Source organism: Bradyrhizobium sp. 33ap4 (genome assembly GCF_032654765.1).
Lineage (GTDB): Bacteria > Pseudomonadota > Alphaproteobacteria > Rhizobiales > Xanthobacteraceae > Bradyrhizobium > Bradyrhizobium australafricanum.
On sequence record NZ_JAUMTJ010000032.1, the window covers coordinates 1 to 56,946 of the forward strand.

Annotated in this window: 52 protein-coding genes and 1 pseudogene (1 of these 53 only partly in view); 20 read left to right on the plus strand and 33 right to left on the minus strand. The window is 64.2% G+C overall.

The genetic code is table 11. The features are described from left to right. Positions 1-191 precede the first annotated feature (191 nt). Positions 192-401, plus strand: a complete 210-nt coding sequence (locus Q2M23_RS23905) for a hypothetical protein (protein ID WP_092084574.1) — start codon at positions 192-194, stop codon at positions 399-401. Between the two features lie 81 nt (positions 402-482). On the opposite strand, the gene pyk is transcribed toward Q2M23_RS23905, so the two are convergent. The 6 genes and pseudogenes from pyk to Q2M23_RS23935 form a co-directional block, all read right to left on the minus strand. After that, positions 483-1,898, minus strand: a complete 1,416-nt coding sequence (gene pyk / locus Q2M23_RS23910) for a pyruvate kinase (RefSeq protein WP_229190207.1) — start codon at positions 1,896-1,898, stop codon at positions 483-485. A 3-nt stretch (positions 1,899-1,901) separates the two neighbouring features. Then, a pseudogene (locus Q2M23_RS23915) lies at positions 1,902-3,199 on the minus strand (glycerate kinase). A 30-nt stretch (positions 3,200-3,229) separates the two neighbouring features. Beyond that, positions 3,230-4,588, minus strand: coding sequence for an oxalate/formate MFS antiporter (gene oxlT / locus Q2M23_RS23920; protein WP_229190205.1), 1,359 nt, complete (start codon positions 4,586-4,588; stop codon positions 3,230-3,232). A gap of 65 nt (positions 4,589-4,653) precedes the next feature. Then, positions 4,654-5,436: a fumarylacetoacetate hydrolase family protein gene (locus tag Q2M23_RS23925; RefSeq protein ID WP_141341029.1), complete on the minus strand. Its 783-nt coding sequence runs from the start codon at positions 5,434-5,436 to the stop codon at positions 4,654-4,656. A 5-nt stretch (positions 5,437-5,441) separates the two neighbouring features. Next, positions 5,442-6,461, minus strand: coding sequence for a 2-dehydropantoate 2-reductase (locus Q2M23_RS23930; RefSeq protein WP_057017096.1), 1,020 nt, complete (start codon positions 6,459-6,461; stop codon positions 5,442-5,444). A gap of 85 nt (positions 6,462-6,546) precedes the next feature. Next, complete coding sequence (locus Q2M23_RS23935; protein WP_057017285.1) at positions 6,547-6,960, minus strand: CBS domain-containing protein; 414 nt, start codon at positions 6,958-6,960, stop codon at positions 6,547-6,549. Between the two features lie 238 nt (positions 6,961-7,198). Between Q2M23_RS23935 and Q2M23_RS23940 the strand changes: the two genes are divergently transcribed. From Q2M23_RS23940 to Q2M23_RS23955, 4 genes are all read left to right on the plus strand, one after another. Beyond that, positions 7,199-8,047 carry an IclR family transcriptional regulator gene (locus Q2M23_RS23940; RefSeq protein ID WP_316397231.1) on the plus strand — a complete coding sequence of 283 codons (849 nt, stop codon included), beginning with the start codon at positions 7,199-7,201 and terminating at the stop codon, positions 8,045-8,047. Between the two features lie 181 nt (positions 8,048-8,228). After that, positions 8,229-10,016, plus strand: coding sequence for a glyoxylate carboligase (gene gcl, locus Q2M23_RS23945; RefSeq protein ID WP_168856846.1), 1,788 nt, complete (start codon positions 8,229-8,231; stop codon positions 10,014-10,016). 36 nt (positions 10,017-10,052) lie between these two features. After that, positions 10,053-10,838 (plus strand): hydroxypyruvate isomerase, encoded by a 786-nt coding sequence (gene hyi, locus Q2M23_RS23950; protein WP_141341031.1) that lies wholly within the window; start codon positions 10,053-10,055, stop codon positions 10,836-10,838. A 126-nt stretch (positions 10,839-10,964) separates the two neighbouring features. Beyond that, on the plus strand, positions 10,965-11,852 hold the full coding sequence (locus Q2M23_RS23955) for a 2-hydroxy-3-oxopropionate reductase (RefSeq protein ID WP_316397232.1): 888 nt from the start codon (positions 10,965-10,967) through the stop codon (positions 11,850-11,852). Between the two features lie 144 nt (positions 11,853-11,996). Here Q2M23_RS23955 and Q2M23_RS23960 read toward each other — a convergent pair whose 3' ends face one another. The 21 genes from Q2M23_RS23960 to Q2M23_RS24060 form a co-directional block, all read right to left on the minus strand. Then, the gene (locus Q2M23_RS23960; RefSeq protein ID WP_316397233.1) at positions 11,997-14,357 is read right to left on the minus strand and encodes a xanthine dehydrogenase family protein molybdopterin-binding subunit; all 2,361 of its coding nucleotides are present in this window, start codon (positions 14,355-14,357) and stop codon (positions 11,997-11,999) included. 15 nt (positions 14,358-14,372) lie between these two features. Continuing rightward, positions 14,373-14,831, minus strand: a complete 459-nt coding sequence (locus Q2M23_RS23965) for a (2Fe-2S)-binding protein (RefSeq protein WP_141341052.1) — start codon at positions 14,829-14,831, stop codon at positions 14,373-14,375. Between the two features lie 16 nt (positions 14,832-14,847). Further along, entirely contained in the window at positions 14,848-15,735 is an 888-nt protein-coding gene (locus Q2M23_RS23970) for an FAD binding domain-containing protein (protein ID WP_316397234.1), read from the minus strand. Then, complete coding sequence (locus tag Q2M23_RS23975) at positions 15,732-16,745, minus strand: ABC transporter permease (protein WP_316397235.1); 1,014 nt, start codon at positions 16,743-16,745, stop codon at positions 15,732-15,734. Before Q2M23_RS23975 ends, Q2M23_RS23970 begins: the two co-directional genes overlap by 4 nt. Further along, entirely contained in the window at positions 16,738-17,754 is a 1,017-nt protein-coding gene (locus tag Q2M23_RS23980) for an ABC transporter permease (RefSeq protein ID WP_316397236.1), read from the minus strand. The genes Q2M23_RS23975 and Q2M23_RS23980 overlap by 8 nt, the downstream gene beginning before the upstream one ends. Beyond that, a complete protein-coding gene (locus Q2M23_RS23985) occupies positions 17,751-19,289 on the minus strand; it encodes a sugar ABC transporter ATP-binding protein (protein WP_316397237.1) in 1,539 nt (512 codons plus the stop codon). Before Q2M23_RS23985 ends, Q2M23_RS23980 begins: the two co-directional genes overlap by 4 nt. Positions 19,290-19,361: 72 nt before the next feature. After that, positions 19,362-20,462: a TMAO reductase system periplasmic protein TorT gene (gene torT / locus Q2M23_RS23990; protein ID WP_316397238.1), complete on the minus strand. Its 1,101-nt coding sequence runs from the start codon at positions 20,460-20,462 to the stop codon at positions 19,362-19,364. A gap of 97 nt (positions 20,463-20,559) precedes the next feature. Beyond that, the gene (locus Q2M23_RS23995; RefSeq protein ID WP_316397239.1) at positions 20,560-22,521 is read right to left on the minus strand and encodes a hydantoinase B/oxoprolinase family protein; all 1,962 of its coding nucleotides are present in this window, start codon (positions 22,519-22,521) and stop codon (positions 20,560-20,562) included. A gap of 3 nt (positions 22,522-22,524) precedes the next feature. Then, positions 22,525-24,552 carry a hydantoinase/oxoprolinase family protein gene (locus Q2M23_RS24000; RefSeq protein ID WP_316397240.1) on the minus strand — a complete coding sequence of 676 codons (2,028 nt, stop codon included), beginning with the start codon at positions 24,550-24,552 and terminating at the stop codon, positions 22,525-22,527. Between the two features lie 165 nt (positions 24,553-24,717). Then, entirely contained in the window at positions 24,718-25,677 is a 960-nt protein-coding gene (locus Q2M23_RS24005; protein ID WP_057017110.1) for a helix-turn-helix domain-containing protein, read from the minus strand. 105 nt (positions 25,678-25,782) lie between these two features. Continuing rightward, positions 25,783-26,748 (minus strand): LysR family transcriptional regulator, encoded by a 966-nt coding sequence (locus Q2M23_RS24010; RefSeq protein ID WP_316397241.1) that lies wholly within the window; start codon positions 26,746-26,748, stop codon positions 25,783-25,785. 218 nt (positions 26,749-26,966) lie between these two features. Next, positions 26,967-27,944: a biotin-dependent carboxyltransferase family protein gene (locus Q2M23_RS24015; RefSeq protein ID WP_316397242.1), complete on the minus strand. Its 978-nt coding sequence runs from the start codon at positions 27,942-27,944 to the stop codon at positions 26,967-26,969. Continuing rightward, the gene (locus tag Q2M23_RS24020; protein ID WP_316397243.1) at positions 27,934-28,809 is read right to left on the minus strand and encodes an allophanate hydrolase subunit 1; all 876 of its coding nucleotides are present in this window, start codon (positions 28,807-28,809) and stop codon (positions 27,934-27,936) included. Before Q2M23_RS24020 ends, Q2M23_RS24015 begins: the two co-directional genes overlap by 11 nt. A 42-nt stretch (positions 28,810-28,851) precedes the next feature. After that, entirely contained in the window at positions 28,852-30,252 is a 1,401-nt protein-coding gene (locus Q2M23_RS24025; protein WP_316397244.1) for an acetyl-CoA carboxylase biotin carboxylase subunit, read from the minus strand. A gap of 16 nt (positions 30,253-30,268) precedes the next feature. Next, entirely contained in the window at positions 30,269-30,511 is a 243-nt protein-coding gene (locus Q2M23_RS24030) for an acetyl-CoA carboxylase (RefSeq protein WP_018270951.1), read from the minus strand. Between the two features lie 40 nt (positions 30,512-30,551). Next, positions 30,552-31,280 (minus strand): 5-oxoprolinase subunit PxpA, encoded by a 729-nt coding sequence (gene pxpA / locus Q2M23_RS24035; protein WP_028345053.1) that lies wholly within the window; start codon positions 31,278-31,280, stop codon positions 30,552-30,554. Positions 31,281-31,369: 89 nt separating this feature from the next. After that, on the minus strand, positions 31,370-32,557 hold the full coding sequence (locus tag Q2M23_RS24040) for an ABC transporter substrate-binding protein (protein WP_316397245.1): 1,188 nt from the start codon (positions 32,555-32,557) through the stop codon (positions 31,370-31,372). 31 nt (positions 32,558-32,588) lie between these two features. Continuing rightward, positions 32,589-33,662, minus strand: a complete 1,074-nt coding sequence (locus Q2M23_RS24045) for a branched-chain amino acid ABC transporter permease (protein ID WP_316397246.1) — start codon at positions 33,660-33,662, stop codon at positions 32,589-32,591. Between the two features lie 3 nt (positions 33,663-33,665). After that, positions 33,666-34,580: a branched-chain amino acid ABC transporter permease gene (locus Q2M23_RS24050; protein ID WP_057017115.1), complete on the minus strand. Its 915-nt coding sequence runs from the start codon at positions 34,578-34,580 to the stop codon at positions 33,666-33,668. 1 nt (position 34,581) lies between these two features. Continuing rightward, complete coding sequence (locus Q2M23_RS24055; RefSeq protein ID WP_225159390.1) at positions 34,582-35,304, minus strand: ABC transporter ATP-binding protein; 723 nt, start codon at positions 35,302-35,304, stop codon at positions 34,582-34,584. Further along, positions 35,301-36,071 carry an ABC transporter ATP-binding protein gene (locus tag Q2M23_RS24060; RefSeq protein WP_316397247.1) on the minus strand — a complete coding sequence of 257 codons (771 nt, stop codon included), beginning with the start codon at positions 36,069-36,071 and terminating at the stop codon, positions 35,301-35,303. The genes Q2M23_RS24055 and Q2M23_RS24060 overlap by 4 nt, the downstream gene beginning before the upstream one ends. A 100-nt stretch (positions 36,072-36,171) precedes the next feature. On the opposite strand from Q2M23_RS24060, the gene Q2M23_RS24065 reads away from it, so the two are divergent. Then, entirely contained in the window at positions 36,172-37,092 is a 921-nt protein-coding gene (locus Q2M23_RS24065) for a LysR substrate-binding domain-containing protein (protein WP_092084505.1), read from the plus strand. A 103-nt stretch (positions 37,093-37,195) separates the two neighbouring features. Here the strand turns inward: Q2M23_RS24065 and Q2M23_RS24070 are convergent, their stop codons facing one another. Beyond that, a complete protein-coding gene (locus Q2M23_RS24070; RefSeq protein ID WP_225159392.1) occupies positions 37,196-37,558 on the minus strand; it encodes a hypothetical protein in 363 nt (120 codons plus the stop codon). A gap of 8 nt (positions 37,559-37,566) precedes the next feature. Then, positions 37,567-38,097, minus strand: coding sequence for a hypothetical protein (locus tag Q2M23_RS24075; RefSeq protein WP_316397248.1), 531 nt, complete (start codon positions 38,095-38,097; stop codon positions 37,567-37,569). 66 nt (positions 38,098-38,163) lie between these two features. Between Q2M23_RS24075 and Q2M23_RS24080 the strand changes: the two genes are divergently transcribed. Together Q2M23_RS24080 and Q2M23_RS24085 are read left to right on the plus strand one after the other, a co-directional pair. After that, positions 38,164-38,775, plus strand: coding sequence for an exopolysaccharide biosynthesis protein (locus tag Q2M23_RS24080; protein WP_316397249.1), 612 nt, complete (start codon positions 38,164-38,166; stop codon positions 38,773-38,775). A 109-nt stretch (positions 38,776-38,884) separates the two neighbouring features. Beyond that, positions 38,885-39,157: a DUF2312 domain-containing protein gene (locus Q2M23_RS24085; RefSeq protein ID WP_316397250.1), complete on the plus strand. Its 273-nt coding sequence runs from the start codon at positions 38,885-38,887 to the stop codon at positions 39,155-39,157. Positions 39,158-39,373: 216 nt separating this feature from the next. Here Q2M23_RS24085 and Q2M23_RS24090 read toward each other — a convergent pair whose 3' ends face one another. Beyond that, on the minus strand, positions 39,374-39,967 hold the full coding sequence (locus Q2M23_RS24090) for an alpha-ketoglutarate-dependent dioxygenase AlkB (protein ID WP_316397251.1): 594 nt from the start codon (positions 39,965-39,967) through the stop codon (positions 39,374-39,376). Positions 39,968-40,477: 510 nt separating this feature from the next. Between Q2M23_RS24090 and Q2M23_RS24095 the strand changes: the two genes are divergently transcribed. From Q2M23_RS24095 to Q2M23_RS24135, 9 genes are all read left to right on the plus strand, one after another. Further along, positions 40,478-41,464: an ABC transporter permease gene (locus Q2M23_RS24095; RefSeq protein ID WP_316397252.1), complete on the plus strand. Its 987-nt coding sequence runs from the start codon at positions 40,478-40,480 to the stop codon at positions 41,462-41,464. A gap of 59 nt (positions 41,465-41,523) precedes the next feature. Then, positions 41,524-42,546 carry a sugar ABC transporter substrate-binding protein gene (locus Q2M23_RS24100; RefSeq protein ID WP_028334112.1) on the plus strand — a complete coding sequence of 341 codons (1,023 nt, stop codon included), beginning with the start codon at positions 41,524-41,526 and terminating at the stop codon, positions 42,544-42,546. Positions 42,547-42,661: 115 nt separating this feature from the next. Beyond that, complete coding sequence (locus Q2M23_RS24105) at positions 42,662-44,773, plus strand: ABC transporter permease (RefSeq protein WP_316397253.1); 2,112 nt, start codon at positions 42,662-42,664, stop codon at positions 44,771-44,773. 3 nt (positions 44,774-44,776) lie between these two features. After that, on the plus strand, positions 44,777-45,895 hold the full coding sequence (locus Q2M23_RS24110) for an SMP-30/gluconolactonase/LRE family protein (RefSeq protein ID WP_316397254.1): 1,119 nt from the start codon (positions 44,777-44,779) through the stop codon (positions 45,893-45,895). Beyond that, positions 45,892-47,433 (plus strand): sugar ABC transporter ATP-binding protein, encoded by a 1,542-nt coding sequence (locus Q2M23_RS24115; RefSeq protein ID WP_253590464.1) that lies wholly within the window; start codon positions 45,892-45,894, stop codon positions 47,431-47,433. The genes Q2M23_RS24110 and Q2M23_RS24115 overlap by 4 nt, the downstream gene beginning before the upstream one ends. A 49-nt stretch (positions 47,434-47,482) precedes the next feature. Further along, positions 47,483-48,238, plus strand: coding sequence for a GntR family transcriptional regulator (locus Q2M23_RS24120; protein ID WP_028345041.1), 756 nt, complete (start codon positions 47,483-47,485; stop codon positions 48,236-48,238). Between the two features lie 111 nt (positions 48,239-48,349). Next, positions 48,350-50,026: an AMP-binding protein gene (locus Q2M23_RS24125; protein ID WP_316397255.1), complete on the plus strand. Its 1,677-nt coding sequence runs from the start codon at positions 48,350-48,352 to the stop codon at positions 50,024-50,026. Between the two features lie 11 nt (positions 50,027-50,037). Further along, positions 50,038-51,342, plus strand: coding sequence for an acyl-CoA dehydrogenase family protein (locus Q2M23_RS24130; RefSeq protein ID WP_057017126.1), 1,305 nt, complete (start codon positions 50,038-50,040; stop codon positions 51,340-51,342). A gap of 136 nt (positions 51,343-51,478) precedes the next feature. After that, positions 51,479-51,673 carry a hypothetical protein gene (locus Q2M23_RS24135; RefSeq protein WP_057017127.1) on the plus strand — a complete coding sequence of 65 codons (195 nt, stop codon included), beginning with the start codon at positions 51,479-51,481 and terminating at the stop codon, positions 51,671-51,673. Between the two features lie 125 nt (positions 51,674-51,798). Here Q2M23_RS24135 and Q2M23_RS24140 read toward each other — a convergent pair whose 3' ends face one another. Then, positions 51,799-52,200 (minus strand): hypothetical protein, encoded by a 402-nt coding sequence (locus Q2M23_RS24140; RefSeq protein ID WP_253587224.1) that lies wholly within the window; start codon positions 52,198-52,200, stop codon positions 51,799-51,801. 117 nt (positions 52,201-52,317) lie between these two features. Here Q2M23_RS24140 and Q2M23_RS24145 point away from each other — a divergent pair, with 117 nt between their 5' ends. After that, complete coding sequence (locus Q2M23_RS24145) at positions 52,318-53,610, plus strand: c-type cytochrome (protein WP_316397286.1); 1,293 nt, start codon at positions 52,318-52,320, stop codon at positions 53,608-53,610. Positions 53,611-53,662: 52 nt separating this feature from the next. Here the strand turns inward: Q2M23_RS24145 and Q2M23_RS24150 are convergent, their stop codons facing one another. Together Q2M23_RS24150 and Q2M23_RS24155 are read right to left on the minus strand one after the other, a co-directional pair. After that, positions 53,663-53,956 carry a hypothetical protein gene (locus Q2M23_RS24150; protein WP_253640146.1) on the minus strand — a complete coding sequence of 98 codons (294 nt, stop codon included), beginning with the start codon at positions 53,954-53,956 and terminating at the stop codon, positions 53,663-53,665. A gap of 4 nt (positions 53,957-53,960) precedes the next feature. Further along, positions 53,961-55,931, minus strand: coding sequence for a 4Fe-4S binding protein (locus Q2M23_RS24155; RefSeq protein WP_316397256.1), 1,971 nt, complete (start codon positions 55,929-55,931; stop codon positions 53,961-53,963). Between the two features lie 152 nt (positions 55,932-56,083). Between Q2M23_RS24155 and Q2M23_RS24160 the strand changes: the two genes are divergently transcribed. Both Q2M23_RS24160 and Q2M23_RS24165 read left to right on the plus strand, forming a co-directional pair. Then, the gene (locus Q2M23_RS24160; RefSeq protein ID WP_316397257.1) at positions 56,084-56,839 is read left to right on the plus strand and encodes a biotin/lipoate--protein ligase family protein; all 756 of its coding nucleotides are present in this window, start codon (positions 56,084-56,086) and stop codon (positions 56,837-56,839) included. Next, positions 56,836-56,946, plus strand: the 5' portion of a protein-coding gene (locus Q2M23_RS24165) for a DUF6505 family protein (RefSeq protein WP_316397258.1). 429 nt of this gene lie beyond the right edge of the window; the window shows 111 of its 540 coding nt (coding positions 1-111); it begins with the start codon at positions 56,836-56,838; the stop codon falls past the right edge of the window. Before Q2M23_RS24160 ends, Q2M23_RS24165 begins: the two co-directional genes overlap by 4 nt.

The following is a 56,946-nucleotide window of genomic DNA, read 5'->3' on the forward strand; positions in this document are numbered from 1 at the left end:
CCAAGGCGGCCTCCCCAAAAGCAGCCTTGAATCTGATTTGCTCCTAAAAGGGAATCCCTAGAGTCCACACCACCTAGCGTTCGCCGGTTCACGTATCTGTCACTGCATTAAGAAAAGGCAATTTGGAATCGCGCGCTTGTGAGTGGCGACCCTGTACGGCCGGCTTATTTTGAGCCCGCGGAGGGACAGCCATGAAGCACAGCGCCGAACTGATCCAGACGATGCGCGATGCGTTGGATGCGGTCATGGCAAGCGTACCGGCGGATCAATCCGTGTTCGGTCTCAAGGCCGCTGTTGCGGAATGCATCCTGCGAGCCGCAGCTCACGGCCAGACATCGTTCGACGGGCTCGTGACGTCGGCATCCGATCAGCTTCAGTCGATCATCTCGATGCTGACCTAGGCGATCGGGATGCGCGCGACCGTCGCGTTCGCCTTGCCGCGCGGTGCGCTGATGATGCAATCGCTCGGGCCGACGGTTCTCTCAGGGCAGCGATACGACCCGTAGATTGTTGGTCGTTCCCGCTTGTCCAAAGGGAATGCCGGCGACCACGACCAGCAGATCGCGGCTCGATGCAAACTGCTCTGCTTGCGCGAATGTGGTTGCGCGCTCGACCATCTCCTCATAGCTCTGAACGTCGTCGGAAAGCACGCTGTGAGCGCCCCAAAGCAGGCACAAGCGGCGGGACACTTCGCGGCTTGGGGTGATGGCGAGGATCGGGCGGCTCGGCCGCTTGCGCGCGACGCGTGCGGCCGTGGTGCCGCTCGAGGTGTAGGCCACAATGGCCGCGGCGTGAACGACGGAGGCGAGATCGGCCGCTGCCGTGGCCACGGCATGCGGTGGCGTTTGCTCTTCGCCGGGCTGGGTCGCCTCGACGATCGAGCGGTACATCTTGTGTTGTTCGGTGCTGCGGATGATGCGGTCCATCATCTCGACCGCCTCGCGCGGATATCGGCCTGTCGCGGACTCCGCCGACAGCATCACGGCGTCTGCGCCATCATAGATGGCGGTCGCAACGTCGGAGACTTCCGCGCGCGTCGGCGTCGGGGCGGCGACCATCGAGTCCAGCATTTGCGTGGCGACGATCACGGGCTTCACCGCGAGACGGCAGGCCCGCACCAGCTCCTTCTGGCGCCCCGGCACGTCCTCATGCGGGATTTCGACGCCGAGATCTCCCCGCGCAACCATGATGGCGTCGCACAGCTGGATGATATCGTCGATCCGTTCGAGCGCTGCAGGTTTCTCGATCTTGGCCATCAGGCCGGCACGGTCCCCGACGAGGCCTCTCGCTTCGATGATATCCGAGGGCTTCTGCACGAACGACAGCGCAACCCAATCCACGCCAAGTTTCAGGCCGAACTCCAGATCGAGGCGATCCTTCGCGGTCAGCGGTGAAAGATCGAGGACCGTACCCGGCAGATTGACGCCCTTGTGATTCGAGATCGTGCCGCCGACGATCACCTTGGCTTCGATGAAATCGTCACCGAGCCCGGTAACGCGAACGCGGACCCTGCCGTCGTCGATCAGAAGGTCATGGCCGGGGGCAACGGCGGCAAAGATCTCCCGATGCGGGAGGGGAATTGCGGTTCGGTCGCCTTCCGATCCGGACAAGACGAACCGAATGGTCTCTCCGGCCATTGCGGCGATCTTTCCATCGCGCAAGGTGCCGACGCGGATCTTCGGGCCCTGGAGGTCCATCAGGATGCCGATCGGCCGGCCGACGTCCTGTTCCAGCTTTCGGATCGCCGCGTGAATGCGTGCGTGATCGCTCTGTGTTCCATGACTGAAGTTCAGGCGGAACGTATCGACGCCCGCCAGCAGCAGTGCCTCGAGCATCTCGGGGGAACTGCTTGCTGGACCAACGGTTGCAACGATCTTGGCTCGTCGATGACGACGCATGGATCACCTCGTCGGTGGCTGGCCGGCTGCGATCAGCACGGCACGGATATCATTGACGTTCGTAAGCGTCGGCCCGGTGCGCACGAGGTCTCCAAGGCGGTCGAAGAACGAATAGCTGTCATGGGCAGCCAGATGCGCCCGTGCGTCAAGCAGATTCGCGGCGGCGCGCCGCAGCGTATCCGGACCGATCAAAGCGCCAGCCGCATCTTCCGTTCCATCAATTCCATCGCTGTCGCCCGCAACGGCCCAGATATCGGATGCGCCGGACAGGGCGACGGCAAGCCCCAGCAGGAATTCGGTGTTGCGGCCGCCGTGTCCCGCCGGCCCGCGCCCGATCGTCACCGTCGTCTCGCCTCCGGACAGCAGCACCGCGGGGGCAGGGCCCGGCTGCGCATATCTCGCGACCGACCGGGCGATGCCGGCCATCACGGTTCCGAGTTCCCGTGCCTCGCCCTCGATCGCGTCTCCAAGGATGATCGGCGTCAGGCCTTCGTCCCGGGCGGTGCTGGCCGCAGCGTCAAGCGCATGGAATGGAGCGGCAAGGATGCGGACATCAGCATCGATCTCGCCGGGCTTGGGTGTCTCGTCCGCTTGTTCGAGCACAAGCCGCGCCGCTTCCGGCAGGTCGATTGCAAAGCGGCCAACGATCTCCAGCGCAGCGGCTTTCGTGCTGCTGTCCGGCAGCGAGGGACCGGAGGCAATCGCCGCGGGATCGTCGCCGGGAATGTCTGAGATCACAAGGGTCGTGACGCGGGCGGGACGGGCGGCCAGCGCCAGCCGACCGCCCTTGATCGCGGACAGATGTTTGCGGACGACGTTCATCTCGGCAATCGTCGCGCCGCTTGCAAGGAGTGCCCGGTTGACCGCCTACTTGTCGGCGAGAGTGTCATCGGAGATGCCGGCAGGGTCATCAGCGCCGAGCCACCGCCGGACATCAGGGCGATGACGAGATCGTCTGCAGAAAGCCCCTCGACGGCGCGCAGCATGCGAAGGGCCGCGGTCCTGCTCGTGTCATCCGGCACGGGGTGAGACGCTTCGAGCACTTCGATACGGCCGGCTGGAACCGAATGGCCGTGGCGCGTGACGACGACGCCGGAAAGCGCGACGTCAGGCCATGCCGCGTCGAGGCCCGCAGCCATTGCCGCCGACGCCTTACCCGCGCCGACGACGATGCATCTGCCCCTCGGCTTTGCCGGCAGGGCGTCGGCAATCGTGATCCTCGGATCGGCGCTCGCGATGGCGGCGTCGAAGATTCGCCGCAGGGCGGTCCGAGCCCGCACATCCGTCCATCTGTCGTTCAATCGCTTGCGCTCCGGCCGATAGGTCTCTTGTTATGGCGCCTTCTCGAGACGGTCGTAAGACATGGGTGCCTCAAGTCGACCGCCTTCACCGGGAAAGACCTTTGCGCGAGCGATTGCGGCACTTGCCGTCGCTTCACTGCCGAGAATGAACGCGCGCCGCATCGGCTTGATCAGGAACAACGCGGTGAGGGCAGCGGTCGCATTGAGTGCAACCGCGACGATGAACACGGCCTGCCAGCCGAGCTGGGAAGAGATGATGCTCGCGAGCGGCACGAGCAGCGCCGCCGTGCCCTTCGCCGTGTAGAGCATGCCGTTGTTGGTGGTTGCATATTTGGCGCCGAACGTGTCGCCCGACGTCGCGGGAAACAGGCTGTAGATTTCGCCGAAGACGCCGAAATAGATCGCCGTGGCCAGCACGAAGACAACCGGAATGTGACCGTAGGTGGACAGCGTCAGCAACATCAGCGCCGCTGTCGCGAACGCGATGAACATCGTGTGCTCGCGCCCGATATTGTCGGAGACCCAGCCAAAGAGCGGACGGCCGAAACCGTCGAAGACGCGATCGAGCGAGATGGCAAACGTCAGTGCCGCCATCTGGAAGCCCGCCAGGGTGACCGGCGTGTCCGCGATCTTGAAGTCATGCGCGATCGGCCCGATTTGCGCGGCGGTCATCAAGCCGCCGGAAGCCACCATGACGAACACCACGTACATGACCCAGAAGACCGGGGTGCGCAACACCTGGGGCGGAGTGTAGTCGATCGCACTCTGCGGCAGATTGAGACGCTTTTTCCTGGGTGCTTCGACGCCATGCGGTGGCCGGACGAACCAGGCCAGCAGGATGACGATGAGGCCTTGTCCGATCCCGAAGGTCAGGAAGGTGCTCTGGTAGCCGCTGGCGGCAATCATGTTGGCAATCGGTACGACGGTGAGGGCCGCACCGGCGCCAAACCCGGCGGCGGTTGCTCCTGCGGCCAGGCCGCGCCGGTCCGGAAACCATTTCAGGGCATTGCCGACGCAAGTGCCGTAGACGGCGCCGGCACCGATGCCCGCGACGACAGCTGCCGCATAAAGCGTGACGAGAGAGGAGGCGTATGAGTTCATGATCCAGGCCAACCCGATCATCAGCCCGCCGAACATGATGACGATGCGGGGGCCGTATTTGTCCACGAACCAGGCCTCCACCGGCACAAGCCATGTCTCCGTCATCACGAAAATCGTGAAGGCGAGCTGGATGGCCGGACGGCCCCAGTGAAACTTCGCGTCGATCGGATCAACGAACAGCGTCCAGCCATATTGCAGGTTGGCGATCATCGCCATGCAGACGATGCCGATCGCCAGTTGCAGCCAGCGGAAGCCGCCGGGCGATGATGCCGGGTTGGTGGAGATCATGTACGCTCCTAAGGCAGATAATCGTCGTTTGGGCCGGCTGCGTCGGGTTGTCGTCCCGCCGCAGCCTACTGACGGAATTCGTTGGTCAACTCGCCGATTCCGTCGATCGCGACGGTGACCGTGTTGACGGGCTCCTTCATCACCCCGACGCCAATCGATGTCCCGCAGCAGATCAGGTCGCCCGGCAACAGCGTCATGTCGTGCGAGATCTTGCTGACCAGCGTCTGTGCGCTGAAGATCATGTCCGCGATCGGGTAGTTCTGGCGCTCGACGCCGTTCAGGATGGTGCGCACCACAAGGCTTGCGGGGTCGAGGCCTGAGGCAATCACGGGGCCGAACGGGCCGTATCCATCGAAGCCCTTGGCCCGCGCCCATTGCGGGAAGGTCGGGTCGCGATTGAGGATGTCCGCGGCGGTGACGTCGTTGGTGCAGGTGTAGCCGAAGATAAAGGCGTCGGCCTGTTCGGGCGCGACCGCGGTGCAGCTCTTGCCGATGACGATGCCGAGCTCGCCTTCGTAGGTCGTCTTGCCATCATAGCCCAAGGGGCGCGTGATGATCGCGCCAGGCGTGGTGACGCTGGTCGGCGCCTTCAACAGGTACAACGGTTCGGCGGGCTCAGGTGATTTCAGCTTCTCCGCAAGCGCGTGAAAATTGTTCCAGAGCGCGATGACCTTGCTCGGTTGCGTCGGGGCGAGCAGCTCGACGTTGTCCAGCGCCAGCGTTTGTCCAGTCGGTCGCATGTCGCCGAACATGTCCCCTTCGTGCACGGAGATGCCGGATGGAATGAGTTGCCCGAAGCCGATTTCGGCATGGTGGCGGAAGCGGACCCAGCGCGTAACATTGGCCATCGGGATCACGCCACCGCCAGCGTTTCTGCTGCTGCGGCGCCGGCCGCCCCGTCATAGAGGCCGGCCAGCCTGGTGCGCTGCGCGACCAGGGCCAGCACCGCATCGAGGGCGGGCGTCGCGATTCCTGTCATCCGGCCCATCTCCTGCACCACGGTGATCAACGGATCGATCTCGACCGGACGTCCGCGCTCGAGATCCTGCAGCATCGAGGTCTTGTGCGCGCCGACCTTGCGCGCACCTTCGATGCGGCGTTCGACATCGACCCGAAACTTGACGCCGAGGCTTTCCGCGATCGCCTGGGCCTCCAGCATGATCGCCCGGGACAGCGCGCGCGTGCCCGGATTGCTGCAGATCACGTCGAGCGTCGCGTGGGTGAGGGCGCTGATCGGGTTGAAACAGACGTTGCCCCACAGCTTGAGCCAGATCTCGTCACGGATACGGTCGAGGACCGGAGCTTTCATGCCCGCGGCCACGAACAGCTCGGAAAGTTTCTGGACGTCGGATGTGATCTCGCCGGAGGGCTCGCCCAGCGGAAAGTTGTTGCCGTAGACATGGCGGATCACGCCGGGCGCCTCGATCTCGGTGGCGGGGTACACCACGCAGCCGATCGCGCGCTCGGGGCCGAGCTCGTTCCACTGCTGACCGCCAGGATCGATGCTCTCGAGCGTCGATCCTTCGTGCCGACCACCGTGCTTGTGGAAATACCAATAGGGAATGCCGTTGACGGCGGTGACGATGCGGGTCCGATCGCCCAGCAGCGGCCGCATGGGCTCGATGACACCGGTGATCGAATGCGCCTTGAGGCAAATGATGACGTAATCCTGCTCGCCGAGTTCGGCGGGGTTGTCGGTGCAGCGAGGATGCACGACGCGCTCCTCGTCGCCGATCAGGAGTTTCAGGCCGTTCTGCCGCATTGCGGCGAGATGCGCACCCCGCGCGACCAGGCTGACATCGGCACCAGCACGCATAAATTCGACACCGAGATAGCCGCCGATCGCGCCGGCGCCGTAGATGCAGATTCTCATTCGATCCTCGCAAGCAGAGTGGGGACACAGCAGGAGCCGCAGCGGCTCGAACCGAGTAGCGTGGCAATGGCCTTGGGCAAGTCTGTCAGGCCGCGCAGGCGGCTTCCTCGAAAGCAAGGGTGATGTCCCGCATGCTCACGACGCCGACGAGCCGGCCATTGTCGATGACGGGGACATGGCGGATTCCATGACGGGCCATGAGGCGCTCGACATCCGTGAGCGCATCTTGCGAATTGCAGGACAGCAGCGGCCGCGGCGAGATGAATTGCGCGACTTTCATCGCAAGACCATTAGTGCCGCGCTCGGCGATCACAGCGACGACGTCGCGCTCGCTGAACATCCCGATCACGGCGGCGTCCTTGCTGCGCGAGGCGTTCCTGACCACGAGGGCGCCGACATTGCTCGCGTACATCAGGTTCGCCGCAATGCTCACGGTTTCGTTCGAGCCGATCGTCACCACGTGCGCATTGTTGGCGCGAAGGATGTCCCCGACGTACATGGCATCGTCCTCCCGGTTGCTTGATCTGGTCATTATGAAGCGATCGTGGTATACATTATCCCAGAAGTCAAACAAAAGAATCGAGCCATTTGCCAAGAAGAATGGCAAAAATACTGACCTATTCGCGAGTATTGTCGCCTTGACTCCATGGCCTTTTGGTATGCGATATGCCAATTCTGGAGCTCGCTCTCGACGAGCAATTTCGTTCTGAACCGCAACCGGTTAGGGGCAGGTCGTGATGAAAAGAGAGCCGATCCGGCGCAAGCCGTCCGATCCCGATCTTCGCGCGCAGCCGGAGCTGGACGCGCGCGACGGCGGTGTTCAGTCCGTTGATCGCGCCATGCAAATCCTGGAGACACTTGCAGAGGATGATGAAGGCTATCGGCTGACCGATCTGGCGATCCGCACCGGCCTGTCTCCCTCGACCGTACATCGGCTGCTGACCACGCTCGAGAACCGCAGGTTCGTTCAATTCGACCGCGACGAATCCAAGTGGCACATCGGCGCGCAAAGCTTCGTGGTCGGCTCGACCTTCGTGCGCCGGCGGAATTTTGCCGCGCAGGCACTGCCTTATCTGCGCAAGCTGCGCGACCAGACCCGGGAAACGGCCAATCTTGCCGTGGTCGACGATGAATCCATCGTCGTCGTGTCCCGCATTGAAAGCCGTGAGATCATGCGCTCGCTGACCAAGGTCGGCGGACGCGTCGCGATGATCGCCTCGGGAGTGGGCAAGGCGGTGCTGGCTACCTATTCCGATGCAGACGTCAACGCGATCATTCGCCGTCAGGGCATGCCGCGGCTGACGGAAAAATCGATCGTGCGGCCAGGCGAGTTGTTCAAGGAATTGGAGAGCGTGCGGCGTCAGGGTTATGCGGTGGATGATGAAGAGGCGCGCCTCGGCCTGCGCTGCGTGGCCGCGGTCGTCTTCAACGATTGCAACGAGCCATATGCCGCAATCTCGGTATCCGGCATGGCGGACAGGCTGACGAACGAACGCTTGCCCGAGATCGGTACGATCGTGCATCGGATCGCAGCCGAACTCACGGCCGAACTTCGCGGGAACCGCACGCTGCAAGCGCAGGCGTAGGGCGGGCTGCAATTCCGTTCGCAACAATTTCCATTTCTACGCTGACGCTAATCGTTTGAAGACGCGCAAGAAATCGCGAGCGTTGCCACAGCGCGGAAATTCCAATCGATTGCGTTGAGATCGATGCTCGCGGGCCTGATGATCCTGCTCAGGCCAACTCATAGCGAGGCGGGATCATCACATGAAGATGCGAGCAGTCGATGCAGCAGTGCGCATTCTCCAACGCGAAGGGATCACGTGCGCATTCGGCGTTCCCGGCGCAGCGATCAATCCGCTTTACTCCGCACTGAAGCGCAACGGCTCGATCCAGCATATTCTGGCGCGGCACGTCGAAGGCGCCTCGCATATGGCGGAAGGCTATACCAGGGCGAAAGCGGGCAATATCGGCGTCTGCATCGGCACATCGGGTCCGGCCGGCACCGACATGATCACCGGCCTCTATTCGGCGATCGCTGATTCCATTCCGATCCTCTGCATCACCGGTCAGGCGCCGCGGGCGCGGCTCTACAAGGAGGATTTCCAGGCCGTCGACATCGAGTCGATCGCAAAACCGGTGACGAAATGGGCCGTCACCGTGCGCGAGCCGGCGCTGGTGCCGCGCGTGTTCAGCCAGGCTTTCCATGTCATGCGGTCGGGGCGGCCGGGACCGGTGCTGATCGACCTTCCGCTCGATGTGCAACTGGCCGAGATCGAGTTCGACGACGAGACCTATTCACCGTTGTCGGTCTACAAGCCGACGGCGACGCGCAAGCAGATCGAGAAGGCACTCGAGATGCTGAACGCCGCGGAGCGGCCGCTGATTGTGGCCGGCGGCGGCGTGATCAACGCTGATGCATCCGAGCTGCTGGTCGCCTTTGCCGAAGCGGTCAACGTTCCGGTCGTTCCGACGCTGATGGCCTGGGGCGCTATTCCTGACGATCATGCGCTGATGGCAGGCATGGTCGGCTTGCAGACCAGCCATCGCTACGCCAACGCCACGATGCTCGAATCCGATTTCGTGCTCGGCATCGGAAATCGCTGGGCCAACCGGCATACCGGCTCGATCGAGACCTACACGAAGGGCCGCAAATTCGTGCATGTCGACATCGAGCCGACGCAGATCGGGCGGGTCTTCAATCCGGACCTCGGTATCGTCTCCGACGCCAAGGCCGCGCTGGAAATGTTCGTGAGCGTCGCCAGGGAGTGGCGGAAGTCCGGGAGGCTGCGCGATCGGCAGGCCTGGCCCGCCGCCTGTCGCGACCGCAAGCGTTCGATGCTGCGCAAGAGCCACTTCGAAAACATCCCGATCAAGCCCCAGCGCGTCTACGAGGAAATGAACAAGGCCTTCGGCCGCGACACCTGCTACGTGACCGTGATCGGATTGTCGCAGATCGCTGGGGCCCAGTTCCTCAACGTCTACAATGCGCGCAACTGGATCAACGCCGGGCAGGCCGGTCCTCTCGGCTGGACACTGCCGGCCGCGCTTGGCGTGCGTGCCGCCGATCCCGACCGCGACATCGTCGCGCTGTCGGGTGACTACGACTTCCAGTTCCTGATCGAGGAGCTCGCGGTCGGGGCGCAGTTCAATCTGCCCTACATCCACGTCGTCGTGAACAATTCATATCTCGGCCTGATCCGGCAGGCGCAGCGCGGCTTCGACATGGACTATCACGTCCAGCTCTCGTTCGAGAACATCAACGCGCCCGAGATCGGCGGTTACGGCGTCGACCATGTGGCCGTCGCAGAGGGTTTGGGCTGCAAGGCGATCCGGGTCACCGATCCGAACGACGCGCAGGCGGCGTTCGCGACCGCACGCGAGCTGATGGCGAAGCATCGCGTGCCCGTGGTCGTGGAGTTCATTCTCGAGCGAGTCACCAATATCGCGATGGGAACGGAGATCGACAACATCGTCGAGTTCGAAGAGGTGCTCGATCTTCCGCTCGATGACGTGCCGAGCGCATCACGATCCGGCACGCTGTTGCCGGCCTGACCACGTCTTTCATCGCTTCAAGCGGAGATACGACCCGTGCCTCAATTTGCTGCCAATCTCACCATGCTCTTCAACGAGCTGCCGTTCCTCGATCGGTTCGCGGCCGCCAAGGCGGCCGGCTTCAACGCAGTCGAGTATCTTTTTCCTTATGACTTCGAAAAGGGCGCGTTGCGGGAGGAATTGGCGCGCTGTGGGCTGACCCAGGTGCTGCACAATCTTCCAGCCGGCAACTGGGCCGCCGGTGAGCGTGGCATTGCGATCCTGCGCAATCGGGTCGATGAATTTCGCGACGGCGTGGTGCGCGCAATCGACTACGCAAAGGCGCTGGATTGCCGGCAGCTGAACTGCCTGGTCGGCATCGCTCCAGCCGATACGGATAGGGCGGACCTGCAGGAAGTCCTCGTGTCCAACCTGCGCTTCGCCGCAGGCGCGCTCGCCCAGCATGGCATCAGGCTCCTGGTCGAACCGATCAACACGCTCGATATTCCCGGCTTCTTCCTGAGCCGTACGGAACAGGCGGTGCAGCTCATTTCCGAGGTTGGCTCATCCAATCTGTTCATCCAGTACGACATCTATCACATGCAGATCATGGAAGGTGATATCGCGCGGACCCTGCAGAAGCATCTGGGCCGGATCGCGCATGTCCAGCTCGCCGACAATCCGGGCCGTTATGAACCGGGAACCGGCGAAATCAACTACTGCTATCTGTTCAAGCATCTCGACAGCATCGGGTATCGGGGCTGGATCGGGTGCGAATACAAGCCGCGGACGACCACGCTCGAGAGCCTGGGCTGGCACGCCGCACAGACTTTCGTGACCTAGAGCCTGTTCCGTTCCGATTGAATCGGCGACGGAGCTCTGGAATTTTATTTAACGCGGTTTCTTCACGCGAGCCGAGAGTCGCTCGCCGGAAAAACGCCTTCATCCGGCTGACAGAGAGCAACGACAATGAAAGACATCGGATTCATCGGACTTGGCACCATGGGACGTCCGATGGCCGGCCACCTCCTGGCTGCCGGCTATCGTCTGTTCCTGCACGACGTCGTACCTGTTTCGCCTGAGTTGATCGCGGCCGGCGGCATCGCTTGCGAGTCCGCCAAGCAGGTGGCGCAGGAGGCGGACGCCGTGATCATCATGGTACCGGACACTCCGCATGTCGAAGCCGTGCTGTTCGGTCAAGGCGGCGTCGCGGAGGGCATCTCCAAAGGCATGATCGTGACGGATATGAGCTCGATCTCTCCGCTGGCGACGAAGGAGTTTGCACGCTGGATCGATGCGCTCGGGGCCGATTATCTCGACGCGCCGGTCTCCGGCGGCGAAGTTGGTGCAAAGGCGGCCAGCCTGACCATCATGGTTGGCGGGCGGGAGCGGGCGTTCAATGCGATGAAGCCCCTGTTTGAAACGATGGGGAAGAATGTCACGCATGTCGGCGGCAACGGCGACGGCCAGACCACCAAGGTTGCGAACCAGATCATCGTGGCGCTGACCATCGAGGCGGTGAGCGAGGCGTTGCTGTTCGCCTCCAAGGCCGGGGCCGACCCCGCATTGGTGCGCCAGGCGTTGATGGGCGGCTTCGCGTCGTCCCGGATCCTCGAAGTGCACGGCGATCGCATGCTGAAGCGCAATTTTGATCCGGGCTTCCGCATTGAGCTGCATCAGAAGGACCTCAACCTCGCGCTGGAAGGGGCGCGCGCGCTTGGCTTGTCGCTGCCAGGCACTGCCGCAGCCCAGCAGCTGTTCAACGCCTGTACCGCCCTCGGCGGCAAAAGCTGGGACCATTCCGGCATTCTGAGAGCGCTGGAGGTCATGGCGGGCCACGAGGTCGCGGCTGCCTGAGCGCCGCGGAGGGGAATGGACGAAAATATCGTGGGCCTGGTCGGTGCGGGGACGGTAGCGCCTAACTGCCACGGATCAGGCGCCTGGCGCCCAAGTCGGTCGCTCAGCGTTCGGATTGTTTGCTGGGCATTTTTTCTGATGTCCCTAGGGCCACTGGTGAGGACGAACAAGGTTGTCCGCCCACACCTCGGCAATGTGAGACAGTGCCAGACCCGGCTTGCGCTCGAGCAGAAGCTCGAGCACGCGCGGCGGCGTTAGGGGTAATTCCTGCACCCGCTTTCCTGTCGCGTTGGCAACGGCGCAGGCGACGGTGGCGCCGACATTGAGGATCGGCACCTCGCCGGCGCCCTTGGTGCCGAGCGGCCCCACCGACGCCGCACCCTCATAGAGGCTGATCTCCACCGGTACGACGTCGAGCGCAAGCGGTACGCGGTAAGTCTCAAAGCCGCTTTGACTGACACGGCCATTGCTGCCGATCGTCACCTCCTCGTGCAGGGCGTAGCCCAGGCCCTGCACGACGCCGCCCTGGATCTGGCCGTGGATTGCGCGTGGATTCAGCGCACGGCCGACGTCCTGGACCACGCGATAGCTTAGCACCTCGACATGCCCGGTCTCCGGATCGACGGCGACCTCGCAGTCGTGGACGGCGAAGACGGGGATGTCGATCGCGTCGATGAAATGACCGGCAACGCAACCGGGCATCGCCGGCACGCCGGCGCCGGTGAAGGCGCCGGTGCCGGCGACCGGTCCGCCCAGCGCTTGAGCGCGGGTCGCGACCTCCGCGACGGTGCGGCCGGAGCCCGGCGCGCCCGCGATCTCGATCCGACCATCGCGCATGACGAGATCGCCGGGCGCGGCTTCGATCATCTCGGAGGCGATCCTCAAAAGCTTCGTGCGCACCTCCTGTGCCGCCGACAGGCTGGCGGCGCCGAGCGAGACGGTGGTGCGGCCGCCACCGACGCCGACATCATAACCGGCCGCATCGGTATCGGCGGCGCGGACGATCACCTGCTCGGGCGCGATGCCGAGCGTGCTGGCAACGATCTGCGGCAGGCTCTGCATCATCGAGCCGGAGCCGATCTCGACACCCGACGTGACCAGGGTCGCCGTGCCGTCGGCATTCATGTTCACCGTCGCGGCGGACGGGCCGACGAAGACGAACCAGGTGCCGACGGTGGTCGCGCGTCCAAGGAGCTTGCCGTCGGTGCGCGCCGGCAGCGGCGCAGCCGCGTCGCGCAACGTATCCATCCGGTCGAGCATCGGGCCGAGCACATCGCCTTCGAATACCTGGCCGGTGGCGCCGAGATCCTTGTCGCCGAGCACGTTGCGGCGCCGGAAAGCAAGCGGATTCATTCCGATCCGCGCTGCGATCTCGTCGGTGTGCCGCTCGAGCGCGAAGGTGTTGTAGACGCCATTGCAGCAGCGGAACGCGCCGTTCGGCGCCGTGTTGGTATAGACCGCGCGCGAGACCATGCGCACGCTGCCAAGCCTGTAGTTTCCGCCGAGCGTGTGTGCGGTCATGGTGGTCAGGAAGATCTGTTCGCCGCCATAGGCGCCGCAGTCCATCAGCACGACCGCCTCGCGGCCCACGATTTCTCCGTCGCGCGTCACCGCCGAGCGGATGCGAATATCGGCGTTCTCGCGGAACAGGCAGGTCAGCATCTCGTCCTCGCGGGAATTGACGAGGCGAACCGGCCGGCCGCTGGCGCGGGCGAGGAGGGCGGCGAAGGGCTCAACCGCCAGATCGAATTTGAGACCGAAGCCGCCGCCGACCGGCGGCACAGTGACGCGCACTTGCGATGCCGGCACGCCCAACGCGCGCGCGGTTGCATTGCGGACGCTCCAGGGAACCTGCGTCGACGTCTCGATATGGAAGCGGCCGTCCTCGTAGCTTGCGACGACCGCACGCGGCTCGAAGGCCACGTGGTTCTGCCGGCCGACGCGATAGAAACTTTCGACGATCTCGACGTCAGGCCGCGCAAAGGCGGCGTCGACGTCGCCGCGAACGACGGTCGCCTCCCAGGCGACATTGCCCGCACGCGCGCCGCCTTCGACCAGGACCTCATAGCCGCGCCAGTCCGGATGAACCAGCCGCGCATCTGGTGCCAGCGCCTCCGCCATGGTCAATATTGCGGGGAGTTGCTCGATTTCCACGTCGATCGCCGCGAGCGCGGCCTGCGCCTGCGCCAACGTGACGGCTGCGACCGCGGCAAGCGGTTCGCCGTCGTAGCGAATGACATCGCGGGCGAACAGCGGGTGATCGGCGATGCCGATGCCGATCATGCCGGGCGCATCCGACGCCGTCACGATCGCACGTACCCCCGGCATGCGGGCAGCCCTCGACGTGTCGAGGCGAATGATCCGGCCCGAAGGCAGGCCGGCACGCAGCACCGCGGCGTGCAGCATGCCGGGCAGATATCGATCGATGGTGTAGCGCGTACGGCCACGCAGCTTGTCGGCGGCGTCCCGCCGGCGCAAATCCATCGTCGCGGAAACGTCGGACATGCTTGCGTCTCCCGATTATGCGTCGGCCAAGGCGAGCAGCGTCGCCTCGACGATGCGTTCGTATCCCGTGCAGCGGCAGATGTTCCCGGTGAGTGCGGCCCGGATATCGTCACGGGTGGCGTCAGGCCGGGTCGTCAAGAGATGCGTCAGGCTCACCACCATGCCGGGAAAGCACATGCCGCATTGGACCGCATCGCTGGCCTCGAGGGCCGCCTGGATGCGGTTCAGTTCGCCGTGAGGCGCAAGGCCTTCGACGGTGCGGATCTCGCGGCCATCGGCGAGCGCGGCGGGCAACAGGCACGATGGCGTCGGCTCGCCGTCGACCAGCACCATGCAGGCACCGCAAAAGCCTTCGCGACAGACCGGTTTCGCGCCGGTCAGATGCATCTCCTCACGCAGAATGTCGATCAGCGGCGTGGCGGGGTCGGCCACGGAAGAGAGGCGATCACCGTTCACTGTCAAGTTGAATCCCATGTCGATCCCCACCGGTTCAGGAGCCAAGCGCTGCGATCGCAGCGCGGCGGACGAGACCGGGTAGCACGCTGACCCGATACCAGGCCGGGGCATCGACGCTGTCGCGGCCGACGAACTCATCCGCCAACGCGGCCGCACTCTGCGCCGCCTCCGCCGCATCGAGCGGGCGTCCGATCAGAGCTGCCTCGAGCCGCTCCCAGCGGCGCGCCACCGGCTCGACTGAACCGACCGCGACGCGCGCCGCCTGGACACGGTTCGCTGCATCGATGCTGACCGACAGGCTGACGATGGCGACCGGGTAGTCACCCGATTTGCGCAGCGGCAGGCGGGCATGGGCGCTTCTGCGCGCCGCCCGCGGCAAGATGATCCGCGTCACCAGATGACCGCGCGGAAGGGACGATCGGATCTTCAGGAAATGCGACAGGCCGATGCGCTCGCGGCCGTCGCGGTCCGACATTTCCACTTGGGCATCGAGGCAGAGCAGCGCCGGTACGCAATCCGCGGCGGCGAATTCCGACGTCGCGAGGTTGCCGCCGATCGTCGCCATCGCGCGGATCGCGGGATTGGCGGAGCGGCCGGCGGCGTCGACCAGGACCGCGAATTCCGCAAGATCAGCCAGGGCCGCCGCGAGTGCCGCATGCGTAACCGCCGCGCCGATCTCGATTGCATCGCTGTCGATACGAACCGTGGTTAGCTCGGCGATCTTGCCGATCGCGACATAGTGCGGCTTCAACCGCTCATGGCGGATCGGTGACCGCATGATCCACGTGCCGCCGGCAAAGGCAGCGCCGGCCGCGCCGAATTCGCTCAGTGCGTCGAGTGCGGAAGCGAGCGAGGGCGCAACGTAGATCGAGGCAGGTGCAGTCTCGCCCGCGACGCTCTGCATGGGAGAACCCGTCATCATTGGCGTCGCTCCAGTCGCAGGCGATCGAGCAGAACGCCGACGATGACGATCGCGCCGAGCACGACCATCTGGACGTATCCGTCGATCCGGGTGAGGTTCATGCCGTTGGACAGAATGGTGATGAACAGGGCGCCGAGCACCGCGGTGCCGACCCCACCGCGCCCGCCCGCCAGGCTTGTTCCGCCGACCACGGCGCCGGCAATCGCCTGCAGTGAAAGCGCCCCGCCGAGGTTCGGCTCGCCCGATCCGGTCCGCGCCGTCATCATGATCGCGCCGAGCGCCGCAAGCCCGGAGCACAGCACATAGGTCGCGATCAGGGTGCGCTTGACCGGCAGGCCGGCGACCGCCGCTGCGCGCGGGTTGGTGCCGATGAGGTAAAGCGAACGGCCGAACACCGTCCGCGTCAGGGTCCAATGGAGCACGGTGCCGACCCCGACCGTGATCGCGATGGCCGCCGGAATTCCGAAGACGCTGCCGCCGTAGAAGATCTGCGAGAACGGCGCCGGCACGCCTTGCACGGGCCGTCCGGACGATAGTGTGGTCGCAATCCCGATCGCGATATTGTAGCTGCCGAGCGTTGCGACGAAGGGGTTGACCCCGAGCAGCGCAATAACCACGCCGTTGAAGAGCCCGCACGCGGTGCCGAGCACGAAGCCGGCAGCGAGCCCGGCGAGCAGCACGGCGCCTGTACCATGGCCCGACGCCGTCGCGCCGGCCATCGCCAGCGCGGTGCCGACGCTCACCATCGATACGGTCGGGCCGAGTGCGAGGTCGAAGCCGCGCGTCAGGATCACCACGGTCTGGGCCATCGCGAACAGGGCCAGATAGCTGCTCTGTTGCGCGATGTTGAGCAGGTTGGCCGGCGACAACACGCCGCGGTCGACCGCGGCGAAGCCGAGCAACAGGGCCGCCAACGCGACCGGCAGCACTGCGCTCCAGAGCCAGCGACCCGGCGCCAATTTCGGGCGATCCGCGTTCTTGGCGGCGACGGACAATTCGAGGTCAGACACGAGCCTTGCTCCGTCGGCTGAGTTCGTCCAGCGCCACGGCCGCGACCATGATGACGCCGAGAAAGACCGGCTGCAGCCGGGAGTCGACGTGCAGGAGGTTGAGCGCATTGCCCAGGATGGTCAGGAACAGGGCGCTGATGGCGACGATTTCGATGCGCCCGACGCCGCCGCGCAAGCTCACCCCGCCGATCACGGCCGCTGCAATCGATTGCAGCATCATCCGGTCGCCGCCGAAGCTGGCCTGGCCGGAGCCGACCTGCGCGGTCAGCAGGATGCCCGTCAATGCCGCGAGCATGCTCGAGACAACGTAGGTGCCGACGACGTGGCGCTGGATCGATACGCCCGAAACGATGGCCGCATCGACATTGCCGCCGATCGCGTAGACGTAACGGCCGAACAGCGTGCGCCGCTGCGCAAACACCATCACGATGATGATGACCAGCGCGACGTGGACGGCGGTCGGCAGGCCGAGCGCCTGGGCGCGCCCAAAGCCCTTCACGAAGATATCGGGCATGCCGTAAACCGGGATTCCGTTAGTGATCATCAGGCCGACGCCCGCAGTCGCCGACATCGTGCCCAGGGTCACCACAAAGCCGGATACCTTGAGCTTCGCCACGCAGAATCCGTTGATGAGCCCGACCACGGCTCCGGAGCCGAGTCCGGCCGCGATCCCGCTGGCAATGATGAGGGCGTTGTTGCCGGGAGACGCGGTGGCTGCGGCGGCCATGGTCTTGGCGGTGACGACGCTCGCGAGCGCCACGACGGCGCCGACTGAGAGATCGAAGCCACCCGCGATGATGACCAGCGCCTGACCGCAGGCGACGATCGCGAGCAGCGACGCGTTGCGCAGGATGTTGAGGATGTTGATGATGCCGTAGAACTGCGGATCGATCGCCGACATGCCGGCGACGAGCAAGACCAGCAGGGCCGGCAGGAACCCGACACGGCCTGCGATCGATCGCAGGCCGATCGCGCCTTGCGGGTTTGCGCTGACCAGCGCGGTGTTCACGCGACCTCCGCGGCGAGATGGTCGCGGAAGAAGCTGGACAGCACGTTCTGCTCGGTCTTCTCGGAGTCCGTCAGTTCGGCGGCGATGCGGCCGTGATGCATGACGTAGAGCCGGTTCGACAGCGCCAGAACCTCCGGCAATTCCGACGACACCACGATCACGGCGGCGCCGGCCTCGACCAGCCGCTTCATGAACTGGTAGACCTCGAGCTTGGCGCCGACGTCGATCCCGACGCTCGGCTCGTCGAACAGGAACACGGTCAGCTCACGCGTGAGCGCGCGTGCCAGCATCACTTTTTGACGGTTGCCGCCGGACAGCGCGCCGGCGCTCCGTTCGATGTTCGGCGGCCTCAGCTGCAACCGCTCCATGATGTCCGCGATCGTGGCGCGTTCGGCGGCCTGCCGCAGCACGCCGAAGCGCGCGAAGGCGGGCAGGTCGAGCACCGTCATCGATGCGTTCTCGCGGATCGGACGGGACAGCGCGAGCCCTTCGGCAACCCGATTGGCAGGAAAATAGGCGATGCCGCGCTTCAGGCTTTGCCTCGGGGTCGGGAATTCGTAAGGCAGACCGTCGATCCGGATCACGCCTGATGCCGCGGCCTCGATGCCGTAGACCGCGCGGATCAGCTCCGATTTGCCGCAGCCGACGAGACCGGCGATGCCGGTGATCTCGCCGGCGCGGGCATGGAAATTCACCTCCTGAACGCTGCCGTCCGCGAGCGTCAGGTTTTCGATGTCGACCATCACCTTGTCAGGCCGGTGGGCGATGGCCGGGAACAGCAGGTCGATCCTGCGGCCGGTCATCAGCTCCACCAGCTCGCCGTCGGTCGAGCCGGGGGCGTCGAGGGTCTGGATGTGGCGGCCGTCGCGCAGCACCGTCACACGGTCGGCAAGGGCGCGGATTTCGCGCATGCGATGCGAGACATAGATCAGCCCGACATTCTGGCTCTTCAGGCGCGCGATCAGCTCGAACAGCCGTCCGGTCTCGCGCTCGGTCAACGAGGCAGTCGGCTCGTCAAGGATCAAAAGGCGGACGCGGCCGAGCAGGGCCTTGGCGATTTCGGCCATCTGCTGGTGCGCGCGGGAAAGGTCGTCGATCCGCTGCGCCGGATCGAGATCGAAGCCGAGCTCGTCGATCAGCGCCCTGGCGCGCTTGCGCATCTCGCGCGAGCGCAGCACGCCGCCATGGGTGACCTCGCGGCCGAGGAACAGGTTCTCTTCCACCGTGAGGCTCGGGATCAGCGAGAACTCCTGAAAGACCGGGCTGATGCCGATCGTACGGGCCCGCTGCGGCGTGAGATGATGGATCTCCTCGTCGCCAAAATGGAACGTGCCTTCGTCCGGCGGAAACGTTCCCGAGATGACATTGATCAGGGTCGATTTGCCGGCGCCGTTCTCGCCGAACAGGACATGAAGCTCGCCGGCACGAACGTCGAGGTCGACCCGGTCGAGCGCGCGAACGCCGGTGAAGCGCTTTGATATCCCCCGCAATCGAAGCAGAGGCTCGGCAGGCTTCGGGTCAATCTCGACATCCATCCGCGTCTCCGTTGGGCCGTGAGCAAGACGGGTGGGAGCAGGTGCTCCCACCCGGCACCATTCGCGAGCGGCTTACTTGGCCTTGACCGAATAGACCGGTGTCCAACTCGCCGGAGCCAGCACGAGGTCCATCTGCAATTTCGGTACGGTGGTCTTGTCGATGACAGCGGCGATCGGCTGGACAAGGCTCATGACCGGCTTCTTCTCGATGAGACGCACTGCCTGATCGATCGCGACGGCGCCTTCTCCGACCGGATACTGGGTTGCGAAGGCGAGGATGTCGCCGCGGTTGAGCGCGTCAAGCATGGCCTGGTTTTCGTAAGACGATACGATCTTCAGGTCGCTTCGGCCGGCCTCGGCAACGGCGCCGATGGCGGCTTCAGCGGTGGGGGCGGTGCCCCAGATCACGTTCATGCCGGGATAGGCCTGCAAGGCGTCCTGAATGAGCTGAAGCTGCACGGCGACGCCGGAGTCGCCGAATTTCTCGGCCAGAATCTTGGCGTTCGGGTTCTTGGCAACGGCCTTCTTGAAGCCTTCGTTGAACGACTCCGCCCAGCCAGAGCCGGCCGGACCGGGGAACGTCACGATGTTGAGCTTGTCGCCAGGCTTGGATTGCGCCAGCAGGCCGGCGCCGGTGACTTCGCCCATGGCGACGAAGTCGACGTAGTTGGCCGCGGGCAGCGCGTTCGGCGGCAGCGGGTTGGTGACGCCGACGACCGGCACGCCCTTGGCCTTGGCTTCCTCGAACTTCTTGCTGAGGCCTGCGCCGGAGATGGCGCCGACGATGATGGCGTCCGGCCCGCTCGCCATGCAGTCATCGAATTGCGACAGCTGTTTCGGCAGGTTCTCGTAACCTCCGGCCTCGTAGAGGTTCATGTTGACGTTCATCGCCTCGGCCTGTTTGGCGATGCCATAGGCGACGGCGACCCAGAAACTGTCCTTCATGTGCGGAAACAGCACGCAGAGCCTGTACGGCTTCTCGGCCTTCGGCAGCGGCGTGTACTCGGCCGGCTTCGGTGTGCCGGACGACGCGTCGTAGACCTTCATCGGAAACCACGGCGTCTCGGCCGCGGCCGGCGCGACCGCAGCGGCAAGGGCGAGGCCGGCGGCAAGGCCGAGCGCGGGGCGGATTGGCCAAACTCGATTAGGGGAAAGGCACGTCGTACTCGTCATAGCACAATCCTCATGGCTCGAATGAAAGTGGAGGGGCGGTGTCGGATCCAGTTTTTCGTGAACGCTCTGTGCGGCTTGCCGGCGTCGCGGCCGGCATTCAGCCTGCTTTCCACGTTGCGACCGAGCGCCGCTCAAACACCTCGCGGAACTGGCGCGTCGATTCGGGAAGCAAGGCACCGGTGCCCCAATCGAGGATCACCGCGTGCTTGCGGATCGCGTCGAGCGCGTCGATTGCCCCGCTGCGATAGCGTTGCGCCACCAGCTCCGGATCGAGCCGGACATTGGCGACACGCTCGGAGCGGATCTTCGCACGGAGCGCCTCGGTCGCGACCTTGTCGACCTCGTAGTTACAGAGCTCGGCGTCGATGGTGTGCACCACGACGCCATAGTCCTTGGCGGCACGCTCGACCGAGACATAGTCGTCCTTGATATCCTCGACGACGAGGTTCGGATCGCGCTCCAGCGGATCGCCAAATCCGCCGCCGCCGGCGGTCGGACGCGAGAAAGTGTCGCCTTCGCCGATCGGGACGTCCGAGAAGATCGAGCCGAGCCGCTCCTCGGCCGTGCTGCCGGCGCGCTTCAGGGTCAGGCCGTGGGGCATCGACGGCAGGCCGCCCTCGATGCCCCACACGATCGCACGCTCGCGGTCGCAGATATAGGAGATCACGGTTTTCTCGGCCTGCAGCATCCGCGACGTCTTCACCACGCCGGCGCCGCCGCGCCACTTGCCGGGGCCGGGCGAGTCCTTGAGGATCTCGCATTCGGTGGTCAGGATCGGGTTGGCGCGCTCCTGGCCTTCGACCGGCTGCGACATCAGGCCGGTGCCGAAGCAGGCGGTCGTGACATTGCTGCCATCCTTGCCGTTGCGCCCGCCCCAGCCGCCCGGCAGCCAGTCATAGAACATGAAGATCGGCTTGTCGGAGCTGCGGGCATCGAGCCCGCCGGTGAGCAGATATTCGAGATTGAACGCGCAAGCGAGCGCGCGCTCCGGCATCAGCTTCGACCACATTTCGTAGATCGAGTTCATGATCTTCTCGAACGGCATCAGAAAGCCGGTGACCGCGATCGGCCATTTGGCGTCGACGATCGATCCTTCGGGGGTGATGATCTCGAAGCAGCGGTAGAAACCGGAATTGAGTGGCAGGTCGGGGAAGAAAGTCTTCATGCCGGCGGCGACGGCAGAGAAGGTTGCACCGAACGCCGAATTGTAGATCGAGCCGATGGTTGGATGGCTGCCGGTGAAGTCGTAGATTGCGCGATCGCCCTTGATCGTCATCTTGATGCGGATCGGGATCATGCCTTCGCCACCGGCCGGATCGCGGTCGATGAAGTCGACGGTTTCCCATTCGCCGTCCGGCAGCGCCGCGATGCGCTGGCGCGCCGAACGCTCCACATAGTCCTGGACGGCGGCAAGCCCGGTCTCGACGGTATCACGGCCATATTTGCCGACCAGGCGCAGGATCTCCCGTTCGCAGACGGCGGTGGCTTCGGCCTGTGCCTGGATGTCGCCGATGATCGAGGCCGGATCGCGCGTATTCGACGCGATCAGATGCGCGACGTCCTTGCGCAGGCCGTTCTTGTCGAACAGCCGGACTGGCGTGATGCGCAGGCCCTCGCGGAACATCTCGCGGGCGGCGACGTCGAACGATCCCGGCACGCTGCCGCCGACGTCGGACCAGTGTCCGTTGGACTGGCTGAAAGCGATGATCTTGCCGTCGGCGAAGATCGGACGGATCAGCCGCACGTCGGAGAAGTGCGTGCCGCCGGCATAGGGATCGTTGATGGCGAAAACGTCGCCCTCATGCATGTCGCCTTCGAAATGGCGCATGACATCCTTGCAGGTGAAATGCAGCGTGCCGACGTGGACGGCGATATCCTGGTTGCCCTGCGCCGCGCATTCGCCGTTGGCGTCATGCAGCGCGCTCGAGAAATCGCGATTGTAGATGACGAAGGAGTAGCACGTCCTCAGGACCTGCTCGCCCATCTGGTCGACGCTGGTGATGAAGGAGTTCTTCAAAACCTCGAAGGTCACGGGGTCGAGCGGGAGAGCTCCGGTCATGGTTCACTCCTTCACGCGGATGATGATGTTGAGATATCTGTCGACCTCGGCGGCGGCGCCGGGCGGAACGACGGTGGTGGCATCGACCTGCTCGATGATCGCGGGGCCTTGAAAGGAGAAGCCGCAGGGCAGGTTGTCGCGCCGATAGACGGGTGTATCGAGCCCGCTGCCCTCGAACCAGACCCTGCGGCGGCTGACCGGCTCGGGGCTAGCGCCGGTCGGCTTGTGGACGGCAAACTCGGCCTTGGGGACCACGCCCACTGCCTTCAGATTGAGACGGAAGAAGCTGACCGGCGCGCTGTCGCGGCGGAAATTGTATTCGCGCTGATGCTCGGCATGGAAGCTCTGCACCAGATCGGCGATCGCGCAGATCGGCCGCGGCGCGTTGACGGCAAGCGAACGCCACTGGCCGCGATACATCATGTCGATCGAGCGCTGCAGCACGATGTCCTGCTGCGCGACGCCCTCATGGATCAACCGTGCGAGCGCAGCCTTCTCGAGCTCGGCGAACTGTGCCTCGATCTCGGTGGCGTCGGCCTCGGCGGCGTCGACCATGCAGCTCTGCGAAAAATCGTGCTGCATGTCGACGAGCAGGCAACCGAGCGCTGAGGTCACGCCGGGATTGGGCGGTACGATCACGACGGGAATCGCCAGCTCACGTGCGACGTCGACCCCATGCAGGGCACCGGCGCCGCCGAACGCCACCAGCGCAAAGTCGCGCGGATCGTAGCCGCGACTGATCGAGATCAGCCGCACCGCATCCGACATGTTGGCATTGGCGACCTTGACGATTGCATCTGCGGCTTCGTGCAGGCCGAGGCCGAACGGCTTAGCGACGCCGCCCTCGACCGCTTGCCGCGCCAGCTCGGGGTCGAGCTTGACCTTGCCGCCGGCGAGATCGGTGCCAAGCCGGCCGAGCGTCACATTGGCATCGGTGTTGGTCGGCTGCGTATTGCCGTTGCCGTAGCAGGCCGGTCCCGGATAGGCGCCGGCCGATTGCGGGCCGTTGCGCAGCGAGCCGGCCGGATCGGTCCAGGCCAGCGAGCCGCCGCCGGCACCGATGGTGAGCACCTCGATCGATGCGAAGCGGATCGGATAGCCGAACTCGATGTGCCAGTCCTTGGTAATCCGCGACTGGCCCTCATAGGCGAGCGACACGTCGGTCGACGTGCCGCCCATGTCGAGGCCGATCGAATTGGGGAAACCGCAAAGACCGGCGATATGGCGGCTGGCTATGGCCCCGGCGGCGATGCCGGAGCCGGCAAGGCGCGCCGCGAAATCCTTCACGCTCGCCGGCGTCATCACGCCGCCGCCGGTGTGCAGCAGCAGAAGATCGCGGGTGTAGCCCTCGTCCGAGAGGCGTTCGCCGAGCCGGCTCGTGTAGTTGACGACGACCGGGCTCACCACGGCATTGGCGACCGTCGTCGAGAACCGCTCGTGCTCGAAGATTTCGGGAAGCACCTGCGAGGAGATCGAGACCGGAATATCGGGCATCTCGGCCAGCAGAATATCGCGCATGGCGCGCTCATTGGTGCCGTTGAGATAGGCGTTCATGAAGCACACCGCGACCGCGGCGACGCCGCGACGCTTGAGGATGCGTGCGACGCTGCGCGCAGCTTCGACGTCGAGCGGCTCGATCACCGTGCCGGCAGCATCGACGCGTTCGGGCACGGTGAGGCGGTCGCGCCGTGGCACATAGGGCCGGACCACGTCCTTGTAGGTGTCCCAGAGGTCTTCCTTGTTGGCGCGCCGGATCTCGATGACGTCGCGGAACCCCTTGGTCGTGACCACCGCGGTGCGCGGCAGGCGGCGGGTGATCAGCGCGTTCGTGGCAATCGTGGTGCCGTGCGAGAACAGCGCCACCTTGGACAGGTCGATGCCGGCCTTGGATACGCCGCCCATGATCCCTTCGATCGGATCGCGCGTGGAGGAGGTCTTCTCGATGCGCACGAGACCGGTCGTCTCGTCCATGATGCAGATGTCGGTGAAGGTGCCACCGACATCGACGGCCACACGAAGGTTCTGCGCCATGCCTCTTCCTTTCGAACGAGCGTTTCGCCGATCTTAGGCAGAGCGGCGGCCTTCGTTCTTGACGCTGAGCGCAGGAAGATTTGTGCGAGAGAGCGAACCGTGCCGGTGCCCATACATGCCCAGACCGGCGGCGGTGTGCCTAAGAATCGATCAGCAGGCCAGTCTTCAGGAGTTGGCTGTGCGCGAAATGGCGCGGGCCTCGCTCGGGGTGCATCCGAACCGGCCGCGATAATTGCGGCTGAACTGCGCCTGGTCGGCAAAGCCCCATTGATAGGCGATTTCCGAAATGCTCTTGCGGCAGTTCGCATCGCGCAGCAGGGCGTCGCACATTGAAAGGCGCTGGTTGCGGATGTAGGCGCAGACGGTCAGACCTTCGCCCTCGAAGATCTGGTGCAAATAGCGCAGCGAGATGCCGCAGCCGTCGGCAATCATCTGCGGCGTGAGCCGCATATCGTCGAGACGGGCCCGGATGAATTGCTCGCAACGCAGCAAATGGCCGTTGCGCACGGAGGACGAGTGACCGGTCAACACACGGTCGTCGGATTCAATGGCCATCGCAAGCAGCTCGATCAGGTGCTTGCCCATCATCGTGCGCGCCGTCTCGTCCATTTCCTCGATCCGTTCACCGGACAGGCGCAGCGTGTCGACGAACAGCGCGCCGACGCTGCGGCTGGCGTCGAATTGCAGCGTCGCGAGGCGCTCGGGCCGGGAAATGCGGGCGCGTAGTACCGCGCTCGGGATCTTCAGACACCACAGCGCCGTCGGATCCTGATGGCTGAACTCGTAGGGTAGGTGGCTGCGCTCGATCAGGAACGCGCCCGGCCGGCAGTGCACGACTTTGCCATCCTGCTCGAAACGGATTTCGGCGAGTTCGGGCACCGTGATCAGGAAGGATTCCTCCCGCTCGCTCAGGAGATGCCGCTCATGCCGCTTGTACAGCAGGCCGTTGGCAATGTTGCGGGACACCGAGACAGGGCCCATCGACCAAGCGCCAAGGCGCGCATTGAAGTCGCGCGTGCTCGGGAAACGCAGGTCGAGCGAGTAATAGGTCTTCGAGACGACTTCCTGCCAGTATTGGCGGCGGGTCTGCAACGGGATGTCGTTGGTCGTGTAGGTGACTTGCATGTCTCACTCCCGCCGCCGGCTGTGCCTCCGGTCGTCGTGTCCCCGGGCAAAGTTTGGCGAGGACAGCCGGACGGCGTCAAGTCGAATAAAACGGAAACTGATATTCTAGATTTCGATGGCCTCCTCGGCCTGATGTCGGTGGTCCATGCTGACCGGCGGCCGGGCCGGCCCGACGCCGGCAACCGCAAAGCGCATGAAATCGCGAAAAGCCATCGCAGCCCCCGATGGCTTGGTGTCGCGACGCCAGGCAAGACCGATGTCCATGCTGGGCACCTCGTCCTCGATGACGCGGGTCTCGATCCGCTGCCCCTCCAGCGACCAGGGCCGGTAGATCAGGTCGGACAGAATGGCGATTCCCATGCCGCCGGCGACCATGGAGCGGACAGCTTCGACCGAGGAGGTGCGGAACACGGTCTTCGGTTCGAGTGAGGCGTTGTTCCAATAGCGCATCGAGGTGTGCTTGGCCTCGTCGACCGTGAGCATGACGTAGGGATAGGTCGCGACGTCAGCGAGGTGGACCCGCTCGGCACGGGTCAGGGGATGCTCGGGCGCAAGCCACAGCCGGCGCGGCGATCGCAGCAAGGTCTCGCTGGTGAGCATGGCGTTGTCGCGCAGGTTCGAGACCAGCATCACCGCGAGGTCGAGGGCACCATCGACGAGTGCGCGCTCGAGCACGTCGCGCGGCGCCTCGAACAGCTCGATCGTGATCCCGGGGAAACTCGCCTTGAAGCGCATCTGATGACGCGGCAGGAAGTAGCCCGACACGGTGTAGGTGACGCCGACGCGGATCGTCCCGAACAGGGGGCCGGCGGACATCTGCGTGTCGCGCACCGCCTCGGCGACGGCGGCGAGGATATGACGGCCCTGGGAGAGGAAGCGGCTGCCCTCCATGGTGACGGTTACGCCGTTCGGCGCGCGCTCCAGCAAGCGGGCGCAGACGGTGGCCTCGAGCTGCTGGATCGCCGCGGTGACCGCTGATTGCGAGACGTTGAGATCGATGGCCGCCTGGCTGATCCGCCCGGTCTCGGCGGCGGCGACGAAGTAGCGGATCTGTTTCAGAGAAACGGACATCGCGGTTGTTCCGATGTTTGCACAACTCATGAGCAGTGTTTCTCAGCCCGAATGTGTCCGCTGCAACTCTCGTGCCGTCCGGCGGACAGCACACCGTGGCACAGACCTCAGATGTGCGAGCGCGCAATCGACAGCCACAGGTTTAGACTTGACCATGCGCGATCGCTCCGGCGCCCGCGGCCGAGGTCCGTTGGCAGATGCGGTGGGCCCCCTCGCGATTACGCCATGGCGCTGCGAAGCTTGCCCAGCAGCTCGGTCCGGCTCTTGCGTGCCGCAAGCGCCTGATCCATGTCGACCTTGACGAACTTCACCGGCGTGTTGGGCTGAAGCTGACCGATCAGATCCATGTCCGCGGCGATCACGGTGCCGACCATGAAGTAGCCGCCGCCGGATACGGCGTCGCGATGCAGCACGATCGGTTCGGTGCCGCCGGGAACCTGGATCGAGCCGTAGGGATAGCAGGCATCGGTGATGTTGGACGGGTCAGAGCCGGCGCCGAACGGCGGTTCGCGCGGAACGAATTCGAGCGCCTTGCCACCCTTGAAGCGGTAGCCGATCCGGTCCGCTTCCGGCGCGACCTTCCAGGTGTCGGAGAAGAACCCGCTGCCGGCGGCCTCGGTGATGCGGTGCCAATAGAGGCCGGGCATGGCGCGCAGCTCCGTCGGCATTCCCGCCGGTTGCCCGCGCAAATCGTTGGCGACGGTGCGGCCGTCCTTGACCGTCACGCTGGCACGGCCGACCGGCAATTCGTCGCCGGCCTCGAGCTTGCGGCCCTTGAAGCCGCCGAGCGCGCCGAGTGCGTAGGTCGATCGCGAGCCGAGCACCACGGGCACATCGATGCCACCGGCGACCGCGATGTAGCCGCGTGCGCCTCGCTTGAGGAAGTCGAAGGAGAGGATCTGGCCACGCTTCACTTTGAAGCTGGTCCAGGTCTCGCGCGGCTCGCCGTCGAGTTTCGGCGGCAGCTCCGCGCCGGTGACGGCGACCGTGGCGTCCTCGGTGAATTCGAGCTCGGGCCCCATGAACACCGCTTCAAGCACGGCTGCGCCCGCATCATTGCCGACGAGCAGATTTGCGGCGACCAGCGCGTGACGGTCCATGCCGCCGGAGAGCGGGATGCCGATGTGATAATAGCCGGGACGTCCGAGGTCCTGGACGGTGGTCGCAAGACCCGGCTTCAAAACCCTAACGGCCATGGAGAACTCCATCGAGCTTGCTGTTGTAGCCATCAATGTCGCGGTTGAACTCGGTCAACGAGAACGAGACGTCGCGGATTACAGGCGCAAACCGGCCGGCGTCGACGTCGGCGACCGCGGCGTCATAGGCTGCCCGGTCGATCGGTTTCCATTTCACGATGTCGCCCGGCTTGAACAGGCACATGAAGTCGCGCAAATAGCTGATGGTCTGGTTGGGATCATAGATCGGCATCGGCGTGATGCCGAACATCTGGTAACCGCCGGCGCCGCGCACCGAATAGATGCAGCTGAAACAGCCGCCATGTCCGACGGTGAGCTTCGGCGTATCCGTGCGCGGGCGCAGATATTTCGGGGCCTGAAGCTGCCGCTTGCGCTCGACCATCTGGTAAAGGAAGGGGAGGCCGGCGACGAAGCCGACCATCGAGACGAACCAGGGCGCGCTGGAATGCGCCTTGATGAAGGCATCGACGCTGTCGAGGCCATTGATCCGCGCGGCGTATTCGAGGTCGGTGCCGTCAGGATCCTGGTGACGCTCGCGGAAGCGCATCAAGGTCTCATGGGTCCAGGGATCGTTGTAGAGCACGGGGATCTCGATGATCCGCGTCTTGATCACCGGTTCCGATTTCTCGGATGCGGAATCCAGCCGCTTCAGCTCGGCGAGGAGATCGTCGGGCTTGATCCGCTCTGGATCGAACTTGACCTGATAGGACGCGTTCGCCGGGCAGATCTCGGTGACACCCTTGATCCTGGCATCGCGCACCGCATTGGTGATAAACAGGCTCTTGAAAAAGGCCTCGAGCGACATCGCTTCGCCGACCTCGGCGAAAATGTGCTCATCGCCGCCGAAGGAAAATCGAGTTTGCATGCTAGCGGCCTCCTGTTGCTGACGGGGCGGATTCTCTCGCCATCATGAGGCGACCTTCGCGGCTGATGGCGGCTGAGCGGTGGCAAGCGTGGCGGCATGGGACTCAAGCCAGGATTCGAGCCATGCCGTGTGGAAGCGCCCAGCCTGGACGTCGGCGTCGCGCGCCAGCGCCTGGTGTAGGGGCTTGGTCGTGAAAATGCCTTCGACGCTGAGCTCGGCGAGCGCGCGCTCGAGTTTCTTCATGGCGCTCGGCCGATCCTTGTCGTGCACGATCAGCTTGCCGAGCAGGCTGTCGTAGAAGGGCGGCACCGTGTATCCCTCATAGAGCATGCTGTCGAAGCGAACGCCGTCGCCGACGGGCAGGTTGAGCGCGCTCACCGTGCCCGGGTTGGGCAGGAAATTTCTGGCGGGATCCTCGGCGTTGATACGGACCTCGATCGAATGGCCGCTGACGCACATCTCGTTCTGGCTGATGCGCAAACGTTCGCCGCCGGCGATCCGGATCATCTCGCGGACGAGGTCGATGCCGGTGATCATCTCCGTGACCGGATGCTCGACCTGGATGCGGGTGTTCATCTCCAGGAAGTAGAATTCACCGGTGGCGTCGTCGTAGAGATATTCGAGCGTGCCGGCGCCGCGATAATTGACCGCTCGGGCGAGTGCCACAGCCGAGGTGCAGAGCCTCTCCCGCACGGCCTGGGTGAGCGAGGGCGAGGGGGCTTCTTCCCAGACCTTCTGGCGGCGGCGCTGCAATGAGCATTCGCGTTCGAAGCAATGGATCACGTCGTGTCCGTCGCCGAGCACCTGCACCTCGATATGCCGCGCGCCTTCGATCAGCTTTTCGACGTAAAGCCCGCCGTCGCCAAAGGCCGCGAGTGCCTCGGCCTGTGCCTGCGGCATCAGATGCTGAAACTCCCCGGGGGACCGCGCGATGCGGATGCCGCGTCCGCCACCCCCGGCGGCGGCCTTGATCATCACTGGGAAGCCGGTCTTCTCGACCAGCGCGAAGGCCGCTTCGGCCGATTCCAGCCGCCCCTGGCTGCCAGGGACGGTCGGCACGCCGGCCGCGGCGGCGGCCTCGCGTGCCGCGACCTTGTCGCCCATCAGCCGGATCGATTGCGCGGTCGGGCCGACAAAGATCAATTCCGCCGCTTCGACTGCGGCGGCGAACTCGGCGTTCTCGGCCAGGAAGCCGTAGCCGGGATGGATAGCGTCGGCACCAGTGCTCCGCGCCGCGGCGAGGATGGCGGCCTGGTTGAGATAGGATTTCGACGCCTGCGGCGGACCGATATCGACCGCTTCGTCGGCGAGCCTGACCGCAAGCGAGGCCTGGTCGGCCTTGCTGTAGACCTGCACGGTTGCAATGCCGAGATCGCGCGCTGCGCGGATGATGCGCACCGCGATCTCGCCGCGATTGGCTATGAGGAGCTTCTTGATCGCCATGGCTGGTCGAAGAGCCCTAAACGTCGATTTCGGCGATCGGCTGGCCGGCCATCACGGCATCTTCATTCTCGGCCAGGAAGCGGACGATCTTGCCGGCGATGCCGGCTTTCACCTCGTTGAACGATTTCATCACCTCGATGAGCCCGATCGTGTCGCTCTCGGCGACGGCGTCGCCGTCGTTCTTGTAGACCGGCTTGTCGGGTGCGGGCTTGCGATAAAAGATGCCTGGGAGCGGCGAGAAGATCTGCTGCGTTGCCATTGTTTCCTCTTGAGAGTCTTTGGTTCGTTGCCGCGACGGTTCAGCGCGCGGTGAGATAGGGGCGCACCGCCTCGCGGACGGCTTCGGCGATGGCGACGGCGTTCGGCGTGTCGGAGTGGATGCAGATCGAATCGGAGCCGACCACGATGTCGTTTCCGGCCACCGTGCGCGTCTTGCCTTCATTGACCGCCCTTGCGCATCGGGTTGCGGCGTCGGCCGGATCCTTCGCCTCGTGCTCGCGGGTGATGATCAGGCTGCCGTCGGCATTGTAGTCGAGGTCGGCATAGTATTCGGCGACGAAGGCATGACCGCGCCGCTCGTAGACCTTCTGGTGCAACGTTCCCTTCATGCCGAGCAACGGCACCTTGTAGACGTCAGCGGCATCAGCCACGGCTTCGGCGATCTCCTCGTTGCGCGATGCCATGCCGTAAAGTGCGCCGTGCGGCTTGATGTGATTGAGCGCCATGCCTTCGGCATCCAGGAAGGCCTTGAGTGCGCCGATCTGATAGAGCAGGCAATTGGCCAGCTCCTCGCGGTCGATCTTCATCTCCCGGCGACCAAATCCCTGCAGATCGGGCAGCGACGGGTGCGCCCCGACCTTGACGCCAAATTGCTTGGCGAGCTGCACGGTCTTGCGCATGTGATTGAAGTCGGAGGCATGAAAGCCGCAGGCGACGTTCGCGACGTCGATATGAGGCATCAATGCCTTGTCGTCGCCCATCTTGTAGAGGCCGTAGGCCTCGCCCATGTCGCAGTTGATCACGACCATCTCCTGATTTCCTTCCAACTGGCTTTGCATATGACCGGCGAAGGCCGCCCCGGGTATGACTGGCGCACCCAGGGCGGCGCATTGCCGGGTTACTTGGACACCAGATAGTCGAGCGGGATCTTTTCCGAGATCGTCCACTGGTCGATCACCTGCGGCTTGCCGGCCTCGGTGTCGACGATCAGGTAGCGACCCTGGTTCTGGTGGTGGATGTCCTTGGTGAAGGTGCGCGGCCCGAACAGCGTGGACTCGTTGTTCATCTTCTCGAGCTCGGCCACGACGGCTGCCGCATCGGTCGATTTGGCGCGTTCGACCGCCTTGGCCCAGACGTCGATCAGGACGTAACCCGGATAGACGTACTGGCTGGAGGGGTCACCGCCGGTGACCTCCTTGTACTTCTTGTTGAACTCGTTGACCTTCGGGTTCGGATCGTCGCCATAGACCGAGCCCTGCACCGGGACGTAGAAGTTCGAGAGGTCAGGAACGGCGTTCATCCAGTAGCTGCCGTCGACACCCGACCCGTTGAGGATCATCGACTTGATGCCGGCGGCGCGGATCTGCTTGATGGCGGAGACAGCGCCCGGCATCATCGTGCAGAGCATGATGGCGTCAGGCTCCTTCGGCATGCTCTTGATGCGCGTGATCTGCGAGGCTATCGAGGCATCGTCGTTCTTGAAGGTGTCACTGCCGACCAGCTTGGCCTCCTTGAGGCGCGGCAGCATCCAGTCGAAGCCGTCGCAGATGCCCTTGTTGTAGACGGTCCAGCTGTCGAGCAGCCGATAGAAGCTGCGCGCGTTCTTCTTGGTGTAAGCCCATTCCGACATGGTCGCTCCCTGCACCGGTGCCAGCACCGAGGCCGAGAACGAGAACGGGCCGACGCCGGGGATGCCGGCCTTGATCGATTCGGCGCAGAGGAAGAAGGAAACCTTGCCGGCAGCCTGCGCCTGCAACGCCGCGGGCGCGCCGAAATCGTAGTCGCAGGAGACGATGACGAGGTCGGCACCCTGGTCGAGCACCGCAAGGCCGGCTTTGGCACCCTCGGCCTGATCGGTCTTGGTGTCGGCAAAGACGGGCTTGATCTTCTTGCCGAGCAGGCCGCCGGCCTTGTTGATCTCCTCGATCCGGATCAGTGCCGCGTCCTGCGCCGGCTTGTCGTAGGCTTGCATGAATCCGGATGCCGCGGTCGCAAACCCAACAACGATCTCGTTGGCTGCCCGGGCAGGCGTGAACCAGAGCGCGGATGCTCCGGCCAAGATGCTGAGTAATGTCGTAAAGCGCATATCCCCACTCCTCCAATTGTACAAACAAGCGTCAGTGCAGTTCCTTCAGCGCGGTCTGGACCGGTGGCGTCAGGCGGCGCCGCAACGGCCATCGACGCCAGGAGAATTCCTGGTTGCGGGTCAGTCCCGTCGGCAAGTACATCAGGATCGCGATGGTGATGATGCCGATCGCGATCTCCTGGACACCGTTCGGCAGGCCGACGGTGTGACCGCCGAGGCTGATGCCCTTCTCGAGATTGCGGAACAGCTCGATCAACACGGAGATCGCGACCACGCCCGAGACGGCTCCGCTGAGGCTGTACATGCCGCCGACCACCAGCATCGACAGCGTGATGAACGTCGTCCGCAGATAGAATGCGCCGGGATTGACGATGCTCAGGAAATGCGCGTAGAGCGCGCCGGCGAGCCCGATGATGAAGGCGCTGACGACGAAGGCGATCAGCCGTTCGCGGACGATGTCGACGCCGGAGGCGCTGGCCGCGACCGCTTCGTCTCGCGTGGCGCGAAGTGCCAGTCCGGAGCGCGAAATCGAGTAGAGATAGGCGATCGCGATGGCCACGGCGCCGCCGATCCATCCGGTCCAGACATTCATGGTGGGCGGAATGCCGACGATCGAACCCTGTCCGCCCGTCACCGAATCCCAGTTCGAATAGACATTGTTGATGACGCCGAGCAGGCCGAAGGTCGCGATCGAGGCGGCGATGCCCGAAAGGCGCATGATGACGCGCCCGACGATCAGCGCGAACAGTGCCGCAAACAGTCCGGATATCGGCGTCGCTACCCACATCGGCAGTTGCGCGTGGAGCAGCCATGCCGGCAGGCCCTTGAGCGTGATCGACTTCATCACCGGCGGAATCGTGAGCCAGGCGGTCATGTAGGCGCCGAGGCACATGAAGCTGATATGGCCGAACGACAGCAGGCCCGAATTGCCGACGAAGACGTAAAGCCCGACCACCACCATGATGTTGATGAACATCTCGACCACGGTGCGGTTGAAGGCCCGGCTACCGAATTGATAGGAGAGGGCCGCCATGATGAGCAGCGCCACGATCAGCACGATCGGCGTGATGATCGTTTGCCGGATGACGGACGGCCGCTGCGACATCGATCAGACCCTCTGCTTGGCGGATTTCGGTGCGAACAGGCCCTGCGGCCGCACCAGAAGGACGACGATGACGGCGCCGTAGACGAAGGCGTCGCGGAATACCCTGGCGTCATGCGGCAGGGTCGCCTGGAACACGACGCTGGCCGCACCGATCAGGAAGCCGGCGGCAACGGCGCCGGGAATGCTGCCGAGGCCGCCGATCACGGTCGCGATGAACGCGATCAGCATCACGTTGGCGCCCATGCCGATGTCGGCGGTGCCGGAATTGGTCGCCAGGATCAGGCCGATCGCCGCCGCCAGCATGCCGCTGATGGCGAAGGCCAGCAGGATCACGCCGTTGGCGCGGACCCCGAGCATGCGCGCCATGGTGAAATTGTCGGCGGCCGCGCGCATCTCGAGCCCGTAGCGCGTGCGCTTGAGGAACAGGACGAGGACCACCAGCACGGCCAGCGTGATGATGATGGTCACGACCTGGAGCATCGGGATGTGAGCGCCGAGGAATTCGACCGGCAGGCCGAGGCTCGGCCACAGCGTGATCGACTTCGGCCGGCTGGAAAACAGCATCAGCAGGAGATGCCGGATCACGAAGCCGAGTGCGAAGGATGCGATCATCATCGTCGCCGGATTGGCATTGCGGAAGCGGCGGAAGACGACGATCTCCGACAGGATCGACAGCGCGGCGCCGATCAAGAGCAGCAGCGGGATCAGCAGATAGAACGGTAGCTGCCCGGCAAAGACGATCGCCGCCGCATCGATCGACGGCCACAGCATGGCGAAGACGCAAAACGCGATGAAATCGCCGTGCGCGAAGTTGACGAGCCGCATCACGCCGAAGATCAGGGCGATACCGAGCGCGCCAAGGGCGTAGAGGCTGCCGAGGCTGAGGGCATCGAAGATGATCTGGAGCAGCTCGCGCATCTCAATGATCTCCGAAGCCGAAATAGGACTGCTTCAGACGATCATCCCTGACCATATCGGCCGCTGGGCCCTCGAGCACGATGCGGCCGCCGCGGATCAGGACCATCCGTCCGCCCGTCATCATGGCGCGTGTCGAGCTCTGCTCGACGATCAGGAGTGTGAGCTTGCGCTGCGTCCGCAGCCGCACCAGGATCTCGTAGACCTGGTCGATGATCTTTGGCGCAAGGCCGAGCGACGGCTCGTCGATCGCCATGATGCGGGGCGCGGCCATCAAGGCGCGGCCAATGACGAGCATCTGCTGCTGGCCGCCGGAGAGCATGCCCGCCGGGGTGTGGCGGCGCTCGGCCAACATCGGGAATTCCTCGTAGACCTGATCCAGATCGTCGGCGATCTTCTTGCGGTCGGCGCGCATGCCGGTTCCGACCTTCAGATTCTCCTCGATCGTCAGCGCGCCAAAGACATTGCGTCCCTCCGGAACCAGGGAGAATCCACGCCGGGCGATGTCTTCGGGTGCGGCACCCGTGATCTTTGCGCCATCGATCATGATGGACCCGGAACCCGGTGGCACGACGCCGGCGATGGCGTTGAGCAAGGTCGACTTGCCGGCGCCGTTCGGGCCGGTCACGAACAGGATTTCGCCTTCATCGATCTTCAACGTCAGGCCGCGGAGAGCCGTCAGGCGGCCATAGCTGACGGTGATGTCGTCGACGGCAAGCAGCGTCATGACGCGACGGCCTGTTCGGCGGCGACCGGAAGCAGCTCGTCGCGCTGCGTGCCCATATAGGCGTGCCTGACCGCGTCGCTGTCACGGATCTGAGTGGGCGGGCCGGCTTCGATGACCTCGCCGGAATCGAGGACGTAGATGCGCTCGCAGAGCTCGAGCACGAGGCCGATATTGTGCTCGATCAGCAGCACCCCGACATTGAGCTCGCCGGCGATCCGCCGGATGATGGCGGCAAGTTCGTGGCTCTCATGCTCCGACATTCCTGCCGCCGGTTCGTCGAGCAGCAGATAGCGCGGTGTGCACATGATGGCGCGGCCGATCGCGACGCGGCGCTCGTCGGTATAGGGCAGGGCGCCGGCGATGGTGTTGGACAGATGCGAAATGCCGAGCCAAGCCATGACGCGCTCGGCTTCACCGATCGCCGCCGGACGGGATTGGCCCAGGCCGACGCCGGTGACCTCAAGGTTGTCCATCACCGGCAGGTCGCGGAAAAGTCGGCCCGACTGGAAGGTTCGCGCCACGCCTTTGCGGCGCAACTTGTGCGCTGCAATGCCACTCAGCGTCTCGCCTTCCAGTTCCACGGTTCCGGCGCCAACCGGCTGGAAACCCGTCAGCACATTAATAAGGGTGGTCTTGCCGGCTCCGTTCGGACCAATCAGTCCGGCGATACGTCCCCGCGGTACGGTCAAGGTCACGTTGGACAGTGCCTTCAGGCCTTCGAATTGGACGCTGATATCGCGAGCGACCAACTCCAAACCATCGGACATGACCTCAATGCCTCTCACTCGCGAACCGATGGATTGATTTTTCCGGTCCGCCGGGGGATTGTAAAATTCGAAATATCGTTCGCTGATATCGGAAATTTTTATGTCTCTGACGTTCCGTCAGGTTCGGCATTTCATCGCAACCGCCGAGACCGGGCGCGTTTCGGCTGCCGCGGCGGCGCTCAGCGTGACGCAGTCTGCGGTCACCGCGTCCATCAAGGCGCTCGAGGCCGAGCTCGGCCACAAGCTGTTCGACCGTCACTCGAACGGCGTGACGCTGACCTTTGACGGACGGGAGTTCTTGCAGCGTGCCCGCGCCATCGAGGCCAGCGTATCGGATGCGATACGCGGGCCGCATCGCTGGGGAATGCAGGTGGACGGCACCGTCGATGTCGCCGTCAGCTACACCATCGCCGGATATTTCTTGCCGCCTTTGTTGTCGCGCTTCTGGCGATCATTCCCGGGCATCACGGTGCGTCTCCACGAGTTTCCGCGCGACGCGATCGAGCAGAGCTTGATCAGCGGTAGCGTCGATGCGGCCATCATGCTGGTTGCGAACTTGCATGACCGGCACTCCATTCGCTCGCGGCTCTTGTTGCGCTCGCCGCGTCGCTTGTGGACTTGCGTCAATCATCCGTTGCTTCGCAAGGACAGCATCAAGCTGGCGGACCTGGTGAGCGAGCCCTATCTGATGTTGACCGTCGATGAAGCCGAACGCTCCGCGATGCGTTACTGGCAGCATACGGCGTACGTGCCGAACGTCATCTTCCGGACCCTGTCGGTCGAAGCGGTTCGCAGCATGGTCGCAACCGGCATGGGAATTACAATCCTGTCCGACATGGTCTACCGTCCCTGGTCGCTCGAAGGACATCGCATCGATCTCAAGACGCTCGATGACGACGTCCACACCATGGATGTCGGGCTTGCCTGGAAGGACAAGGCGAAGCTTTCTCCGGCGGCTCGCGCGTTCTGCGAGTTCGTCGCTCATTCCTATCCCGGATCCGAGCCGGTCCAATTTGAATAGCGGACTTGCCCGTGCCAAGGCAGGTTTGATGATGGATTGGACCGAAGGTTGCCGACACGTGCCTCTGCGCCAACGTCGAACAGGGCAAAGGCGGCGCAGGACGTCAGGAGGTACCTGTCGGCTTGGACATTGCTGAAAGCGCGCGTCTCAGGGCAGTGGCGGCGACAACGCCTGCGCAGCAGCCGGCGCCTTTGACGAATATGTCTTTTATGTAGCCATGCCTGCCGGCGAGCAGCTTTTGAATGAGTTCGAAGCCGACAATGACGGCGAGCAGTGCCAGCAGGATTGGCAGGACATGCTTCGGATAGGCGAGCGAAAAGACGGCTCCGACAACGAAGAGCGCGGCAAAGCGATCGGCGTTTGGCGATATCAAGGTGTGGGGACGAAATGCCATCGTCGTATCGGTGACGATGAAGAGGCCGAGGATCAAACCCCAAGCCAAAAATCGGAATGCGGTTTGGGGCATTTCTGAGCTCAACGGGCCATGCTGCCGGGCGCGGCATTGAGCGGTGCGCCGCCAATCGAAACGGGACCCGAAGGCCTGGCGGCCCGAGGCGGCGGCTTTCTCGGCTGCTGGGTAGTTGGCGCGATCGGGGCACGCGGCACCTCGGCCGTAACAGGTGGCGGCGGCGCTGCCGGCGGGGGCAGATGCTGCAACTCTTCGACCTTCGAGGTCAGGACCGCCAGCTGGTCGGTAATGGCCTTCAACTGCGCCTGCCCGTCGGCTACCGACCGATCGAGTGCGGCGAGGTCTTCCTCGAGCTTCTGCTGGGCCGCGAGGAGAGTTGGCAATGCCTCCTTGTCGCTCCTCGTCGTCGCCCCGCCGGACGATTCGTGGCTTATGGCGGGGACCAACGCCGCGACTTCAGGCCAAGTGTAGACGCCGCCGGCGCCGACAAGGGCGACGACGACGATCAGAAGAAACCACGGCCAGCGGCGGCGACCGGCGGGCAGGGGGCTGTTCGGCGCATGGCCGTGCCACGCCTGGTCGGAATCGTTGTCCATCAATGCTTCCTAGGCGCCTCTGGCATTCGTTGCAATCGATACGGAGTTCGACCATGTTACCGGGTAATGCTTCATTTGCCCGTTCCCCGCTCAGCGCCTACCCGTACTTCCCAGCTCCTCGAAGAACTCGTCGCGCAAGCACCTGACGGCCCCGTCGACCTCGAATGGCTCCTCAGCAATCTGGACAGGCGCTCGTTCGGGCTGCTCCTGCTGTTGCTGGGGCTGCTTGTGATCGTCCCCGGCGTGGCCACAATTGCGACGCTGGCCCTCCTGTTTCCGGCGGTCGAGATGATGTTGGGGCACAGTGCTCCATCTTTTCCTCGCTTCCTGTCGAAGCGGCCGTTCGACTTCAAGCGATTCAAGCGGTTCACCGTCAAAGCAGGTCCGCTGCTGCGCGCGATCGAGAACATCAGCCGGCCGCGCTGGAACGCGCGCCATGACGTGACTGACCGGCTTGTTGGGTTGGTCGTGTTCCTGCTGGGCCTGTTGGCGGGCTGGCCCCTGCCTCTGGTCAACGTCATTCCCGGGATTGTGGTCGTCCTGATCGCGATCGCTTACCTGCAGGAAGATGGTCTGCTGCTGGCCGTAGCAATGGCGGCCGCGGTGATGTCCCTGCTTGGCCTTGGATGGACGCTCTGGACGTCGGCCGCGGCCGTGATCAGCTGGATCGCGGTCTGAAATACCGCGGCAAGCCGCGGGATAGATGCGCTACAGGAACCGATGAAGCTTAAGACATTGGTTATCACTTTGCTTTCATTTTCACCGCCTCATTCAACAAAGAGGCACCATGTCTGACATCACCATTCCCGGCGGAAAAATTCGTTCCTTCATCGAGCGGATCGAGAATCTGGACGCTGAACTGCAGGAACTGAACGAGCAGAAGAGGGAAGTTTTTTCGGAAGCCAAGGGTGAGGGTTTCGACGTGAAGATCCTCAAGGAGATCGTCAAACTGCGAAAGCAGGATCAGGATGAGCGCGACGAGCGCGAATCGCTGCTCGATCTCTATATGCGCGCCATGGAAACGGCACCGGCCGACAAGGCTGCTGCGAAAGCGGCGTGAGACGCCCGCTGCGTTCCCCGCGATCGACACTCCGGGGGCGCGCGATCTCTCGGCGGACGAACTTCCCAAGTTCGTCCGCCCCCGTCCCATCAACCATTCGCGCGGCGTTGGTCGCACCTTCCGCTCATGATTGCGTCTTCCGATCGGATCGAAGTAGCGCTCGATCAGGGTTGATGCGGCGATGCGCAGCGGAGCGCTGGAACCGGCAATCCAAGGTTATCGCGACGCTTTGGCGCCCCGCACCGTTTCGACCATGGTTCGGAAGGTGATCGAGTATCTGGGGGCCTCGACCGGCGGAATGCTGTGCTCCCATATCTGCCGTGCATCACCGGCCATCAGGTAGAGTGATCGGGGCGCCGCATCGAGCGTGAACCGCTCCCATCCGTTTTCCGTCCGACAACGAAAACGGAACTTGCATGCGGATCCCAGGGACAGTCCAAAGATCCGGTCGAAATGCGGCTTGTCGCGGTGCCAGCCGATACCGACGCCGCGATCATACTCGGTGCACAGGATCTGCCCGATCTCGGTCGACGCGCCGCCGAAGGATTGGATCGCGGCGACGATGCCGTTTAACCAGGACGGGAACGGTTCGGCACATTCCAGTCGGCGCGACCCATAGTCGTACCGGTAACCGAACGAAGCCACGCGGCGCTTGCCTTCGAATTGTCCGAACTGGAAGGGGGCAAGCGGAAGTGCCCGGATGTGGCGGATGAGTTCGCCCTCGGCCGCTTTGGAGATGAAATCCGGCGCGTAGTGCAGACCCGCCGGTCCTGCGGCGGGCGCATCGAACATCGACAGTTGCTCGGACAAATCTGGTACCGTCAGTGTTTGCGAACCTGTCACGAATATGGGCGCGCCGAGACAGAATTCAAACCGGCCGTCAGTTCGCTCGGGCTTCCACCTGGCGCGGCTTCGATGGGCGAAAGGCGGCGTCAAAGCTCGGTCTCGGCATTCTCTTTCGCCACGATCTTCAGGCCTTGGCCAGGAGCGATTGCCGCAACGTCGTCGGCTTCGTTCCATCGCCGCGGGTGACGGCGCTACGAGGACCAGTTGGCCTTAGGGACAGGCTCTCAAGCCGAATGTATCCAATACAGAAATGTCGGCTTCAAAAGGACCGATCGAACTCGGAAAATGCGCTTCGATCGCGGAAGCCAGAACATACATATATCCATGTAGATATAGATAGTTATGGAGGGCTTCAGGTGTGAACATTATCCTCCGTCAAACCAGCTGCTGTCCAAAATTTAGATACGGAGATTGACTTCTGGATACATTCTGTTCAATTTCCGCTCACAATAAAATCAATCCTGGGAGGACCCGGTGACCGGCAGTTCGGGCGCGCGCGGGGCGAAATTGACGCAGACGACGGCCGTGCTGGTGATGTGCGCGGTCCTGATCGTCATTTTTTCGATCTTCCTGAAGGGCTTCCTGACGCTGGGCAATCTGTTCGCGCTGGCGCGCAACATTTCGATACTCGGCATTCTCGCGCTCGGCATGGCCGTGGTCGTGATCGGGCGTGGACTGGATCTGTCGCAAGTCGCCTCCTTTGCCGCTTCCACCGCGATCGCGATCATTCTGATGAACTCGGGCTACGCGACACCGGTCGCGCTGCTGATCGGCTTCGTGATGGCGATCGCCATCGGCGTCCTGAACGGGTTTCTGATCTCGGTGATCGAGATGCCGCCGTTGCTGACGACGCTGGCGTCGAGCCTTGCGGTGCTGGGGATCGTGCGCACCACAGCGGTGCAGCACTATGTCGTCTATCTTTCCAAGGGGCATGACGAATTCCTGCGGCTCGGCGGCAACATCTGGGGCGGCGTTCCGATCTCGATCCTGATCTTCGCGGCCACCGCGGTCGTCGTGCATCTTTTCCTGTCGCGCACCGTGATCGGGCGCTTCGTCTATGCCCATGGCGACAATCCCGACGCCGCGCGTCAGACCGGTCTGCCGACCCGCCCGCTGACCATGATCGAGTACGCGCTGTGCGCCGCGATCGGGTATGTCGGCGGTGTCGTGATTGTCGCGCAGACGGCGCTGATGCATCTCCAGGTCGCGGAATCGACGATCATTTTCGACGTCATCATGGTTGTGGTGCTCGGCGGCGTCAGCCTCGTCGGCGGCCGCGGCAACGTGATGAGCGTCATCGCCGGAACGCTGCTGATCGGCGTGCTGCTGAACGGCATGACCATCATGGACATGGACGTGCAGACCCAGAACATCGTCAAGGGTGTCGTGCTGCTGATCGCGATCCTGCTCGATTCCCGGCTGCATCCGCGCGACGAGGAGACGTCGAAGCAGGGCGATTAAAGCTCTGCATCAACCAACGGGCCGCAACAGTCGGCCGACATAACAGGGGAGGAATTGACATGACGAAAGCTGTGCACAGGAGGGCGTTTGCCGGCATCGGGCTGGCGGCGATGGTGGCAACCGCCGCGCTGGTGGCTGCGCCATCGCAGGCGGCCGGGCCGCGCGACCAGCTGCGCGAGAAATTCGACAAGTCGCTCAAGGGCAAGACGGTGGCCTGGTCGCCGGTCTGGATGGGTGTTCTGGAATCCGAATGGACGCGCGTGATGAAGGATCGTTTCGACGATTACGGCATCAAGCTCGTCACCCGCGACGCCAACATGAAGTCCGACATCCAGCTTCAGACCGTCAGCGACTATATCAACGACAAGCCCGACGTGATCGTGGTGCAAAATCCGAACGTCACGCTGCTCGCCAAGGAGCTGAAGCGTGCGATGGACGCGGGCATCTATGTCGTGCAGGTCAACATGGCATCGAACACCCTGACCGACGCCTATGTCGGCGTCGATGCCAAGGATCTCGGCACCAAGATCGCGCGCGAGGTCATCAATCAGTGTGGCGGCGGCAAGGGCTCCGGCGAGGTTGCGATCCTCGAAGGTGAGGCGACCGCGGCCTATTCGCTCGACATGAAGAATGGCGCGATGGAGGTGTTCAAGACCGACCCGTCGATCAAGGTCGTGTCGTCGCAGCCGACCAGCTGGGACGCCAACAAGGCCGGCGACATCACGACCACCGTGTTGCAGCAGCATCCCAAGCTGTGCGGGATCCTCAGCGTCTGGGGACCGCAAACCGCGGGCGCGGCGCAGGCGATCAAGGCCGCCAACATGGGCGACAAGGTGAAGGTGTTCGTCGCCAGCGACGGCCAGCCTGCGGATTGCGATCTGCTCGAGCAAGGCGCGTTCTCCGCGAACCTGTCGTATCGCGCCGACGTGCAGGGCCAGACCATCGCCGACGCGGTGATTGCGCTGTTGCAGAGCGGCGACAAGCCGGGCGCGAAGAACATCGCCTATTACACGACCCCCGCCTGGGTGAAGTCGAAGGACGATCGCATGTACTGCTTCAGCATCCCGAAGGGCGCGAAGTAAGTCGTTCCGGCGCCCGCGCCCACCGCGGCGCGGGCAGGCCGGAGCTGTCGATCCCAATCCCCCGCGTCGTCCCGCCGTTCGGCCGCTGCTGCGCCGAGCCCGCCGGAGTCTGTTGATGAAGAGCCTGCAACGAGCCTGGCACCGCCATTCGCCCCAGTTGTTCCTGGGCGAACTGCTTGAGAAGCGCTGGATGGAGCCGATCATTCCATTCACGCTGACGATCGCGGTTTTCCTGGCCTTCGCGATCATGATCCCGCGCTACCTGACGGCGGGCAGCCTGCAGGAATTGATGCGGAATTTCGCGGAGCAGGGCATGGTCGCGGTCGCGATGGCCTTCTCCGTGCTGTCGGGCGGCATCGACCTGTCGGTCGGCGCGGTGTTCGCGATGTCGAACTTCCTCGCGCTCTATCTGTATCTCATCCTCGGGCTGCCGCTGCCCGTGACCATCGTGCTTGTGGTCCTGTTCGGTGCGGCGATGGGCGCGATCAACGGCGGCCTGATTGCCTACGGCAAGACCCGGCCGTTCCTGACGACGCTCGTCGTCCTCATCATCGTCCGCGCCGCCTACAACAAGGTGACGGTTGCGTTCACGAACGAACTCGCGAGCATCGACAGCGGGTCCAGTACGTGGGACTTCATGGATTCGGGGAGGGTTCTCGGCATTCCCTTCAACATGCTGGTGCTGATCCTGCTTGCGGTCGGAACCCACTTCTTCCTCACCCGCATCAAGCCCGGCGTCCACATCATGGCGGTCGGGTCGAGCCGCAAGGCGGCCCGCCACGCTGGCGTCAACGTCAAGCGCGTGCTGTTCTCCGCCTATGTGATGTCGGGCGCGATCGCGGCGCTGGCGGGGATCCTCTATGCCGCGCGGCAGAGCAGCTCGGGCACCGACACCGGCGTCGGCTGGGAGATCAACGCGCTGGCCGCGGTGGTTCTCGGCGGCATCAGCCTGTCCGGTGGCCGCGGTACCATCGCGCGCGCCGTCATGGGCGCGGCGATCATCTTCATGCTCACCAGCGGCATGGTCCGGCTCGGCATCTCCGGCAACCTGACCACCGCCATCATCGGCATCATCCTGCTGCTCGCGGTCGGCTTCAACGTGAAGTGGGTCAAGAACAAGGGCAAGGTGCTGCAGAAGGTCTACGTCACCCCAAGCTGGGTTGATTTCGAGCCGCCGCCGTCGGTCGAGCGGGGCAGCGGCACGCCGTTCGCGGAGAACGATCGCCTGAAGAACGCGGAAGCGATCGCGCTCGACATGATCGAGGGCCCGGAAGACATCATCCTTGACCGCAAGGACAACCTCTACACCGTCAACCGCAACGGCTCGATCATCCGCTTTCTCGCGCCGGACTATACCGTGCGCGAAGAGTTCGCGCGCATCGGCGGCCGGCCGCTCGGGTTGGCGTTCGATCGGGATCAGAACCTGCTCGTCTGCATCGCGGGCATGGGCGTTTACGGCGTGAAGCCCGATCGCTCGGTCTTCAAGGTCACCGACCGCACCACGCGCACGCGTACGCGCCTCAAGGACGACTCGCGGCTCTATCTCGCTGACGATCTCGACGTCGCGCCAGACGGCAAGATCTATTTCAGCGAGGCCTCGACCCGCTATGAACTCACCGACTGGGCGCTCGACGGCTTCGAGGGGCGCGGCAACGGCCGGCTGATCTGCCACGATCCGAAGACCGGCACCACCAGGACGGTCCTCAAGAACTTGACGTTCCCGAACGGCATCTGCATTTCGCATGACGGTCAGTCGGTGCTGTGGGCCAGCACCTGGCTATGCCAGATCAATCGCTTCTGGATCGCCGGCCCGAAGGCGGGCACCAGCGAAATCCTGATCGACAACCTTCCGGGCTATTGCGACAACATCAACCGCGCCTCCGACGGCAAGTATTGGCTCGCCTTCGTCGGCCTGCGCACGCCGGTCTACGACCTTGCGATGCGCAACCCTGTTTTCCGCACCCGCATGGTCAAGCAGATCCCGCCGGACGAATGGCTGTGTCCGGGCATCAACTACGGCTGCGTGGTCAAGTTCGACGACAACGGCGTGGTGACGGAATCGCTCTGGGATCCAGGCGGGCTTTCGCATCCGACCATCACGTCGGTCCGTGAACACAAGGGCTATCTCTATATCGGGGGTCTGGAGAACAACCGCATCGGCCGCATCCGCCTGCAGGACGCCGACCCGACCTGGGAAGCGCACAAGTCCTATTGGGGAAGGGCCTGAGCCATGTCTCTGCTTGGCGATATCATCGATCGCGTGCTGTCCCCGAACCGGGAAATTCACGGCATTCCGGTGCTCGACGGCGCCTTCTCCCCGAACCAGCGGCTCGATCAGGCGCGCCAGCTCGGCGACGAGATCGAGCGACCGGACGACATTGCGCTCGGGCAGGACGGTGCGCTCTACGTCTCGACCGGCAACCACGTCCTGCGTTGCACGGGAGACGACTTCAACACGCGCACGGAGTTCGCGACGCTCGACGGCCCGGTCGGCGGGCTTGCCTGCACGCCGGACGGCCGGCTGCTCGCCTGCGTCTCCGGCGTGGGGCTGGTGGCGCTTTCGCCGGCTGGCGAGATCATCGGCAAGCTCGAAAGCGTCGGCGGTGAAAAGATTGCCTGTCCGCTGTCGGTGACGGTCGCGCCGGACGGGGCGATCTACCTGACCGACGGCTCGCGAAACAATCGGCCAGAGCATTGGCTGACCGACCTGATGCAGAACCGCGCCCCCTCGGGCCGGCTCATCGCCTGCAATTCCTCGCTCGGCAATGCGAGCGTGCGTGCGGACAAGCTCGCATGGCCGCTCGGCTTGGTCGTATCCGGCGACGGCAAGGAGGTCTGGGTCGCCGAATCCTGGACCCACCGCCTGACCGCTTTTTCACGCACGGGTGACGACAGGCGCGTGATCGTCAAGAATCATACCGGCTACCCGGCGCGTCTTGCCCGAGGCGCGAACGGTGAGGTCTGGATGGCCTTCCTCGCGCTGCGCACGCAATTGACCGAATTCGTCCTGCGCGAGCGGGCATTCTGCGAAGAGATGATGCGGACGGTGCCACCTGAGCTTTGGATCGGGCCGGCGCTGGATGGCCGCCTCAATCCGCGCGAACCGACCCAGATCGGCCGCATCAAGAAACTCGGCATCCAGAAGCCGTGGGCCCCGCCGCGTTCCTATGGCCTTGTCGCCCGGCTCGACGCCAGGGGCGCGGCGACCGAGACGCTGCACAGCCGGGTCGATGGTCGGGTTCATGGAATCACCGCCGTCCGCCCGATCGGCTCGCGCGTGCTGGCGGTGTCCAAGGGACGCGATTGCCTCGTCGAACTGCCGCCTGGTCGCGGCATGCAGGAAGGATGAACGCCATGCCGGCGGAACAACAGGCAGGGACCCCGCTGCTGCGGATCGTCAATGGCAGCAAGGTCTATGGCGGTCTGCACGCGATCGATGGCGTTAATTTCGATCTGCGGCCGGGCGAAATCCACGCGCTGCTGGGAGAGAACGGCGCCGGGAAATCGACGCTCTGCAAGGCGATTGCCGGTGCGATCGTGCTGACCTCCGGCGACTACCTGATCCAGGGACGCAAGGTTTCGTTCGCGTCGCCAAAGGAAGCGCTCGAGGGTGGGGTCGCAATGGTCTACCAGGAATCCAGCCTGGTGCCCTCGATGACGGTGGCGCAGAACCTTGAACTCGGCATGGAGAAATGGGTCACGGTCTACAGCAAGATCAACATTGCGGCGACCCAGTCGTTGCAATCGATGAACTTCAACGTCGACCCGCTGGTGCTGGTGGAGAATCTCGGAACCGCCAAGCGGCAGATGGTCGAAATCGTGCGTGCGGTTCGCCACAACGCCCAGGTCTTCATCTTCGATGAGCCGACCGCATCGCTGACCCCTGAAGAGACCCAGCACCTGTTCCATCTTCTCAACACCCTGAAAGAGAAGGGCGCCGGGATCATCTTCATCTCGCATGCTCTGGAAGAGGCATTGAACATCGCGGATCGCATCACCGTGCTGCGCGATGGCAAGCTGGTCGCCACTGTACCGGCGAAGGACGTCACGCGTGACGCCCTGGTGCGGATGATGGTTGGCCGTGAGGAAACCGCAGCGCAGTACGCGACCCACGGGGCTGATCCGGATGCGCCGAAGCCGCATGCCTCCCGCGGTGAGAAGGTGCTTTCGGTCGAGAACGTGACGATGGGCAGCATCGTCAAGAACATGTCGTTCTCGGTGTTCAATGGAGAAGTCGTCGGCATCTTCGGGCTGGTCGGGGCAGGGCGCTCCGAGATCGCGCAGATCGTCAGCGGCGCCCGCAAGCGCAACTTCCTGCGCGGCGGGATGATCTATCTGCGGGACAAGCCGGTCCGCTACCGGGTGCCGCGGCAGGCGGTGCGCGACGGAATCGCCTACATCACCGAGGATCGCAAGGTCGACGGTTTCTTCGAGACGATGACGGTGGATCAGAATATCTATCTTGGCTATCTGTCATCGCCGCGCGTCAAGCGGTTCCTTTACTCCGCGCGCGAGATGAAACGGATCGCCGATCAATGGATCTCGGCGCTCTCGATCTCTGCATTGAAGCGGACGCTGAAGATTGTCGAATATTCCGGCGGCAACCAACAGAAAGTCGTGGTGGGAAAATCTCTGGCCCAGGAGCCTACGGTGGTCATCTTCGACGAACCGACGCGTGGTGTCGATGTGAGCGCCATTCCACAAATTCACGAGGCGATTCGCAGGCTGGCGCGCGAGAACAAGGCGGTTGTCGTTATTTCTTCCTATCTGCCGGAGATTCTGGCTATCTCGGATCGGATCCTGGTCGCTCGCGGCGGACGTATCGTCGAGGAAATGGCACGGGCTGATGCGACCGAGGACAAGATCATGTACGCGGCCATTCATTGAAGGAGGGCCTTTCATGAGTCCTTATCAGCGGCCTCCCCATTGGAAGGACATGACGCGGGACGGCAATGAGGACGATCCGGAGTCCCGTCGCCTGATGAGCGAGAGGATCGCAAGCGAGATTCGCAGCGCGGTGCTGAGCGGCGAGATGCGGCCAGGCACGCGGATTCGGCAGGAGCTTCTTGCGGCCCATTTCGGAGCCAGCCGCATTCCCGTGCGCGAGGCGCTGAAGCAGCTCGAGAACGAGGGGCTCGTCGTGATGGCGCCGAACCGTGGCGCCTGGATTGCGGACGTCAATTCGGAAGAATCGATCGAGATCTACAAGATCCGTGAAGCGGTCGAGCCGCTTGCCATCGGCGAAAGCGTTCCAAATCTGACCGACGAGGATATCGAGACTCTTGACCGCATTGTGCGCGAACTTGAGCAGGTCACCACGCTCGAGGAGTACATCCAGCTTGATCGGGAGTTTCATCTACGGACCTATTCGCGGGCGCGGATGCCGCAACTGCTCGCGATGGTCGAACGCTTCTGGAACAGCACGCAGCATTTCCGGCGACAGTTTGTGAGCGAGACCTATGCCAAGGACGGGTTTCCGTTCTCCGATCCCCAGCATGTCCTGATCATGGACGCGATCCGGGCGCGCGATGTCGAAGCTGCACAGGTGTTGGTGCGTCTCCACATCCGGCGCACGCGCGTTGTCATTCAAGCAAAAGAGAGTGGGGCGGCCCAGCCGCCCCTTGCAAGCCGTGCCGCGCTTCCGCATGCGCGTCTCGGCTCGGTCTATCGAGGAAAAAGTGCCAATGAGTAGTGGCGGCGAACGCCTTTTGCCACGGTTCCTGCTGCGCCAGGTGGCGGCGGGCTATAGCGGCCGCCGGCCCGGACGGGGCTGCCATCGTTGCGACAGTGGTAGCAAGCGGCGATGACTGTCGACCTGGATTCCGTGTCGCGTGCACGCGCTTACGAGGAAGCCGCGGGCCGGCTGCGCGCGCGGCTCGGGGAATCGGTCGCTCCGCCCGATCCCGGAAGGCGGACGGCGCTTGATCTGTTTCGAGCCGCGCCGCGCGAGGCGCCGGCCGTGTTCTATTTCGATGCGACGCAGACCTATGCCGATATCGATCGGCTCAGCGACCGGCTCGCCGCCCGCTTCGCGCAAAAAGGAGTCGGGCGCGGCGATCGGGTCGCCGTCATTCTTCAGAATGTGCCGCAGTTCGTCATCGTCAGCGTAGCGGCCTGGAAGGTCGGGGCCATCGTCGTCAGCCTCAACCCGATGTACCGCACGCCAGAGCTTCGCAAGCTGTTCGGGGATTGCGAGCCGAAGGCGGTGATCTGCCACGACGATCAATGGGAGAACGTTTTCCTGGCCGCCGGTTCGGTCGATTCCGAGCTGGTGTTCTGGACCGGCGCTCGGGAATTCCAGCTGCGAAACGATGTCCGGGTGCTGCCGGTGCCGGGCGCAGCTCCGCAGGCCCGGGCGCTGGCGACGGTTTTCGCCGAAAATGCAGCTGCACCACCGGCACCGGTTCTGACGTCCGACGACATCGCCCTTCTCTTGTATACCTCCGGAACCACGGGCGTTCCAAAGGGCGCCATGCTCACGCATCGCAATCTGGTGGCGACCGCGTTGATCTGTTGCGATCATTTCGAATTGAACGGCACGTCGTGCATCTTTGGGGTCGCGCCGCTGTTCCACATCACCGGCTTTGAAATCCAGATGGTCGCGGCGTTTGCCGCGCGTGCAGCGATGGTGCTGACCTATCGCTTCCAGCCCCAGGTCGCGCTCGATGCCTTCCTTGAATGGCGGCCGACATTCATCGTCGGTGCCATCACCGCGTACATCGCGCTGATGAACCAGGCTGACGCAACGAGCCGGCATTTCGAGAGCTTCGTACATTTCTATTCCGGCGGCGCGCCGATCGCGCCCTCGGTCATCGATGCCTTTGCGAAACGGTTTGGACGGGCGATCCGTAGTTCCTATGGAATGACCGAACTGACCTCTGCAAGCCATCTTGCGCCCAACGAAGGTCGGATTCCGGTCGATCCCGACTCAGGCGCGCTGTCGATCGGCAGGCCGACTTCGGGCGTCGATGCGATCGTCGTCGACGACGAGCGCCGCCCGCTCGGACCCGGCGCGCATGGCGAGGTGGTTGTGCGTGGCTCAGGTGTGATGGCCGGCTACTGGAGGAAGCCGGCGGAAACCGACGAGGTGCTGACCAACGGCTGGCTGCATAGCGGCGACGTCGGCTTCTTTGACGAGAGCGGCTGGTTCTACCTCGTGGACCGCAAGAAGGACATGATCTCCGCCTCCGGCTTCAAGGTCTGGCCGCGCGAAGTCGAAGACGTGATCTATGGCTTTCCGGGCGTGCGCGAAGCAGCCGTCGTCGGCGCCGCCGATCCCTATCGCGGCGAGACGGTGGTCGCCTTCGTCTCCGCTCAACCCGGCACCGTGATCGATGTTGCCGCGCTCTCGCGCTTCTGCCGCGAGCGACTGGCGGCCTACAAGTGCCCGGTCGACATTCGCGTGCTGGACGATCTGCCGAAGACGGAATCCGGAAAAATCACCCGAAACACGCTCAGGGACGGCCTACGCGGCCGGTAAGGAGAATCTACATGGATATCACCCAGAGCGAGCGCAGCCAGCAACTGGCCGCGCGTCTCCAGCGCTTCATGATGGAGCACATCTATCCGAATGAGCGCCGATACTATCAGGAGGCCGAGCGGCTCGGGCCCTGGGCTGTGCACCCGGTTGTCGAGGAACTGAAGCCGCTCGCACAACAGGCCGGCCTGTGGAACCTGTTTCTACCCGCTCACGAGGACGGGCTGACCAATCTCGAATATGCCCCGCTGTGCGAGATCATGGGACGTTCGCATCTTGCTCCCGAGGTCTTCAATTGCAGCGCCCCTGACACGGGCAACATGGAGACCATCCTGCGCTACGGAACGGAGGCGCAGAAGGAACGCTGGCTGAAGCCCTTGCTGGCCGGCGAGATCCGTTCTTCCTTTGCGATGACGGAGCCCGACGTTGCCTCGTCCGACGCGACCAATGTGGCCAGCTCGATCGTCCGTGATGGCGACGATTACGTGATCAACGGTCGCAAATGGTACACCACCGGCGCCACCGATCCGCGATGCAAGATCATCATCTTCATGGGGCAGACCGATCCGCAGAATCCGGATCGTCACAAGCGTCAGTCGATGATCCTCGTGCCGAAGGAGACGCCCGGCGTGCATGTCGTCCGTTCGCTGCCCGTGCTCGGCTTCTACGGCGTCCCGGATCGTGCATCCGAGGTGATATTCACCAATGTACGCGTGCCGGCCGCCAACATGCTGCTCGGCGAGGGGCGTGGGTTCGAGATCGCGCAGGGTCGGCTCGGGCCCGGACGCATTCATCATTGCATGCGGCTGATCGGCCTCTCCGAGCGCGTGCTCGAGCGCATGTGCCGACGCGCGCTGAAACGCGTCGCCTTCGGCAAGCCTCTCGCCGAGCAAACCGTGACGCTCGAGCGCGTGGCCGAAGCGCGCATGAAGATCGACCAGGCGCGGCTGCTGACGCTCAGAGCGGCCTACATGATGGACACGGTTGGCAACAAGGCAGCGCGGCAGGAAATCGCGATGATCAAGGTCGTCGCGCCGAACATGGCGCAGACCATTGTTGACTGGGCGATCCAGGCGTTCGGGGGAGGCGGCACCAACAACGACCATTTCCTTTCGGCAGCGCTCGCGACGACTCGCTTGTTGCGACTGGCCGACGGCCCCGACGAGGTCCACCGCAACCAGATCGGCAAGCTCGAATTGCGCCGATGGCTCAACGTCGATCCCGCACGGACCGGCGGCGGCGCGGATCCGTTGTCGCCCGATGAATCCGAATCCTGGTCCGAAGGCGGCTTGTGGCCGCGCCCGAAAGATTTGCCATAGGCGGGTTGGGAAGGGGCTGGAGCCGGAGCGCATCGGCTCCAGCGCTGATCAACAAAAGGAGAGTTGTGAGCGATCTCACAGGGGGACGTCGAATCCTGCACTAGTCAGGACTCTCCCAGAACCAACGGAGGTTCGCATGAAGCTCCTGATGATCGCCGGCCTGACCGCCCTCGCGCTTTTTCTGGCTGCGACGAATGTCCCGAGATCGCATCCATCGTCCGTGAGCCACACATCGGTGGCAGGGATGCCCGCTGTGCAAGAACAAGACAAGCTGCCGGTTGAAGATTTCGACGATCGATCGCTGGTGTTTCCGAGGGGAACTCAGCAATAGAGAATGGTGCCGTCGCATCCGAACGCATTCGGTTCGGGATGAGCGGGCTGGAAATCGTCTGGCGTTGAACAGCGCAACGCGTCGGACGGGTTGTTCGCGTGCGCAGCCCCGTCGCGCGCTGTGTTTCAAAAACTCATGAAGATCGGGTTGATCTCAGCGGGATCGCCGACATGTTCTGGGAGTTGAAACGGCGCACCGTGGCGATCGACTATCAGAATTGCCAGTAGCAGCGCCAACACCGCAGCGATGTAGATGAGCAGTGGCGACGCGTCCCGGCTGGTGGGATTGCGATCCCGCGGCGGCAACACGCGAGAATGCCAAATGCGCGAGATGAACTGCAGATATGCTTTCGGATGTATTTGCATGTTCGACCTCGATTGTGAGGCGCCTTTACCAAGACTGCGACCGCGTGGGCCGCTCTTCAAGGCGCCGCTTGTCGCACCCCAAACCGAATACGAGCTCCCTTGTTGATTACTGGTGAAATGGGCACGTTGTTGCCAAGGGCCAAGCCCGTCGCCCATGGACACGCCAGATTTCCAGAATGATCGCCGGCGGGGCCGATGGACGCCAGGGGAGCACTTTGGCCGGGCAGCAAAAACGGGCAGAATGGCTTGGGGGCTGCGCTGCGAGTGTCTCCGACGGCCATGGATTTGATTTTGCGTCTCGCCACGTTCCTTGTAACAGCATCGCTGCTTCTTGCGCTGCAACCCGCGCAAGCGCAATTGGCCGGACACGGCGGACCTGTCCGCGCGATCGCCGTTTCAGGCGATGGCAGGACGGTTCTGTCGGGCAGCTTCGACACTGCGGCGATCCGATGGTCGCTGGCAACCGAGTCCGCGGATCAGGTCCTTCGCTTCCATTCGGGTGCGGTGAACGCGGTCGCCTTCCTCGGCGATGGAAGAATGGCAACGGCGGGTGCGGATGGCCAGATTGCCATCTGGACGTCGGGCCGGCCGCAGCCGGACCGGGTTTTCGCGGACCATACGGGACCCATCGTCGGGCTCGCCGTTTCGCCCGATGCATCCAAGCTCGCATCCGCCTCGTGGGACCATACCGTGCGGCTCTCGTCGTTGTCCGACGGGGGCTCGCGCGTGCTGCAAGGTCACTCGCAAAACGTGAATGGCGTGGCCTTTGCCCCCGACGGACAGTCGCTGGTGAGCGTGGGCTACGATCTGACGGTGCGGATCTGGCGCCTGCCGGACGGCAGCGCCGAGGTCGTCACGGTGCCGTTGCCGCTGAATGCCGTGGCCATCTCGCCTGACGGCGAAATCGTCACCGGCGCAGCGGACGGCAAGCTGCGCATGATGACGGCCGACGGCAAGGCAAGCGGCGAGGTCACGGCCGGCGCCACTCCGATCGTCGCCTTGGCAGTCTCGCATGACGGCGCCTTGATCGCCGCGGCGGCCATTGACGGCACGGTGGCGATCGTCGATCGCAAGGCGCGCAGCGTGCTGCGCACGCTCGGCGGGCTGGGCGGGCCGGTTTGGTCGGTGGCATTCCTGCCCGATGGCGTGACGCTCCTGACCGGCGGCGCCGACGGCAAGATCAGGCGCTGGAATGCACTGACTGGCGCGGCGGCCGGATCGAACGTGGTGGGCACGCCGAGGGACCCGCTCGCCGCTTATGGCGGCGATCACGGCGCCGAAATCTTCAGGGCCTGCGTCGCCTGCCACACATTGTCGGAGACGGAGGTGCAGCGCGCCGGTCCCACCCTTGCCGGACTGTTCGGTCGGAGGATCGCCTCGCTGCCGGGCTATCGCTTCTCCGACGCACTCAAGACGATGGACATCGTCTGGACGCCGGAGACCGTCTCAAAATTGTTCGAGATCGGGCCGAACGCCTATACGCCCGGCACGAAGATGCCGGAGCAGCAGATCGGCTCGGCCGAAGATCGCCGCGCGCTCACGGACTTCCTGGCGCGTGCGACGTCGAAATAGCCCGAGTTGGCGCTAGCCGCCTTGCGGCGTCCTCAAGCGAAGATATGAGGCTTTAATACCCCGGCCATTGCTCCACTGGAATTTTCGTCAGCTCCGGGTTCTCCTTGAGCATGCGGGCGATATTAATGCTGGGATGTTCCTTGAGCGCTGCCACGACGCACTGGTTGACGTATTTGCGGCGGGACAGCCACTTGATCTTCTTGCCCTTCGCCTCGGCCTTGCAGGCGACCACCGCCTGCTTGAGTGCAACCTTTTCGGCTTTGGTAAGAGCGGCGGCCTCGACGGCTGTGCCGCCAAGGGAGGTGGTGACAAGGCACGTCGACAGAACCTTCATGAATCGAGGCATGCGGCTAGTCCTTGTTCTCGCGTTGACGCAGGTAGTCATCCGTCGTTCGTGGCGGCGCGCGTTCCGGCACGTCCTGGATCGGATCGAACTGCTGTTCGCTCATGACGATGACCCGGCAATCGGCGCACATCCGCAAGGCCTCGGTCCGGCGGTCCCCGGCAGGGTACATCCAATGCCGTCCCTCGAGTTTGGTCGCGATCCGATCGATCGTGCTCTTGACGCCGAACGGCGTGCCACAGCGAATACACAGGGCAGGTTCTTCTTCCTTGATCACCCGCGCCGGCGCGCGTCTTGCCCGGAAATCGATCTGCGGGGCGAGCCTGATGACTTTTTCAGGACAGGTGCTCTGACACAAACCGCACTGCACGCAGGCGTCCTCCACGAATTTGAGGACAGGGCGGTCGGGATCGGCGCGGAGCGCGCCGGTTGGGCAGGCCGAAACACAGGACAGGCACAGCGTGCAACCGGCGACGTCGACGGTGATCGCACCGATAGGTGCACCCTCAGGCAAGGCGATCACGTCAACCGGCTTGGGGGCGAGGCGATGCAGTTCGCTCAAGCCGAAGCGAAGCAGATCGCCGCGTTTGCCGACCGTCAGGAAAGTCGCGGGATTTTCGAGGCCGGCGAGGGGGCCAATCCCCGTCAGTTGCTCGGCCAGAGTGTCGGGATCGTCGGTTTCGATCGTGCTCACGCGGCGGCCGTCAAATCCGAGTCCGGCGAGAATGGTCTCGGCCATCCGGATCGTCAGCAACGATCCGGTCACGTCGTGTCGTGGCTTGGCGCGCAGCAGGAGCCGCACGGCAGCCGCGCCATAGCCGAAGGCGCCGATGATGGCTTCCAGGCCGACCTGCGTCAGCTCGTTGACGGCGAGGGGAAGCACATTGGCCGGCAATCCGTCGCCATGGCGGGCGAGCGCATCGATCAGCGGCGTGCCGTGCTGGCTGTCATGCAGCAGCAGGACCGGATGTGTGCCGCCGGCCTCGCGATAGGCGCGCAACATGGCGCGGAGGATCTGCAACTGGGTATCGGCGGGTGGCAGCGCGTAGGATGCCGCTCCGGTGGGGCAGGCGGCCGCACATTGCCCGCAGCCTGCGCACACCTCCGCGTTGACTGCGACATGGTCGCCGTCCGGCGTGATCGCGCCGGTCGGGCACAAATCGAGGCAGCGATGGCATCCGATCAGCTTCGAGCGGGAATGCGCGCAGAGGCTGGGTGTGAAATCGACATATCTCGGCTTGTCGAAGCTTCCGACGAGATCGCGGGCGGCGAGCACCGCACGCAGCATGGCCGCGGGATCTCTCGGATCCGCGCGGAGATAGCCGTCTCGCAGATCGTGTGCGGGAAACAGAGGCGGCTCGCCGGAGAGGTCGAGCACGAGATCGCAGCGCGAGATCGCGCCGTTGCGCGGGGCTTCGAACTCGAAGCGGGCGCGTGAGGACGGGCGTGGCTGCGCGTAGTCGTCGATCGCGAGCTCGAAGCCGCCAAAGTGCCCCCGCGCATTGCGGATCGTGCCCTGCACGATCGGGAACACGGCCGCGGCAGGCGGCACGAGGTCCGCCGGCTTCCTGAGCATGACCGTGACGTCGAGATGGTCCGCCAGCAGCCGGCCAGCCTCGATCGCGGTCTCGTCGCGCCCATAGATCAGGATGATGCCATCGCTCGACAATGTGACCAGCGGATAGTCCGGCGCGGGAACCGCGGCCGCTGCAAGCAGCGCCGCCATCTTCGGGCCCGCCTTCGCGCCGTCGCGCGACCAGCCCGCCGTCTCGCGGATGTTGACGAAGCTGATCGGGCCGGCGCGTTCGCCCATCTCATTGGTGAACTGGCCGGCCTGCTGCGTGCAGGCGACGGTCAGCGGGCCGTCGGCTTTCGCGGCGTTGCGGAAATCTTCGAGCTCGGCGCCGCAGAGATGACGATGGCTCCTGATCTCGCAGTTGGGACATCCACGCTGGATCGCGGCCACGTCAAGGCGCATCGTGTCTTCACACGAGCAGATCAGGACGGTCTTCGCTGGCTGCTCCAGGTCGATCCCTCCGCGGGTGCGGCGCCGTCTTGCGGACTCGCGCCATTCCTTCACCTCGTATAGATATTCACTATCGGAAGGAAAAGGAAAGTGGAGGACGGCCCTTGCGGTCGACCCCGACCAGCCGCGTCTCCGTGACGGAAGCGATCCATCTGCCGCCGCCATTCACGCTCGTCCGGTTGCGTGAGAGCGGAGACGCCTTTGCTCACGCTTGCCGCATTGCACCTAAAAGCGGTGCCGGCACGCTGGTGTGCGTCGGGCGGTTCGATCTTGCCGAATTCGCTGTGGTGCTCGAGCCGGGCGAGCCCTTGGCCACCGCGCGGCGCGCCTTCTATGCCGGCATGGTCGCGCTCACCGACGCCCTGCGCGCCTATGCGCCGCCGCACAAGACGGTCGCGATCGGCTGGCCCGACACCGTCGCGATCGACGGTGGGCTGGTCGGCGGCGGACGGATGGGATGGCCGACGTCCGCGCGCGAGGACGAGCCGCCTGCCTGGCTGGTGTTCGGCGCCATGATCCGGACGGTCGCAATGGCCGATCAGGGACCGGGCGTCCATCCGCTCGCGTCCGCGCTGGATGAGGAGGGGTTTGGCGAAGCGGGAGCCGTGCAGGTGACCGAGAGCTTTGCGCGGCACCTGATGCGGGCGATCGATAGCTGGCAGACCGACGGCTTTGGCAGCCTCGCGCGCGACTATCTCAGCCGGATCCCCCGCGAGCGGCGAACCGTGCTGCGGATCGATGACGGCGGCGATTTCCTCACGCGCCGCGTCGGTGCCGACAGGATTGAACGCAGCGTACTCGTCAAGGCACTCGGAACGCCGTCCTGGTTCGATCCGAAGCTCGGAGGGCCGCGGCTATGAAACTGCTCCGCAGCATCGCGCTCGATCCCTCCGACACCTTCGTATTCGATGTGGCGGCCGAGCCGGGCGAATGGGCCGTCTCCGGCGCCTTCCGCTTCTGCGATCAG

What these genes read in the sequence shown, in the direction of transcription:
- Q2M23_RS23905 (WP_092084574.1), top strand. Translation starts at nt 192, where the DNA reads ATGAAGCACAGCGCCGAACTGATCCAGACGATGCGCGATGCGTTGGAT.
- pyk (WP_229190207.1), bottom strand. Translation starts at nt 1,898, where the DNA reads ATGCGTCGTCATCGACGAGCCAAGATCGTTGCAACCGTTGGTCCAGCA.
- oxlT (WP_229190205.1), bottom strand. Translation starts at nt 4,588, where the DNA reads ATGATCTCCACCAACCCGGCATCATCGCCCGGCGGCTTCCGCTGGCTG.
- Q2M23_RS23925 (WP_141341029.1), bottom strand. Translation starts at nt 5,436, where the DNA reads ATGGCCAATGTTACGCGCTGGGTCCGCTTCCGCCACCATGCCGAAATC.
- Q2M23_RS23930 (WP_057017096.1), bottom strand. Translation starts at nt 6,461, where the DNA reads ATGAGAATCTGCATCTACGGCGCCGGCGCGATCGGCGGCTATCTCGGT.
- Q2M23_RS23935 (WP_057017285.1), bottom strand. Translation starts at nt 6,960, where the DNA reads ATGTACGTCGGGGACATCCTTCGCGCCAACAATGCGCACGTGGTGACG.
- Q2M23_RS23940 (WP_316397231.1), top strand. Translation starts at nt 7,199, where the DNA reads ATGAAAAGAGAGCCGATCCGGCGCAAGCCGTCCGATCCCGATCTTCGC.
- gcl (WP_168856846.1), top strand. Translation starts at nt 8,229, where the DNA reads ATGAAGATGCGAGCAGTCGATGCAGCAGTGCGCATTCTCCAACGCGAA.
- Q2M23_RS23955 (WP_316397232.1), top strand. Translation starts at nt 10,965, where the DNA reads ATGAAAGACATCGGATTCATCGGACTTGGCACCATGGGACGTCCGATG.
- Q2M23_RS23960 (WP_316397233.1), bottom strand. Translation starts at nt 14,357, where the DNA reads ATGTCCGACGTTTCCGCGACGATGGATTTGCGCCGGCGGGACGCCGCC.
- Q2M23_RS23965 (WP_141341052.1), bottom strand. Translation starts at nt 14,831, where the DNA reads ATGGGATTCAACTTGACAGTGAACGGTGATCGCCTCTCTTCCGTGGCC.
- Q2M23_RS23970 (WP_316397234.1), bottom strand. Translation starts at nt 15,735, where the DNA reads ATGATGACGGGTTCTCCCATGCAGAGCGTCGCGGGCGAGACTGCACCT.
- Q2M23_RS23985 (WP_316397237.1), bottom strand. Translation starts at nt 19,289, where the DNA reads ATGGATGTCGAGATTGACCCGAAGCCTGCCGAGCCTCTGCTTCGATTG.
- torT (WP_316397238.1), bottom strand. Translation starts at nt 20,462, where the DNA reads ATGACGAGTACGACGTGCCTTTCCCCTAATCGAGTTTGGCCAATCCGC.
- Q2M23_RS23995 (WP_316397239.1), bottom strand. Translation starts at nt 22,521, where the DNA reads ATGACCGGAGCTCTCCCGCTCGACCCCGTGACCTTCGAGGTTTTGAAG.
- Q2M23_RS24000 (WP_316397240.1), bottom strand. Translation starts at nt 24,552, where the DNA reads ATGGCGCAGAACCTTCGTGTGGCCGTCGATGTCGGTGGCACCTTCACC.
- Q2M23_RS24005 (WP_057017110.1), bottom strand. Translation starts at nt 25,677, where the DNA reads ATGCAAGTCACCTACACGACCAACGACATCCCGTTGCAGACCCGCCGC.
- Q2M23_RS24010 (WP_316397241.1), bottom strand. Translation starts at nt 26,748, where the DNA reads ATGTCCGTTTCTCTGAAACAGATCCGCTACTTCGTCGCCGCCGCCGAG.
- Q2M23_RS24015 (WP_316397242.1), bottom strand. Translation starts at nt 27,944, where the DNA reads ATGGCCGTTAGGGTTTTGAAGCCGGGTCTTGCGACCACCGTCCAGGAC.
- Q2M23_RS24020 (WP_316397243.1), bottom strand. Translation starts at nt 28,809, where the DNA reads ATGCAAACTCGATTTTCCTTCGGCGGCGATGAGCACATTTTCGCCGAG.
- Q2M23_RS24025 (WP_316397244.1), bottom strand. Translation starts at nt 30,252, where the DNA reads ATGGCGATCAAGAAGCTCCTCATAGCCAATCGCGGCGAGATCGCGGTG.
- Q2M23_RS24030 (WP_018270951.1), bottom strand. Translation starts at nt 30,511, where the DNA reads ATGGCAACGCAGCAGATCTTCTCGCCGCTCCCAGGCATCTTTTATCGC.
- pxpA (WP_028345053.1), bottom strand. Translation starts at nt 31,280, where the DNA reads ATGGTCGTGATCAACTGCGACATGGGCGAGGCCTACGGCCTCTACAAG.
- Q2M23_RS24040 (WP_316397245.1), bottom strand. Translation starts at nt 32,557, where the DNA reads ATGCGCTTTACGACATTACTCAGCATCTTGGCCGGAGCATCCGCGCTC.
- Q2M23_RS24045 (WP_316397246.1), bottom strand. Translation starts at nt 33,662, where the DNA reads ATGTCGCAGCGGCCGTCCGTCATCCGGCAAACGATCATCACGCCGATC.
- Q2M23_RS24050 (WP_057017115.1), bottom strand. Translation starts at nt 34,580, where the DNA reads ATGCGCGAGCTGCTCCAGATCATCTTCGATGCCCTCAGCCTCGGCAGC.
- Q2M23_RS24055 (WP_225159390.1), bottom strand. Translation starts at nt 35,304, where the DNA reads ATGACGCTGCTTGCCGTCGACGACATCACCGTCAGCTATGGCCGCCTG.
- Q2M23_RS24060 (WP_316397247.1), bottom strand. Translation starts at nt 36,071, where the DNA reads ATGTCCGATGGTTTGGAGTTGGTCGCTCGCGATATCAGCGTCCAATTC.
- Q2M23_RS24065 (WP_092084505.1), top strand. Translation starts at nt 36,172, where the DNA reads ATGTCTCTGACGTTCCGTCAGGTTCGGCATTTCATCGCAACCGCCGAG.
- Q2M23_RS24070 (WP_225159392.1), bottom strand. Translation starts at nt 37,558, where the DNA reads ATGCCCCAAACCGCATTCCGATTTTTGGCTTGGGGTTTGATCCTCGGC.
- Q2M23_RS24075 (WP_316397248.1), bottom strand. Translation starts at nt 38,097, where the DNA reads ATGGACAACGATTCCGACCAGGCGTGGCACGGCCATGCGCCGAACAGC.
- Q2M23_RS24080 (WP_316397249.1), top strand. Translation starts at nt 38,164, where the DNA reads ATGCTTCATTTGCCCGTTCCCCGCTCAGCGCCTACCCGTACTTCCCAG.
- Q2M23_RS24085 (WP_316397250.1), top strand. Translation starts at nt 38,885, where the DNA reads ATGTCTGACATCACCATTCCCGGCGGAAAAATTCGTTCCTTCATCGAG.
- Q2M23_RS24100 (WP_028334112.1), top strand. Translation starts at nt 41,524, where the DNA reads ATGACGAAAGCTGTGCACAGGAGGGCGTTTGCCGGCATCGGGCTGGCG.
- Q2M23_RS24105 (WP_316397253.1), top strand. Translation starts at nt 42,662, where the DNA reads ATGAAGAGCCTGCAACGAGCCTGGCACCGCCATTCGCCCCAGTTGTTC.
- Q2M23_RS24110 (WP_316397254.1), top strand. Translation starts at nt 44,777, where the DNA reads ATGTCTCTGCTTGGCGATATCATCGATCGCGTGCTGTCCCCGAACCGG.
- Q2M23_RS24115 (WP_253590464.1), top strand. Translation starts at nt 45,892, where the DNA reads ATGAACGCCATGCCGGCGGAACAACAGGCAGGGACCCCGCTGCTGCGG.
- Q2M23_RS24120 (WP_028345041.1), top strand. Translation starts at nt 47,483, where the DNA reads ATGACGCGGGACGGCAATGAGGACGATCCGGAGTCCCGTCGCCTGATG.
- Q2M23_RS24125 (WP_316397255.1), top strand. Translation starts at nt 48,350, where the DNA reads ATGACTGTCGACCTGGATTCCGTGTCGCGTGCACGCGCTTACGAGGAA.
- Q2M23_RS24130 (WP_057017126.1), top strand. Translation starts at nt 50,038, where the DNA reads ATGGATATCACCCAGAGCGAGCGCAGCCAGCAACTGGCCGCGCGTCTC.
- Q2M23_RS24135 (WP_057017127.1), top strand. Translation starts at nt 51,479, where the DNA reads ATGAAGCTCCTGATGATCGCCGGCCTGACCGCCCTCGCGCTTTTTCTG.
- Q2M23_RS24145 (WP_316397286.1), top strand. Translation starts at nt 52,318, where the DNA reads ATGGATTTGATTTTGCGTCTCGCCACGTTCCTTGTAACAGCATCGCTG.
- Q2M23_RS24150 (WP_253640146.1), bottom strand. Translation starts at nt 53,956, where the DNA reads ATGCCTCGATTCATGAAGGTTCTGTCGACGTGCCTTGTCACCACCTCC.
- Q2M23_RS24155 (WP_316397256.1), bottom strand. Translation starts at nt 55,931, where the DNA reads ATGCGCCTTGACGTGGCCGCGATCCAGCGTGGATGTCCCAACTGCGAG.